General features: G+C 64.8%; 55 protein-coding genes, 1 pseudogene and 1 riboswitch. Of the genes and pseudogenes, 28 read left to right on the plus strand and 28 right to left on the minus strand.

From position 1 onward, the window contains the following. A partial coding sequence (locus tag CK222_RS27990; protein WP_280951798.1) for a TCP-1/cpn60 chaperonin family protein occupies window positions 1-651 on the plus strand: 651 nt, incomplete at its 5' end. Window positions 652-1,119: 468 nt separating this feature from the next. On the opposite strand, the gene CK222_RS27995 is transcribed toward CK222_RS27990, so the two are convergent. From CK222_RS27995 to CK222_RS28010, 4 genes are all read right to left on the minus strand, one after another. Continuing rightward, window positions 1,120-1,731, minus strand: a complete 612-nt coding sequence (locus CK222_RS27995) for a LysE family translocator (protein WP_095802554.1) — start codon at window positions 1,729-1,731, stop codon at window positions 1,120-1,122. A gap of 165 nt (window positions 1,732-1,896) precedes the next feature. After that, window positions 1,897-2,316, minus strand: a complete 420-nt coding sequence (locus CK222_RS28000) for a YkgJ family cysteine cluster protein (RefSeq protein ID WP_095802555.1) — start codon at window positions 2,314-2,316, stop codon at window positions 1,897-1,899. 197 nt (window positions 2,317-2,513) lie between these two features. Beyond that, window positions 2,514-3,296: an SRPBCC domain-containing protein gene (locus tag CK222_RS28005; protein WP_245433321.1), complete on the minus strand. Its 783-nt coding sequence runs from the start codon at window positions 3,294-3,296 to the stop codon at window positions 2,514-2,516. Then, window positions 3,293-3,613, minus strand: a complete 321-nt coding sequence (locus CK222_RS28010; RefSeq protein WP_067001113.1) for a metalloregulator ArsR/SmtB family transcription factor — start codon at window positions 3,611-3,613, stop codon at window positions 3,293-3,295. Before CK222_RS28010 ends, CK222_RS28005 begins: the two co-directional genes overlap by 4 nt. A 141-nt stretch (window positions 3,614-3,754) precedes the next feature. Here CK222_RS28010 and CK222_RS28015 point away from each other — a divergent pair, with 141 nt between their 5' ends. Both CK222_RS28015 and CK222_RS28020 read left to right on the plus strand, forming a co-directional pair. After that, window positions 3,755-3,934, plus strand: coding sequence for a CsbD family protein (locus tag CK222_RS28015; protein WP_095802556.1), 180 nt, complete (start codon window positions 3,755-3,757; stop codon window positions 3,932-3,934). Window positions 3,935-4,100: 166 nt separating this feature from the next. Continuing rightward, the gene (locus tag CK222_RS28020) at window positions 4,101-4,280 is read left to right on the plus strand and encodes a CsbD family protein (protein ID WP_095784086.1); all 180 of its coding nucleotides are present in this window, start codon (window positions 4,101-4,103) and stop codon (window positions 4,278-4,280) included. A 129-nt stretch (window positions 4,281-4,409) separates the two neighbouring features. Here CK222_RS28020 and CK222_RS28025 read toward each other — a convergent pair whose 3' ends face one another. Beyond that, window positions 4,410-5,543 (minus strand): metallophosphoesterase, encoded by a 1,134-nt coding sequence (locus CK222_RS28025; RefSeq protein ID WP_095802557.1) that lies wholly within the window; start codon window positions 5,541-5,543, stop codon window positions 4,410-4,412. A 145-nt stretch (window positions 5,544-5,688) separates the two neighbouring features. On the opposite strand from CK222_RS28025, the gene CK222_RS28030 reads away from it, so the two are divergent. After that, a complete protein-coding gene (locus CK222_RS28030; RefSeq protein WP_067324830.1) occupies window positions 5,689-6,282 on the plus strand; it encodes a hypothetical protein in 594 nt (197 codons plus the stop codon). A 44-nt stretch (window positions 6,283-6,326) separates the two neighbouring features. On the opposite strand, the gene CK222_RS28035 is transcribed toward CK222_RS28030, so the two are convergent. After that, window positions 6,327-6,986, minus strand: coding sequence for a TetR/AcrR family transcriptional regulator (locus tag CK222_RS28035; RefSeq protein WP_082953879.1), 660 nt, complete (start codon window positions 6,984-6,986; stop codon window positions 6,327-6,329). A 115-nt stretch (window positions 6,987-7,101) separates the two neighbouring features. Here CK222_RS28035 and CK222_RS28040 point away from each other — a divergent pair, with 115 nt between their 5' ends. Continuing rightward, window positions 7,102-7,854, plus strand: coding sequence for an NIPSNAP family protein (locus CK222_RS28040; RefSeq protein WP_095802558.1), 753 nt, complete (start codon window positions 7,102-7,104; stop codon window positions 7,852-7,854). On the opposite strand, the gene CK222_RS28045 is transcribed toward CK222_RS28040, so the two are convergent. Together CK222_RS28045 and choX are read right to left on the minus strand one after the other, a co-directional pair. Beyond that, complete coding sequence (locus CK222_RS28045; RefSeq protein WP_067324826.1) at window positions 7,855-8,691, minus strand: alpha/beta hydrolase; 837 nt, start codon at window positions 8,689-8,691, stop codon at window positions 7,855-7,857. Continuing rightward, window positions 8,688-9,626 (minus strand): choline ABC transporter substrate-binding protein, encoded by a 939-nt coding sequence (gene choX, locus CK222_RS28050; RefSeq protein WP_095802559.1) that lies wholly within the window; start codon window positions 9,624-9,626, stop codon window positions 8,688-8,690. Before choX ends, CK222_RS28045 begins: the two co-directional genes overlap by 4 nt. A 108-nt stretch (window positions 9,627-9,734) precedes the next feature. Here choX and betI point away from each other — a divergent pair, with 108 nt between their 5' ends. Continuing rightward, the gene (betI, locus tag CK222_RS28055) at window positions 9,735-10,346 is read left to right on the plus strand and encodes a transcriptional regulator BetI (RefSeq protein ID WP_095778401.1); all 612 of its coding nucleotides are present in this window, start codon (window positions 9,735-9,737) and stop codon (window positions 10,344-10,346) included. A gap of 6 nt (window positions 10,347-10,352) precedes the next feature. Here the strand turns inward: betI and CK222_RS28060 are convergent, their stop codons facing one another. Continuing rightward, window positions 10,353-11,312, minus strand: coding sequence for a LysR family transcriptional regulator (locus CK222_RS28060; RefSeq protein ID WP_095802560.1), 960 nt, complete (start codon window positions 11,310-11,312; stop codon window positions 10,353-10,355). Between the two features lie 105 nt (window positions 11,313-11,417). On the opposite strand from CK222_RS28060, the gene CK222_RS28065 reads away from it, so the two are divergent. The 4 genes from CK222_RS28065 to CK222_RS28080 all read left to right on the plus strand — a co-directional run bounded on the left by CK222_RS28065 (window position 11,418) and on the right by CK222_RS28080 (window position 14,694). After that, the gene (locus tag CK222_RS28065; RefSeq protein WP_095802561.1) at window positions 11,418-11,900 is read left to right on the plus strand and encodes a cupin domain-containing protein; all 483 of its coding nucleotides are present in this window, start codon (window positions 11,418-11,420) and stop codon (window positions 11,898-11,900) included. A gap of 130 nt (window positions 11,901-12,030) precedes the next feature. Further along, a complete protein-coding gene (gene fumC / locus CK222_RS28070) occupies window positions 12,031-13,428 on the plus strand; it encodes a class II fumarate hydratase (protein ID WP_095802562.1) in 1,398 nt (465 codons plus the stop codon). Window positions 13,429-13,720: 292 nt separating this feature from the next. Beyond that, a complete protein-coding gene (locus tag CK222_RS28075) occupies window positions 13,721-14,143 on the plus strand; it encodes a DoxX family protein (protein ID WP_067001137.1) in 423 nt (140 codons plus the stop codon). A 128-nt stretch (window positions 14,144-14,271) separates the two neighbouring features. Then, the gene (locus tag CK222_RS28080; protein WP_095802563.1) at window positions 14,272-14,694 is read left to right on the plus strand and encodes a DoxX family protein; all 423 of its coding nucleotides are present in this window, start codon (window positions 14,272-14,274) and stop codon (window positions 14,692-14,694) included. A 4-nt stretch (window positions 14,695-14,698) separates the two neighbouring features. Here the strand turns inward: CK222_RS28080 and ppx are convergent, their stop codons facing one another. Then, window positions 14,699-16,234, minus strand: coding sequence for an exopolyphosphatase (ppx, locus tag CK222_RS28085; RefSeq protein ID WP_095802564.1), 1,536 nt, complete (start codon window positions 16,232-16,234; stop codon window positions 14,699-14,701). Further along, window positions 16,231-18,426 carry an RNA degradosome polyphosphate kinase gene (locus CK222_RS28090; protein ID WP_095802565.1) on the minus strand — a complete coding sequence of 732 codons (2,196 nt, stop codon included), beginning with the start codon at window positions 18,424-18,426 and terminating at the stop codon, window positions 16,231-16,233. The genes ppx and CK222_RS28090 overlap by 4 nt, the downstream gene beginning before the upstream one ends. Window positions 18,427-18,666: 240 nt before the next feature. Here CK222_RS28090 and CK222_RS28095 point away from each other — a divergent pair, with 240 nt between their 5' ends. Both CK222_RS28095 and CK222_RS28100 read left to right on the plus strand, forming a co-directional pair. After that, window positions 18,667-18,912, plus strand: a complete 246-nt coding sequence (locus CK222_RS28095) for a zinc-finger domain-containing protein (protein WP_066997164.1) — start codon at window positions 18,667-18,669, stop codon at window positions 18,910-18,912. Window positions 18,913-18,938: 26 nt separating this feature from the next. After that, a complete protein-coding gene (locus CK222_RS28100) occupies window positions 18,939-20,165 on the plus strand; it encodes an FAD-dependent monooxygenase (RefSeq protein ID WP_095802566.1) in 1,227 nt (408 codons plus the stop codon). Between the two features lie 149 nt (window positions 20,166-20,314). On the opposite strand, the gene CK222_RS28105 is transcribed toward CK222_RS28100, so the two are convergent. The 5 genes from CK222_RS28105 to CK222_RS32560 form a co-directional block, all read right to left on the minus strand. Further along, entirely contained in the window at window positions 20,315-21,118 is an 804-nt protein-coding gene (locus tag CK222_RS28105) for an amino acid ABC transporter ATP-binding protein (RefSeq protein WP_066997155.1), read from the minus strand. Between the two features lie 15 nt (window positions 21,119-21,133). Continuing rightward, window positions 21,134-22,291, minus strand: coding sequence for an amino acid ABC transporter permease (locus tag CK222_RS28110; protein WP_066997152.1), 1,158 nt, complete (start codon window positions 22,289-22,291; stop codon window positions 21,134-21,136). 4 nt (window positions 22,292-22,295) lie between these two features. Then, the gene (locus CK222_RS28115) at window positions 22,296-23,483 is read right to left on the minus strand and encodes an amino acid ABC transporter permease (protein ID WP_095802567.1); all 1,188 of its coding nucleotides are present in this window, start codon (window positions 23,481-23,483) and stop codon (window positions 22,296-22,298) included. A gap of 62 nt (window positions 23,484-23,545) precedes the next feature. After that, on the minus strand, window positions 23,546-24,574 hold the full coding sequence (locus CK222_RS28120) for an amino acid ABC transporter substrate-binding protein (RefSeq protein WP_066997146.1): 1,029 nt from the start codon (window positions 24,572-24,574) through the stop codon (window positions 23,546-23,548). Between the two features lie 169 nt (window positions 24,575-24,743). Further along, window positions 24,744-24,881: a hypothetical protein gene (locus tag CK222_RS32560; RefSeq protein ID WP_164757251.1), complete on the minus strand. Its 138-nt coding sequence runs from the start codon at window positions 24,879-24,881 to the stop codon at window positions 24,744-24,746. A 272-nt stretch (window positions 24,882-25,153) separates the two neighbouring features. Here CK222_RS32560 and CK222_RS28125 point away from each other — a divergent pair, with 272 nt between their 5' ends. The 5 genes from CK222_RS28125 to CK222_RS28145 all read left to right on the plus strand — a co-directional run bounded on the left by CK222_RS28125 (window position 25,154) and on the right by CK222_RS28145 (window position 29,495). Then, window positions 25,154-26,323, plus strand: a complete 1,170-nt coding sequence (locus CK222_RS28125; RefSeq protein WP_095802568.1) for a cystathionine beta-lyase — start codon at window positions 25,154-25,156, stop codon at window positions 26,321-26,323. A gap of 234 nt (window positions 26,324-26,557) precedes the next feature. Continuing rightward, a complete protein-coding gene (locus CK222_RS28130; RefSeq protein ID WP_095802569.1) occupies window positions 26,558-27,643 on the plus strand; it encodes an HPP family protein in 1,086 nt (361 codons plus the stop codon). 94 nt (window positions 27,644-27,737) lie between these two features. After that, complete coding sequence (locus tag CK222_RS28135) at window positions 27,738-28,433, plus strand: RNA polymerase sigma factor (protein ID WP_095802607.1); 696 nt, start codon at window positions 27,738-27,740, stop codon at window positions 28,431-28,433. A gap of 226 nt (window positions 28,434-28,659) precedes the next feature. Beyond that, a complete protein-coding gene (locus CK222_RS28140; protein WP_066997196.1) occupies window positions 28,660-29,184 on the plus strand; it encodes a DUF4142 domain-containing protein in 525 nt (174 codons plus the stop codon). Continuing rightward, window positions 29,181-29,495 (plus strand): cupredoxin family copper-binding protein, encoded by a 315-nt coding sequence (locus tag CK222_RS28145; protein ID WP_095802570.1) that lies wholly within the window; start codon window positions 29,181-29,183, stop codon window positions 29,493-29,495. The genes CK222_RS28140 and CK222_RS28145 overlap by 4 nt, the downstream gene beginning before the upstream one ends. Here the strand turns inward: CK222_RS28145 and CK222_RS28150 are convergent. After that, window positions 29,492-30,347: pseudogene (locus CK222_RS28150) on the minus strand (crotonase/enoyl-CoA hydratase family protein). The gene CK222_RS28145 and the pseudogene CK222_RS28150 overlap by 4 nt on opposite strands. 141 nt (window positions 30,348-30,488) lie before the next feature. Between CK222_RS28150 and CK222_RS28155 the strand changes: the two are divergent. After that, window positions 30,489-31,070 (plus strand): TetR/AcrR family transcriptional regulator, encoded by a 582-nt coding sequence (locus CK222_RS28155; RefSeq protein WP_095802571.1) that lies wholly within the window; start codon window positions 30,489-30,491, stop codon window positions 31,068-31,070. A gap of 52 nt (window positions 31,071-31,122) precedes the next feature. Here the strand turns inward: CK222_RS28155 and CK222_RS28160 are convergent, their stop codons facing one another. The 3 genes from CK222_RS28160 to CK222_RS28170 all read right to left on the minus strand — a co-directional run bounded on the left by CK222_RS28160 (window position 31,123) and on the right by CK222_RS28170 (window position 34,640). Next, window positions 31,123-32,016 carry a LysR family transcriptional regulator gene (locus tag CK222_RS28160; RefSeq protein ID WP_245426294.1) on the minus strand — a complete coding sequence of 298 codons (894 nt, stop codon included), beginning with the start codon at window positions 32,014-32,016 and terminating at the stop codon, window positions 31,123-31,125. A gap of 99 nt (window positions 32,017-32,115) precedes the next feature. Beyond that, on the minus strand, window positions 32,116-33,234 hold the full coding sequence (locus CK222_RS28165) for a branched-chain amino acid ABC transporter substrate-binding protein (protein ID WP_095802572.1): 1,119 nt from the start codon (window positions 33,232-33,234) through the stop codon (window positions 32,116-32,118). Between the two features lie 83 nt (window positions 33,235-33,317). After that, window positions 33,318-34,640, minus strand: coding sequence for an aminotransferase class I/II-fold pyridoxal phosphate-dependent enzyme (locus CK222_RS28170; protein WP_095802573.1), 1,323 nt, complete (start codon window positions 34,638-34,640; stop codon window positions 33,318-33,320). 224 nt (window positions 34,641-34,864) lie between these two features. Here CK222_RS28170 and CK222_RS28175 point away from each other — a divergent pair, with 224 nt between their 5' ends. From CK222_RS28175 to CK222_RS28190, 4 genes are all read left to right on the plus strand, one after another. Beyond that, complete coding sequence (locus CK222_RS28175) at window positions 34,865-35,725, plus strand: xanthine dehydrogenase family protein subunit M (RefSeq protein WP_067324793.1); 861 nt, start codon at window positions 34,865-34,867, stop codon at window positions 35,723-35,725. Beyond that, entirely contained in the window at window positions 35,725-36,201 is a 477-nt protein-coding gene (locus CK222_RS28180; RefSeq protein ID WP_066997187.1) for a (2Fe-2S)-binding protein, read from the plus strand. Before CK222_RS28175 ends, CK222_RS28180 begins: the two co-directional genes overlap by 1 nt. A gap of 1 nt (window position 36,202) precedes the next feature. Then, complete coding sequence (locus CK222_RS28185; RefSeq protein ID WP_095802574.1) at window positions 36,203-38,467, plus strand: xanthine dehydrogenase family protein molybdopterin-binding subunit; 2,265 nt, start codon at window positions 36,203-36,205, stop codon at window positions 38,465-38,467. Between the two features lie 62 nt (window positions 38,468-38,529). Next, the gene (locus CK222_RS28190; protein WP_066997117.1) at window positions 38,530-38,775 is read left to right on the plus strand and encodes a MoaD/ThiS family protein; all 246 of its coding nucleotides are present in this window, start codon (window positions 38,530-38,532) and stop codon (window positions 38,773-38,775) included. A 40-nt stretch (window positions 38,776-38,815) separates the two neighbouring features. Here the strand turns inward: CK222_RS28190 and CK222_RS28195 are convergent, their stop codons facing one another. Continuing rightward, on the minus strand, window positions 38,816-39,319 hold the full coding sequence (locus CK222_RS28195; protein WP_245433324.1) for a group 1 truncated hemoglobin: 504 nt from the start codon (window positions 39,317-39,319) through the stop codon (window positions 38,816-38,818). A gap of 316 nt (window positions 39,320-39,635) precedes the next feature. Between CK222_RS28195 and CK222_RS28200 the strand changes: the two genes are divergently transcribed. Continuing rightward, the gene (locus CK222_RS28200) at window positions 39,636-41,105 is read left to right on the plus strand and encodes an HWE histidine kinase domain-containing protein (protein WP_210201950.1); all 1,470 of its coding nucleotides are present in this window, start codon (window positions 39,636-39,638) and stop codon (window positions 41,103-41,105) included. A 534-nt stretch (window positions 41,106-41,639) separates the two neighbouring features. On the opposite strand, the gene CK222_RS28205 is transcribed toward CK222_RS28200, so the two are convergent. The 3 genes from CK222_RS28205 to CK222_RS28215 form a co-directional block, all read right to left on the minus strand. After that, on the minus strand, window positions 41,640-42,707 hold the full coding sequence (locus tag CK222_RS28205; protein WP_095802608.1) for a HoxN/HupN/NixA family nickel/cobalt transporter: 1,068 nt from the start codon (window positions 42,705-42,707) through the stop codon (window positions 41,640-41,642). An 89-nt stretch (window positions 42,708-42,796) separates the two neighbouring features. Then, window positions 42,797-42,988, minus strand: a riboswitch (cobalamin riboswitch). 80 nt (window positions 42,989-43,068) lie between these two features. Continuing rightward, complete coding sequence (locus CK222_RS28210) at window positions 43,069-43,476, minus strand: DOPA 4,5-dioxygenase family protein (protein ID WP_095802577.1); 408 nt, start codon at window positions 43,474-43,476, stop codon at window positions 43,069-43,071. 241 nt (window positions 43,477-43,717) lie between these two features. Continuing rightward, window positions 43,718-44,443, minus strand: coding sequence for a hypothetical protein (locus CK222_RS28215; RefSeq protein ID WP_095802578.1), 726 nt, complete (start codon window positions 44,441-44,443; stop codon window positions 43,718-43,720). Between the two features lie 531 nt (window positions 44,444-44,974). On the opposite strand from CK222_RS28215, the gene CK222_RS32565 reads away from it, so the two are divergent. Continuing rightward, the gene (locus tag CK222_RS32565; protein ID WP_156752689.1) at window positions 44,975-45,118 is read left to right on the plus strand and encodes a hypothetical protein; all 144 of its coding nucleotides are present in this window, start codon (window positions 44,975-44,977) and stop codon (window positions 45,116-45,118) included. A gap of 30 nt (window positions 45,119-45,148) precedes the next feature. Here the strand turns inward: CK222_RS32565 and CK222_RS28220 are convergent, their stop codons facing one another. The 3 genes from CK222_RS28220 to CK222_RS28230 form a co-directional block, all read right to left on the minus strand. Then, window positions 45,149-46,123, minus strand: coding sequence for a nucleoside hydrolase (locus tag CK222_RS28220; protein WP_095802579.1), 975 nt, complete (start codon window positions 46,121-46,123; stop codon window positions 45,149-45,151). Between the two features lie 139 nt (window positions 46,124-46,262). Continuing rightward, the gene (locus CK222_RS28225; protein WP_095802580.1) at window positions 46,263-48,377 is read right to left on the minus strand and encodes an ABC transporter ATP-binding protein/permease; all 2,115 of its coding nucleotides are present in this window, start codon (window positions 48,375-48,377) and stop codon (window positions 46,263-46,265) included. Window positions 48,378-48,459: 82 nt separating this feature from the next. Next, the gene (locus CK222_RS28230) at window positions 48,460-49,059 is read right to left on the minus strand and encodes a LysE family transporter (RefSeq protein WP_164763758.1); all 600 of its coding nucleotides are present in this window, start codon (window positions 49,057-49,059) and stop codon (window positions 48,460-48,462) included. Window positions 49,060-49,562: 503 nt separating this feature from the next. On the opposite strand from CK222_RS28230, the gene cyoA reads away from it, so the two are divergent. The 4 genes from cyoA to cyoD are packed head-to-tail and all read left to right on the plus strand — an operon-like array spanning window position 49,563 to window position 53,621. Next, entirely contained in the window at window positions 49,563-50,522 is a 960-nt protein-coding gene (cyoA, locus tag CK222_RS28235; protein ID WP_095802582.1) for a ubiquinol oxidase subunit II, read from the plus strand. 2 nt (window positions 50,523-50,524) lie between these two features. After that, window positions 50,525-52,528, plus strand: a complete 2,004-nt coding sequence (cyoB, locus tag CK222_RS28240; protein WP_176477762.1) for a cytochrome o ubiquinol oxidase subunit I — start codon at window positions 50,525-50,527, stop codon at window positions 52,526-52,528. Continuing rightward, entirely contained in the window at window positions 52,525-53,214 is a 690-nt protein-coding gene (locus CK222_RS28245) for a cytochrome (ubi)quinol oxidase subunit III (RefSeq protein ID WP_095802584.1), read from the plus strand. The genes cyoB and CK222_RS28245 overlap by 4 nt, the downstream gene beginning before the upstream one ends. Beyond that, window positions 53,211-53,621: a cytochrome o ubiquinol oxidase subunit IV gene (gene cyoD, locus CK222_RS28250; RefSeq protein WP_066997081.1), complete on the plus strand. Its 411-nt coding sequence runs from the start codon at window positions 53,211-53,213 to the stop codon at window positions 53,619-53,621. Before CK222_RS28245 ends, cyoD begins: the two co-directional genes overlap by 4 nt. 136 nt (window positions 53,622-53,757) lie before the next feature. On the opposite strand, the gene CK222_RS28255 is transcribed toward cyoD, so the two are convergent. Beyond that, window positions 53,758-54,915 (minus strand): sulfite oxidase, encoded by a 1,158-nt coding sequence (locus CK222_RS28255; RefSeq protein ID WP_095802585.1) that lies wholly within the window; start codon window positions 54,913-54,915, stop codon window positions 53,758-53,760. Window positions 54,916-55,297 lie beyond the last annotated feature (382 nt).

Here is a 55,297-nt window from a genome sequence, read left to right on the forward strand (position 1 = left end):
GGCGCCGGCAAGAAGGCCGAGATCCAGGGCCGCGTTGCCCAGATCAAGCAGCAGATCGAGGAGACCACCTCGGACTACGACAAGGAGAAGCTGCAGGAGCGTCTGGCCAAGCTCGCGGGCGGCGTCGCGGTGATCCGCGTCGGCGGCGCGACCGAGGTCGAGGTCAAGGAAAAGAAGGACCGCGTTGACGACGCTCTGAACGCGACCCGCGCGGCCGTTGAAGAAGGCATCGTCCCCGGCGGCGGCGTCGCGCTGCTGCGCGCTTCGCACGCCGTCAAGGCGACCGGCGTCAACGCTGACCAGGCCGCGGGCATCGCCATCGTTCGTCGCGCGCTGCAGGCTCCGGCCCGCCAGATCGCGGCCAACGCCGGTGCCGAGGCTTCGATCGTTGCCGGCAAGATCCTCGAGAACAAGGCTGCGACCTACGGCTTCAACGCCCAGACCGGCGAGTATGGCGACATGATTGGCATGGGCATCGTCGACCCGGTCAAGGTCGTTCGCACCGCTCTCCAGGACGCGGCCTCGGTCGCCGGCCTGCTGGTCACCACCGAAGCCATGATCGCCGAGGCTCCGAAGAAGGAAGCCGCCGGCGGTATGCCGGGCGGCATGCCTGGCGGCGGCATGGGCGGCATGGGCGGCATGGATTTCTAAGAAGTCCATAAAGCACGCCCATCATTTAACATTGCTCAAGCCCGCAAGCGGGCTTGAGTGGCGGCATGGATTTCTAAGAAGTCCGGTCCCACAGCGAATATGGAAAGGGCGGCAGACATGTCGCCCTTTTTGTTTGGCATGCGGGCAGCCGGTCCAAAGGCGGGCTTCTATACTGTTGCGAAGTGTTGCGATTGGCGAAGGCCCGCGCAACAGCCGATCTCCCCTCTTGAGGGGGAGATGCCCGGCAGGGCAAAGGGGGTCCCGCGCATAAGGCTCCGGCGACGACTCCCTTGCAACGAAGGCGCTGGCGCTCCAACGCGCGGCGACCCCCTCTGTCGCCTTCGGCGACATCTCCCCTCAAGGAGGGAGATCAGCAGCGCCAGCGCCAGCGCTCGGCCATCCCTGCGTCAACCTGATCCGCGTCGCGGACGGGCGATAGTCGAGGCGATGGGCTATATCACGGTTCGCTTACCGATCCGCCAGCGCCAGCTTGGCCCCCAGCATGACGAAGGCGCCGGCGAAGGTGCGGCGCATCCAGGTCAGCACCATCGGCCGCGACACGACATGGCTGCGCACCGAAGCCGCGAACACGCCGTAGACGACGAAGACAAGGAAGGTCATCAGCATGAACACGCCGGACAGCTCCAGCATCCTGGCGAAAGCGTGCGGCTCGGTGGTGCTGACGAATTGCGGCAGGAAGGCGAAGAAGAAGATCGACAGTTTTGGGTTCAAGATGTTGACCAGGATGCCGGAGGTGATCACCTTGCGGGCAGAGCGCGGCGCGACGTTCTGATCGAGAGCAATACTGCCTTTCTCCTTCAGCGTGATCCAGGCCATGTAGAGCAGATAGGCGACGCCGAGATATTTCAGCGTCTCGAAGGCGACTGCGCTTGTGTGCAGCACTGCCGCAAGGCCGGTGATGGCCGCCGCCATGTGCGGGATGATGCCCAGCGTGCAGCCGAAAGCGGCGATGATCGCGGCGCGAGCGCCGCGCGAGAGGCCGGCGCTCAGCGTGTAGAGAACGCCGGTGCCGGGCGAAGCGACGATAATCAGCGACGTCAACAGGAATTCGATGCTCACAGTTTCCTCCACGGCCCTGCCCGGCGCGGAAGGTATCGGGAGGTCCGAGCGTGGGCAAGCGGGGAGAGAGTAATCTCCCACTTGTGGTCCCCTCGCGAGGAGATGTCGCCGAAGGCGACAGAGGGGGCTCGCCTCGTGTAGAGCGCGGCCTTTTCCGCGACGCGATCACGTTGGCGATTTATGTGAGACGACCCCCTCTGACCGCTTCGCGGCCATCTCCCCCTCGAGGGGGGAGATCACGCTCTCCGCCGCCAGCCCATGGGCGGCCCTTGCCATCAGGCAGTCGTCGCCGCCGGGCATGCAGGCGCGGCAGACATGCGGGCGGGCTTCGTAAATCGCGCAGGCCGTCTGCTTGCCCACCTCGCCGCGAAGCGCGGCGCAGCGGCCGTCCTCGCAGCGCATGCCTGACAGGTCGGTCGCGACCAGCTCATCGGGGATGCGGTCGAGCTCGGCATCCTCTTCGGTCGAAAAGCGCGGCCAGTCCGCCGAATAGGCGCAGCAGGCGCCGCAGCTCTGGCAGTCGAAGGCGGCTGATGCGTCAAGCAGGGTCAGGAAGGGTCGGTCGTGCGGCAAGGCTATCCTCATGCTGCCAGTGCCCTTAGCACGGAGCCGGGAGATGCGCCGCATCCGGCCGAGCAAAAAATTTTTGTTTTGCCAGGAACCTTTTTCCTGCCTGGCAGTTTTGGGCCTGTCGTCAGCAATTCATGAGCAATCGAGAAAAACTGACGACAAAAGACGCCTCCCGCGCCCTGAAAAAGCGCGAGAGGCGTTTTCTATTGGCCTTACATGATTGTGCCCATCATCGGCAGGATTTCATAGCGGAAGCCGCGGCCGGAACGCGCCACAGGGTCGCCCTCGGTCACGGCCCTGGCCTCGGCTTCGGTGCCGACCTGCAGGATCAGAAGCCCCCACGGTCCGGCTGGATCGGCGACTGGGCCCGCAATCATCATTCTGCCTTCACGAAGCAGGCCGCGCAGATAGTCGGCATGCGCATTCATCAGCGCCCTCTCCTCCTCCGTCAGGGTCAAGGCGAAATCCGGACGCGGCGGAATCAGCCGGCAATGGAAGACCGAAGGCGACCTGGCAGCCGTCTCCTTGGCAAGGAATTCGTCCAACCAGCCCAGCACGCGCTCCCAACCGGAACCGTGATCGCGGCAGGAGTCCCGTCGCGACCCGAAGCCGTCATGGCGCAGCGTCAGCCGGGTGCCGTTCTCGACGGCTTCGAGCGTATAGGTGACGGTGGTGAGGTTATCGCCGTCCCAGGGCGCCTTCCAGGTCATCACCAGACGATGCGGCGGCTCGACCTCGAGATACTCGCCGGCGACATGGAAGTCCTGCCCGTCCGCGCCCTTGCCTTCCGAGCGCCAGGCGCCGCCCGGCCGGACATCGGCCGTGTGCTTCGTCGTCCGGTACATGTTGTCGGCGCCCCACCAGAGCGGGATCTGGTCCTCAGCGGTAATGGCGCGGAAGACGCGCTCCGGCGGCACGGCGATCGTCACCGTGGCAAGGATGGTACCGGCGGAAATGTCGGCGATCGCGCGCGGCTTGTCTTGGATGGCCATCATTCATTCTCCAGGTAGGATTTGAGATTGCCGAGGCTGTGCTGCCAGAAGTCTCGGTAAGGCAGGATCCAGTCGGCGACATCCTTCAATTCCGCCGGCTCCAGCCGGTAGACTCGCTCGCGGCCCTGCCGCTGCTCGGAAACGACGTTGAGCTCGCGCAGTATCCTCAGATGCTTGGAAATGGCCGGCCGACTCTGCGAGAAGGCGGACGCCAGTTCGTTGACCGGCGCGGGGCCCTGCCGCAGCCGGTCGAGGATGGCGCGCCGCGTCGGATCGGCGATGGCGCGGAAGACGGAACGGTCGTGCTCAGCCTGCGGCATAATGCGTATCCATTTGGTTACATATTATGCCGAATTCGGTCGCCGGTCAATTATCCTCGACCGGTGTGCTTTGGCGCAACGGAACCGCGAAGCACTCCGGCCCGTTTCTCCTCGCGAATTGGATCTCCGGGAGATGCGGAGATGGTGAACATGGACCAAATAGTGGGCTTGGCGAAGCAGATCAAAGGTTCGATCCGGCAAGCCATAGGCAAGGCCGCCGGCAACCGGCCGATGGAAATCAGGGGCATGGCGGACAAGTCGGCAGGCCAGGTGCAGAAGGCCTGTGGCGACATGAAAGCCATGCTCAAAAAAGCGATGTGACCAGCAGGCCCCGCGGTCAGATCTCGAACGCCCGGCACGGGCTGTCCGTCATGCCGACAGCGGCGTGATGCGGCAGGCCGCACGGAACTCAAACATTGCCCGTTCGTTGTCGTGGCGGATGCGGTTGGCGCATCCCGCTCCTATTCCAGGCCCAGGAGATGCGGATATGGTGAACAGGCATCAAGTTGCCGGCATCGCCAAGCAGGTAAAAGGCAGGCTGAAGCAGGCGGCCGGCAAGGCCACCGGCAGCCGGCGCTTGCAGGTGGAAGGCATGTCCGAAAGAATCGCCGGCAGGGTGCGCAAGGCCTATGGCGACGTGAAGGACAAGGCTCGCAAGGCGCTCTGACTCCATACGCCGCGAGGCAATGGCCGACCCGCGCGCCGGCCTGTTCGTCTTTGAGCGCCGACGGCGTCAACACCGCAGAACAGCTCGAACAACAGGCCTGGACAACTCTACCCGGCGTGCTTTCTCCCTTCAGGTGGCCCAGCTTTTGGTGAAGGCGTTGGTGAAAACGACCTCGCCATGGTCGCCGGCCGCCTCAGCCAGGACGACGTCCATGTGGTCATCGGTCACCCGCGCCAGCGCAAAGCCGCCCATGAAGGCCGCCTTCGGCTTGACGAGGTCGAGCCCGTCGCGCCGGTAGATCATCGGCACTGCGTGCTGATGGCCGTGAAAAATGGCGATCACATTATAACCCTTCAGCGTGGCGAGAAGCGCCTGGCGGTCGGCGTCGCCCCACCAGTGCGGGCGGCCGGCGCCGCCTTCGCCATAGGTGCGCTTCACTGGATCCCAGCGCTCGACCGAGAAGGTGTCCCAACCATAGTGCTGGAAGAGAATCACCGGACGGCCGTCGCCGGCATAGGTCGCCAGATCCTGCTTCAGCCATGGCAGGCTGCCTATCGCGTCATGGCCGGTGTCGCCGGCGAAGCGATGCGTCTGGACGAGGTGCAGGCCGCCCCAATCCCAGGAATAGCAATCGGTGTCGACATCGTAATTGGTCGCCGGCACCGGCGGCTTGAAGAAAACGCCGGGGCGATGATTGACTTCGACATAGTCGCGCATCTCGCGACGGTACCAGTCGACATGGCGCGTCGGCCCATTCTGGTCGAGATCGTGATTGCCGAGCCCGACATAGACCGGGACATGCACGCGATCAGGGCCGATGCCTTGCTGGTAGCGCTGGCTGAACTGCAGAAGCTGCGTGCCTTCGCTCGGCTCAGTGATCTGGCCGCCGCCATCGTCGGTGATGTCGCCCCCGGTGACGACCCCGAGCGGCGTGCCGATGCGTGTGCCGGCCGAGCGCAGGCCGGTGGCAGCGCCGTTGATCTCGGCCGGCCACTCTTTGTCGTCGATTGCGTTGAGCGCGGCCACATTGCGCAGCAATGCCGCATCGGTCTTGCCTTCCTGCTCGCAATGCGGGCTGAGCCCGGTCGCCATGCGGCAGGCATGGATATCGGCGATGAACAAAAAGGTGGCGTCAATCGGCTGGATAGGCTGGCCAGTCTGGGCGAAAGTGGTGTCCGGCAGGGCGCAGGTCGCGGCAAGGCCGGCCACCCGGGCCAGGAAATCGCGCCGGGACAAGAATGCTGAGGATAAGCGATTCATCATCGCGCCATTGGAACATTTTCAGCGCCGGATCGTCCAGATTGGCGGCTCTTTTCAAGCATTGGTTGAATTCGTGAAGGGCTCTTTGGGTCGACAGCGCAGAGAGGGTCTGTCATTCCTTCCAGAACACATTTCCAGGGGAGAAGGCATGAAACCCGTGACGACCTGTGTGGCCCTCTCCATGCTTGCCCTCACCGGCACCGCCGAGGCGGCCGACTGCGTGGACGCCAAATCCGCCAAGGCCGGCTTCGTGCTGGAGAAGCCCGGCATCCGCAGCGAGTTCCGGCCGGCGCCGGGCGGCATGGTCGCGGTCGCCAACAACTACCAGTCGCAATCGCCGCAGACGCAATATCTTTACGCCGGGCTGATCGAGATTTTCCGCGATAGCGACACGGGCCGGCTGTCAATGATCCCGCTCGGCGACCTCAAAAAGCTCTTCCCGCTGAAGGCCGGTGCCAAGAGCAAGACCGAGTTCGTGCGGCTTTCGGCGAAGAAGGCGCCGAAGGGCACCGAAACACTGGCTTTAAGCGTCAAGGGCAAGGACACCTACAAGCTGGGCGACTGCAAATACACGGTGCTGACGGTGAAAGAGACGCTGACCGGCGATTCCGGCACGGTGATCGACAGCTTCACCGCGCTCTATTCGCCCGACCTGCAAGCGGTGCTGGCGCGGCGCTACGACGAGGGGACGAGCGCGCAGAGCGAAGTGGGGTTCGAGACGATCAAGCCGCTGAGGGAGTGAAGGCTGCCTTTAGTCAGGGACTTACGATGATCCTCATACCGGCATCAGCGGATTGCCTGCTGCCGCACCACCCTGCGGCGTCGTCTGGCGGGCGAACCGTTCTGTGATGGCGGGGGCTCGACCCGCTCCAAACCCTCCAGGCACTGCCGCAACACACCGGCATCCTGCTCGGCCTTGGCCATCGACATGGCGCCGGAGTAAGCCGCCACCGTCAGCGCGGCAAAGCGGTCGGGATCGGTCCCACCTTCCCGGCCGGCCTCCTGATCGGCGCGCACCTTGTCGGAGATCGCCCGCCGCCAGCCGGCGAAGATATCGGCCAACGCAATACGGAAATCGGGATCGGCGAGCGACAGCTCATGCGCCAGATTGTTGAGCGGGCAGCCGCGCACATAGCCCTGCTGCTCGAGCGCGGCCGCTACCGCCTCAAACACGGCGCGCACGCCCTTGCGCGCCGAAGGCGCCGCCCGCACCGGCTCGATCCAGGTCTCCTCAACCGCGGCCGCCACCCGCTCCTCGATCACCGCCAGCGCCAGCGCCTTCTTTGTCGGGAAATGATGGTGCAGCGCGCCGCCGGTGACGCCGGCCGCCGCCATCAGGTCGCCGAGGCTCGAGGCGTGGTAGCCGCGCGCCTGGAAGCAATCTTCCGCCACGTCGAGCACGCGCCGCCGCATGCCCTGCGGATCGTTGGTGCGCTTCTTGCGCATCGCCACCTCCACCTTTCCCCGTCGGAGAGAAGGGGAAGAACGTAGCATATTGACAAAATAGGACAACCGGTCTGTTTATAAACAGGATGAACACCCTGTTTTCGAGAGTCTAGCCATGAACAGACCTTCCCGCCTTGCGTCGCCGATCGTGGAGCTCAGGCAATACACATTGAAACCCGGCGATCGCGAAACGCTTATCGCGCTGTTCGACCGGGAGTTCATCGAGAGCCAGGAAGCCGTGGGCATGACCGTTATCGGCCAGTTCCGCGACCTCGATCGTCCCGACATGTTCGTCTGGCTGCGCGGCTTCGCCGACATGGAGGCCAGGAGGAAAGCGCTCACCGCTTTCTATGACGGCCCGGTGTGGGCCGAGCATCGCAACGCCGCCAATGCGACGATGATCGATTCCGACGACGTGCTGTTGCTGAAGCCCGCGTGGCCGGACGCCGGCTTCGACCTGTCGAGGCGGGAGCGGTCGACCGTGAGCGAAGGCGAAAGCAAAAGTGCGCAGCCTCACTTAGACGGCATTGTTGAGATTTCGATTCATCATTTGCGCCACGGCATGGAAACCGGATTCGCCGAGCGTTTCCGGGCGAAAATGGTTCCGCAACTGACGGCGAACGGTGCCCGGCTGCTCGGCGCCTTTGTCAGCGAGCATGCCGAAAACACTTTTTCGCGGCTGCCGGTGCGAGCCGGCGAAAATGTCTTCATCGTCGTCGTTGGTTTCGGCGACGCCCATGCGAACTATCGAAACGACCTTGGCGCTTCCCCGGCATGGCAGGCGGTTCGCCAAATCATGCAGGCTGCTTCGACGAAGCCGGCAGAGATGTTGCGCCTCACGCCTACGGCCCGATCGCTGTTGCGGTAGTCACTCGGCTGGCAGCACGTCGGCTATTGCCTTGGCGACGAAGGCCGGGTCTTCCCAATGCGGGTTGTGGCCGCAGTCCTGCGCCCAGACGAGACGCGATCCGGCAAGCGCCTCGGCCAAAGCCTCCTGGTGCGCTTGGCCGAAGAGCGGATCGCAGGCGCCGGCAATGATCAACGTCCGGACCCGCACGGCCCGCGCCGCCGCGGTCAGATCCGTCCGGCGGATTTCTTCGAGAATGGCGCGCCAGCGCGCCGCCGGCATCGCCGAAGCGTCCGCCGCCAGGCCGGCAAGAAGGGCCCGCGGCACGCCGGACCCGCAGGCGTGCCACCAGTCGTAGAACGGATCAGTCGGCGAGATCGGGTCGCGCAGTTCCGCCACGCCGTCAACCAACGGATGGTCCGGCGCGAAATCTGCCTTCAGCGCCCCGGCCAGGATGACCAGCCCGCCGACCAGTTCCGGATGCCGCGCGGCCACCTGCATGGCGACCATGCCACCCAGCGAATGGCCGAGAACGACCGGCCGGGCGAGCCGCAGGTTGCGGATCAGCCCGGCGACATCGTCGGCGAAATCGGCGATGCCAAAGCCCCTGCCCGCCTGCGAGGCGCCATGGCCGCGCAGGTCCGGCATGACCAGCCGCCGCGCGGAAAGATGCGGCGCCAGCAACGAGAAACTGCGGCTGGTGTCGGTGAAGCCGTGCACCAGGACGAGCGGCGGTTCCGAGCCGGCGACCTCGACATAGGCGAGGTCGAGGCCACCGACATCGACGAATCGCTTGCGGCCGGCCCAGGCGTCCTGCTCGCCCCCCTGTCCCGACAGATCCAATGCCGCGGGCCTCACAGTCCAAGCTTTTCCTTGACCGCGGCGAGGCCGGGCTTGCCGTCGAAGGTGGTGACGCCGGCAAGCCAGGCGTCGACACGATCCTTGTTGAGCGTGATCGACTTAAGCGCCGCTTCCTCCGGCTTCATGCCGTCATTGATGAGGTAGCCCATGCCGACATTTTCCAGATCGATGTCGAAGGCAAGGTTCTTCAGGAACTGCGCCACGTTCGGGCACTCCTGCAGGAATCCCTTGCGCACCTGGGTCGTCACCGTCGCGGCGCCGAAATTCGGGCCGAAGAACTTGTCGCCGCCGGTCAGATACTTGAAGTCGTACATCGTGTTCATCGGATGGGGCGCCCAGCCCTGGAAGACGATGAACTGCTTCTCCTTGATCTCGTAGCCGACCTCCGAGAGCATGCCGGCTTCGCTCGATTCGACCACCTGCCAGCCGTCGAGCTGGAACTGAGGATCGGCGATAGCATCCATCATCAGCTGGTTCGAGCCGGGCTCGATGCCGTACATCTTCTTCCCGAACTTGTCGGCGAATTTGTGCAGGTCGGAGAGATCCTTGACGCCGGCTTCCCAGACATAGGTCGGCACGGCGAAGGTGTATTTGGCGCCGACCAGATTGACCCGCACATTCTCGATCGAGCCGTCCTTCCTGTAAGGCTCGTAATAAGTGACCATCGCCGGATCCCAGTAGCCGAGGAACAGGTCGAGGTCTTTGTTCTTCATGCCTTCGTAGATGACGTTGATGCCAAGCACGTCGCTCTGCGGCTCATAGCCGAGCACCTGGAGCAGGACCTTGGCCACGCCCGTCGTGAAGGCGAGATCGTTCCAGCCGGGCTCGGCCATTCGCACCACCTTACATTCCTCCGCCTCGGCCGCCTGAACGGTTTGAGCGGCCACCATCAAGGCAGCGAGACAGACGCCATTCGCAAGCAAGCGCACCATTCCGGTTCTCCTCTGTTGACCATTTGGTCATGTTATTGTCCCAGCGGTCAATGATTGATCTGAGCGGGCGAAAATGTCAACATGGATTCGCAAACATGGATCGATCCGGTGAAGCTCACACGTCTCAGCGACATACGCCGCAAGGAGTTGCGGCAAGCGGCCTTTGCGGTGCTCGAGCGCGAGGGCATTGCCGGCGCCACCTTGGAAAAGGTCGCGGCCCAGGCCGGCGCCTCGAAGGGCATCGTGCTGCACTATTTCCGCAACAAGCAGGAACTGTTCGAGCACGCGATGCGCGAAGCCAATGCCGTGCTGTGCAACGCGGTGGTGGCGCGCCTCAAGCGGGCACGGACGCCGATGGAGCGGCTGGACGCGGTGATCGAGGGCAATTTCGAGGAGCACTTGTTCCTGCCGCCGCTCTGTCACGCCTGGCTGTCGCTGTGCGCCGAGGTGCCGCGCGACGAGAAGCTGGCGCGCATCCAGCGAGTGATCCACGCGCGCATGCGCTCGAACCTGTTGTCCGGCCTGCGCGGCCTCGCATCGCCGGAGTTGGCCGCGGAGATCGTACTCGGCGTCACCGCTCTGATCGACGGGCTGTGGCTCAGGCTTGGCCTGCAGCCGGGCAGCGTGTCGCGCGCGCAGGCGGTCCGCCAGGTCAAGGACTATGTCGCGGGGCGGCTCGCGCTGCGCCAGCCCGCGGCCATCGGCCTGGCGGCCGGATAACAGAGTCTACTCTCCGACCTCATCCTCCAGGTTGCGGAAGCCGAGCGCCTCGACTTCCACCAGGATCTGCTCGCGGATCCAGCGATGCGGCGCCTCGTCGTCATGGCGGGCGTGCCAGTACATCCTGACCGCCGGCGAGGGAATCGAGATTGGCGCCCCGTAGATGCCGAGCGGCAAGGATTTCGCCGCCACCGCCGCGAACTGCATTGGAACGGCCGCCAGATAGGGTCCGCTCGCCACGGCCAGCGCGACCGCCTGGAAATGCGGCAAGGCAAGCGTGACCCGGCGCGTCCGGCCCATCTTCCCCAGCGCGTCATCGGTGAAGCCCGACATCGAGCCGTCGATGGAGCGCAGCGCGTGCGGCAGCTCGCAGAAGAGATCGAGCGGCACCTGCTCGCCTTCGGCGATGCCGGCCCGATTGAGCGCTGCATTGCCCTTCGCTGCGATGACGGCGAAGGGCGAGCCGAACAGCGGTACGCTGGAAACCCATTCGGCGACTTCCAGGGGACGCTCCAGCGCCACGTCGATTTGGTCCTCCTGCAACAGTTTCGAGACGTCGCCGATGGCGCTGTCGAGGAAGCGGAACGACACTGATGGCGCCACCGCCGCGATGCGCGCGGCAAAGGGCGGCATCAGGAGCATGGAAAAGAAATCCGCGCCCATGAAGGTGAAGGTCCGCTCCAGCCTGGCCGGATCGAAGTCCTTCGCCGGCTGGAAAGCACGCTCGATCTCGCGCAGCGCGGCACGCACAGGCCCGGCCAGGCTTTCGGCGCGTGGCGTCGGCACCATGTCGTTGCCGCGCCGCACGAAGAGCTGGTCGTTGAGCGTATGCCGCAGGCGGTTGAGCGCGGCACTCACCGCAGGCTGGCTGAGGCCGATCTGCTCGCCGGCGCGCGTCACGCTTTTCTCGCGCAAAAGCGCGTCGAGCACCCTCACAAGGTTGAGATCGAGCGCGTTCAAATTCATCGCATCAATTCAGTCCATATGATCATTCGATTTCCATCTCCCACGCGTCGCTGGTTAGTTCGCCGTCGACGCCGCTTCGCCGGCCCAACACAAAGCAGAGACACCATGACAATGATCAACCGGACCATCGCAGGCAAGGAACTCCTTTGGTTCAACAACACGCTCGTCGCCATCCAGGTCTCTTCGGCCGACGGAGAGGACGGCATCTGCGTCATCGAGCATCGCCTGCCCTATGGCGATTCCCCGCCGCTGCATATGCACCGCAACGAAGACGAGGTATTTCACATCCTCGAAGGACAAATGCGTTTCCAGATCAACGGCCATGAGCGGGTCGTGGGCGCGGGCGAAACCGTCATCGCGCCGAAGGGCCTGCCGCATACATACAGGGTCGAATCTCCGCAAGGCGCGCATACGCTCACCGTCACGCGCGGCTCGGATTTCGAGACGATGGTGCGCCTGGCGAGCCGCCCCGCCGAACGGCCGGACCTGCCGCAGCCGGGGGCGCCGACGCCCGAGATGATGGCGACGCTGATGAGACTCTGCGCCGAGAACGGCATCGACATCGTTGGACCGCCGATGGAGGGCTGATCTGGCCCACAAGGGGGAGATCGGCAGCCCCCTTCAACCGATTTGCATCTTCCTCGCCCGCAATCTCCGCTTGAAGGGTTTTGTGCAACGCGATACGCCCTTGCGCAAATCGACAGACCGGAGATTTCCCGTGAGCGCTGAGAAGACCAGAACCGAAACCGATACATTCGGTCCCATCGAGGTCGCGGCCGACCGCTACTGGGGCGCGCAGGCGCAGCGTTCGCTCGGCAATTTCAAGATCGGTTGGGAAAAGCAGCCGGCCTCGATCGTGCGCGCACTGGGCATCGTCAAGCGCGCCGCGGCCGAAGTGAACATGGAGATGAAACGGCTGGATCCAGCCATCGGCAAGGCAATCGTGGACGCCGCGCAGGAAGTGATCGACGGCAGGCTCAACGACCATTTCCCGCTCGTGGTCTGGCAGACCGGTTCGGGCACGCAGTCCAACATGAATGCCAATGAAGTGATCTCCAACCGGGCCATCGAGATGCTCGGCGGCGTGATGGGCTCCAAGAAGCCCGTGCACCCGAATGACCACGTCAATATGAGCCAGTCGTCAAACGACACCTATCCGACGGCCATGCATGTCGCCTGCGCCGAGCGGGTCGCGCATCACCTGATCCCAGCGCTCCACCATCTGCACAAAGCGCTCGACGCCAAGGCCCGCGCCTTCAACCACATCATCAAGATCGGCCGCACCCACACGCAGGACGCCACACCCCTTACGCTCGGCCAGGAATTCTCCGGCTACGCCGCGCAGGTCGCGTCGTCGATCAAGCGCATCGAGCAGACGCTGCCCGGCCTGCAGGAACTGGCGCAGGGCGGCACCGCGGTCGGCACCGGGCTCAACGCGCCGGTTGGCTTTGCGGAAAAGGTGGCGGACCGGATCGCCGCCATCACCGGCATCGCCTTCGTCACGGCGCCGAACAAGTTCGAGGCGCTCGCAGCACACGATTCCATGGTGTTCTCGCATGGCGCGATCAGCGCGGCGGCCGCCGCGCTCTTCAAGATCGCCAACGACATCCGCCTGCTCGGTTCAGGCCCGCGCTCGGGCCTCGGCGAGCTGTCGCTGCCGGAGAACGAGCCGGGCTCGTCGATCATGCCGGGCAAGGTCAACCCGACGCAGTGCGAGGCGCTGACGCAGGTCTGCGTGCAGGTGTTCGGCAACAATGCCGCGCTAACCTTCGCCGGCAGCCAGGGCCATTTCGAGCTCAACGTCTACAACCCGCTGATGGCCTATAATTTCCTGCAGTCGGTGCAGCTGCTTGCCGACGCTTCCGTATCCTTCACCGACAATTGCGTCGTCGGCATCGAGGCGCGGGAAGACAACATCAAGGCGGCGCTGGAGCGCTCGCTGATGCTGGTGACGGCGCTCGCCCCCACCATCGGCTACGACAACGCCGCCAAGATTGCCAAGACCGCGCACAAGAACGGCACCACGCTGCGCGAGGAAGCTCTCGCCACCGGGCTGGTCAGCGAGGCCGACTACGACCGGCTGGTGCGGCCCGAGGACATGACGCATCCGGGGTAGTTCTCGCGGCGCGGACAGGCCAAAGGGGTCGTCGTACCAGGGCGAAGACGACCCGATCGGGCGTTTCGGCTAGTCCCCGAGGTCTGCGACTGCAACCCCAACCGATAGTTTGGCTATTTTGCGGGGGCACAATTTACTCGTTAATCCCAATCCGCCGACACGATTTTCGCGCGCGTCCGACGGTCACCGAAACATACTGCCTGTGAACAATGTGTCGCCGCATCGGCGGCTTTGGTGAACAGTCTTCGTCGTCTATCTGACTGGGCATTCAACACGATTCGGAGACTCGCCAATGTCCATCAACACTTCCGCCGCCGGTACCAGCATCGCGTCCAACAGCGCCACCACCATCCTGCTCGGCCGTATCCTGCTCGCCGTCATCTTCCTGCTTTCCGGCTTCGGCAAGCTTACCGCCATTTCCGGCACCGCCGGCTATTTCGGCGCCCTCGGCCTGCCGCTTCCGACCGTGACGGCCGTCGTGGTCGGCCTCATCGAGCTGCTCGGCGGCCTTGCCATTCTTGTCGGGTTCCAGACGCGGATCGCCGCCTGGTTGCTCGCCATCTTCACGATCGCTACCGGCCTGGTTGCTCACACCGGCTGGGCCGACCAGATGCAGATGATCCAGTTTCTAAAGAACCTCGCCATCACCGGCGGCTTCATCCTGCTCGCCTCCTCCGGCGCCGGCGCCTATTCGATCGACGCCAAGCGCGGCTGATCTCCTTCCCCTCCCAAGCTGAAATTGGCGGCGCGGAATTTTTCGCGCCGCTTTTTCGTTTTTCGATTGCAGGCGTACACTGCACCGAGAGCCGGTGCATTCCCGGATACCGGCAAGGGAGGTGGGCCATGAACCGCAACGCGTTGCTTCTCGCCTCGCGGCTCCTGCTTGCCGCGCTGTTCGTGCCCTCGGGCTTCCAGGTGCTGACCAACATATCCGGCACGATCGATTACTTCACCGGCCTCGGCCTGCCGCTACCGACCCTGGCGGCCTGGGGCACCGGCCTGTTCGAGCTGATCGCCGGACTTTTGATCCTTGTCGGTTTTCAGACGCGGATCGCGGCGCTGCTGCTTGCCGCCTTCACTATCGTCGCCGGCTTCATCGGCCATTTCGGCCAGGGCGGCGAGGATGCGACCTTAGCCTTCATGCACCGGCAGATGCTGATGAAGGACATTGCCATTGCCGGGGGCTTCCTGGCGCTCGCCATGGCCGGGGCCGGCGCATGGTCGGCCGACGGCCGCCCCTTCGGCGTCGGTGCCGAGATCACCTGAGCCGTCACTTGACGGAAATGCTTGGCCCGCCCTCGACCGCCAGCACCAGCCGGCGGTTGGTGATGCGCGCCAGCTGCGCCAGACGCCCGGCGGGTCGTTCGCCATAGAGGTCGGCAAGCGACGCCGGCAGCACCAGCGCAAGCGCACCGTTGCCGCGGCTTTCCCATTTCAGCCGCGGCATGACCCCGGGCATCGCCGCCGTCAGCAGGTAGACCACACGCATCATTGCCGCCAGCGCACGGGCGCGCTCGAGCATGCGCGGCGGCGCCAGGGTCTTGATCTCGGGCGCGATCGCATCGTTGAAGATGCCGTCATGGCGATAGGCGTTGGTCAGGGCCAGATAGGCGCGGCCAGGATGGTCGACGCCGATAAAGGACGCATGCGCGATGATGTTGAGCGACTGCTGGCCGCGATATTCGGGATGCGCCCGCCAGCCGATATCGGCAAGCAGGCAGGCGGCGTGGCGGTAGCGCGCCTCATCCACCGTCTCGTCGATGCCGAAGGCCTTGAAAGCCTTGTCCGTCCAGTCGACGAGGTCATGCGCGTGATGGACCGAGCGCGAGCGCAGCAGCGCCAGTTCCTCCGCCGCGGAGATCAGCGGATCCGCCTTCTGCTCGGCGGCGTCGAGCAGCGAATAGAGGAAGCCTTCGCGCACGCCCTGCGCCGAGACGACGATCTTCGAGGGCTGCATTGCCGCCATGATTTCCTGCAGCACGACCGCACCGTAAGGCAGCAGCGAGCGGCGGTTCTTGGAGACGCCTTCGATGCCCTTGACCTTTTCGACCTCGCCCTTGGCCACCTGCCTGAGGAAGTTCAGGGCGCTGTCGGCGGCGATCTCGTAATGATGCATGACGCCGAGCGGGTAGTTGGTCATTTCCATATGGAGCCGGGCGAGGTTTCGCCAGGTTCCGCCGACGGCGTAGAACACCCTGCCCTGCCCGCCCTTCAAAAGCTTCGCCCGCGCCAGTTCCTGGCGCGCGATCTTCTGCGCCTGGACGAGAGAGTTCTTCGCCATGTCCTGCAGGCGCAGGCCGCCGAGCGGCAGCGTGATACCGTCGCCGATCGCCTCGCCATTGATGTCGACGAGCTCCAGGCTGCCGCCGCCAAGGTCGCCGGCGATGCCGTTGGCCGGATAGAAGCCGGAAATGATGCCAAGCGCCGAATAATGCGCTTCCTGGCGGCCGGAAAGCACGCGGATCTCGGTCTTCAGCACATCCTCGGCGCGGTGGATGAAGTCCGGGCCGTTGACCGCCTCGCGCGCGGCCGCGGTCGCCAGCACATAGATGTGCTCGGCGCCGGCTTGATCGGAAAGCGCGCGAAAACGGCGGAACTCCTCCATCGAGCGCGTCACCGCCTCGGGATCGAGCTTGCCCGTCGAAACGATGCCGCGGCCGAGGCCGGCCAGCATCTTTTCGTTGAACAGCATCGTCGGCGAGCGCGCCAGCCCTTCATAGACGACGAGGCGGATCGAGTTCGATCCGATGTCGATGATCGACAGCGGCCGCCGGTCCTGGAGCCGGCCCTGCGAGACTGAAATCACGCGGCGGCGTTCTTCTTGCGGCGCTTGAACTGTGCAATGCGCCTGGGCGCATGCGATTTCAGCGCGTCACCCCGTCCGGAAAGGCTCGGATTGGTCATGAAATATTCCTGCGCGTTGAACGGTTCCTCGCCCTCCTCGAGCGCAGCGCGCCGGGAGGTGCCATCAGCCAATACGTCGAAACTTTGCTGATTGTCCATGATGTTGCCGAGCATGATCTGGCCAAGCACCTGTTCATGCACAGTCGGATTGGTGATCGGCACCAGGGTCTCGACGCGGCGGTCGAGATTGCGCGGCATGATATCGGCCGAGGAGATGTAGACGATCGCTTCGTCGGACGGCAGACCGTGGCCGTTGCCGAAGCAGTAGATGCGGCTGTGCTCTAGGAAGCGGCCGACAATCGACTTCACCCTGATGTTCTCGGAAAGACCCGGCACCTGCGGCCTCAGGCAGCAGATGCCGCGCACGACGAGATCGATCTCGACGCCGGCGCGGCTGGCGTCATAGAGAGCGTCGATGACGGTCGGATCGACGAGCGCGTTCATCTTCATCCAGATACGGGCCGGCCTGCCCTCGAGCGCATGGGCGATCTCCTCGGCGATGTGCCTCAGGATGCGGTCGCGCAGCGTGAACGGCGACACCGCAAGACGCATCTCCTCGGCAGGCTCGGCGTAGCCGGTGATGAAGTTGAAGATCTGCGCGACATCGCGCGCGATCGTCGGGTCGGTGGTGAAGAAGGACAGGTCGGTGTAGATGCGGGCGGTGACCGGATGGTAGTTGCCGGTGCCGAGATGCACGTAATTGCGCAGCCGGCCGTCCTCGCGGCGGACCACCAGCGACATCTTGGCGTGGGTCTTCAACTCCAGGAAGCCGAACACGACCTGGACGCCGGCGCGCTCGAGGTCGCGCGCCCAGCGGATATTGGCCTCTTCATCGAAGCGCGCCTTGAGCTCGACGAGCGCCGTCACCGACTTGCCGGCCTCCGCCGCGTCGATCAACGCCCGCACGATCGGGCTGTCGTTCGAGGTGCGGTAGAGCGTCTGCTTGATGGCGACGACTTCCGGATCGGCCGCCGCCTGGCGCAGGAACTGCACCACGACGTCGAAGGATTCGTAGGGGTGGTGGACGATGATATCCTTCTCGCGGATGGCGGCCAGGCAGTCGCCGCCATGCTCGCGGATGCGCTCGGGAAAGCGTGGGTTATAGGGCGTGAATTTGAGGTCGTCGCGCGGGATGGCGACGATCTCGGAGATCTGGTTGAGCGCCAGCGGCCCGGTGAGCACGCTGATGCGGCTCGACGACACTCCGAGCTCGCCGGCGACGAAGTCGCGCAACTCGGCCGGCATCAGCGTGTCGAATTCGATGCGGATGACGGAGCCGCGGCGGCGGCGCTTCAGCGCCGTCTCGAACAGGCGAACGAGGTCTTCCGATTCCTCCTCCACCTCGATATCGCTGTCGCGGATGATGCGGAACGTGCCCGAGCCCTTGACCTCATATCCAGGGAAGAGCTTGCCGATATACAGGCCGACCGCTTCTTCCAGCGGGATGAAGCGGACATGATGCTTGCGGTCGGGCAGACGGATGAACCGCCGCAGCGCCACCGGCAAGCGCAAGAGCGCGCTCATCTCCTCGCCGTTCTTGCGGTGGCGCAGCTGCAGCGCCATTGAGAAACCGAGATTGGGGATGAACGGAAACGGGTGCGCCGGGTCGATCGACAGCGGCGTCAGCACCGGGAAAACCTGACCCTGGAAATGCTCCTCCAGCCAGGCCTTCTCGTCCTTGGTCAGGCCGTCGCGGGGGATGCTTTCGATGCCTTCCTTGTTGAGCAGCTCCATCAAGACCGACAGGCTCTTCTGCTGGTCTTCCTGCAGGCGCTCGACCTCGCGCAGCAATTGCTCCAACTGCTGCTCAGGCGTGCGGCCGTCCGGGCTCTTCAACGCGATGCCCTCGCGCACCTGACCGGCGAGGCCGGCGACGCGCACCATGAAGAACTCGTCGAGATTTGCGGCCGAGATCGACAGGAAGCGGACGCGCTCGAGCAGCGGGTGATGCTCGTTCAGCGATTCCTCGAGCACCCGGCGGTTGAACTGCAGCCAGGAAAACTCGCGGTTGACGAAACGGTCTGGATTGCCGCCGTCCGGGCTCGCCGCCTCGACGGTGATGAACTCGCTCTGCACCGGCTTCAGTTCGTTCATGGTTCCTGCTCTTGGCCACAACGTCGTTCTTTGAGCGCCATACGCCGCCGGACGCGCTATGCACGCTCTAACACGCTCTTATGACGCATGATGTCACGGAATCGCTTCGTTTCCGGTCTCATGCGCTTAACCGGCTCAACTTATCCTCTGCCAGGCTTTTGCGACAGTTTCATTTCATCGATCTTGCAAACCGGCCGGTTATGATCCAGATGCAAACGGGCCGAACTGAAGGAGACGACGATGGCAGGCGGTACCATTCCCCATTTCCAGAACGACGCGGGCCATCCGGCGATCGATATCGGCGTCAAGGAATTCATGTGCACCGGCGCCAATCCGCCTTTCGACCATCCGCATGTATTCCTCGACATGGGCGACGACAATGAAAAGGTCTGCCCTTACTGCTCGACGCTCTACCGCTATTCGCCGAAGCTGAAGGCGACGGAAACCGAGCCTGCCGGCTGCCTCTATATCGACCAGGCCGCCTGATCGCGGATCTGGGTGACCGCTAGACCATGGAGGAGGCGCGGTCCCGGCAGGTCGTCATCGCCGGGGCCGGTATCGCCGGACTGACGGCAGCTCTTGCCTTTGCCGAACACGGCCATGCCGTCACGGTGCTGGAACAGGCCAGCCAGCTCGAAGCGGTGGGCGCGGGCATCCAGCTTTCCCCCAACGCCACCCGTATGCTCAGTCGGCTCGGCGCGCTCGACCGGTTGCGGCTGAGCGCGATCCGCCCGGAAGCGGTGGTGCTGAAGGGCGCTGCCACCTTGCGCGAACTGGCGCGCGTGCCGCTCGGCCAGGCCGGCGAAGAGCGTTGGGGCGCGCCCTATCTGGTGGCGCACCGCGCCGACCTGCAGGCGGCGCTGACGGCGCGGATGGCGGAGCATCCTGAAATCCAACTCGTCACCGGCGCGCGGGTAACGGACGTCGCTGTTCACCCGCAAGACATCGCCGTCGCCGCCGAAACGGATGGCGGCAGCATCGAGGCCGCCGGCGGCCTGCTGATCGGCGCGGACGGCGTCTGGTCGTCGGTTCGCAGGCTGCTTGCGGGTCGAGAGCCGGCCTTCGGGAAGAACCGCTTCTCGGGCGAGCTGGCCTGGCGCGCAACGGTTGCAGCGACAAGCGCCGCCGGCCAGGCTTTTGCAGCAATCGCCGCCGGCGACTGCATCACCGCCTTCCTGCATCCCGGCTTCCATATGGTCGCCTATCCGGTGAGCAAAGGCAGCGCCTTCAATCTGGCCGCCTTCACCAAGGGCGAGCGCATCGCCGAAGGCTGGTCCGGCCATGCCGATCCCGCCATTCTCGCCAGCGCTATGCGCGGCACGTCGCCCGCGCTGGCGAGACTCGCCGCGCTCGCCGGGCCTTGGACGGCGTTTCCGATCCACACCGTCGAGCAGGCTCGCTGGACGATGCCGCAGGTAGCCCTGATCGGAGACGCGGCGCACGCCATGACCCCGTTCGCGGCGCAGGGCGCGGCGATGGCGATCGAGGATGCCGCGACGCTCGCCGATCTGGTCGCCGACTTCCCCGGCGATCGGCGGCAGAACCTCTCCACATGGGAAAATCGCAGGCGCCCGCGCATCGAGAAGGTGATCAGACGCGGCGCGCTCAACCGCCTGGCCTGGCACGCATGGGGCCCGGTTGCGATCGCGCGCAACCTGGTGTTGGCGACGCGGCCGGCGGAGAAACTCGCGGGAGATTTGGACTGGCTCTATGGCTGGGAGGAGCGGAACAGGCGGTGAGGCGTTCGCTGCAGCGGTGTCCTGCACGACCGCCAATGCTACCGCGCCTCGACAACTATGGAAGGCGAGACCGGCAGCGCGCTTCACCAACCGGTCGCTCAAAAGCCCCGGCCGTTGGCGGCCGGGCTTCTCGAATTGGCGTCAGAAGCTCAGTGCAGGATCTGCGACAGGAACAGTTTCGTGCGCTCATGGCGCGGATTATCGAAGAACTCGGCCGGCGTGTTCTGCTCGACGATCTGGCCCTGATCCATGAAGATCACCCGGTTGGCGACCTTGCGGGCAAAGCCCATCTCGTGGGTGACGCAAAGCATCGTCATGCCTTCTTCGGCAAGGCCAACCATCGTCTCCAGCACTTCCTTGATCATTTCCGGGTCGAGCGCCGAGGTCGGCTCGTCGAACAGCATGATGCGCGGGTTCATGCAGAGCGAGCGGGCGATCGCCACGCGCTGCTGCTGGCCGCCGGAGAGCTGTCCAGGATATTTGTTGGCCTGCTCCGGGATCTTGACGCGCTTCAGGAAATGCATGGCGATTTCCTCGGCCTGCTTCTTTGGCGTCTTGCGCACCCAGATTGGCGCCAGCGTGCAGTTCTCCAGGATTGTCAGATGCGGGAACAGGTTGAAGTGCTGGAACACCATGCCGACCTCGCGGCGCACCTCGTCGATCTTCTTCAGATCGTTGGTGAGTTCCTTGCCGTCGACGATGATCTTGCCCTTCTGGTGCTCTTCCAAGCGGTTGATGCAGCGGATCATGGTCGACTTGCCGGAGCCGGACGGACCGCAGATGACGATGCGCTCGCCGCGCATCACCTTGAGGTTGATGTCCTTCAGCACATGGAACTCGCCATACCATTTGTGCATGCCGACGATGTCGATGGCGACATCTGTCGTCGAGATGTGCATCTTCTTGGCATCGACCTTGAGGTCTTCCGCGCTGACGGCGTTTTCGGTGGCCATGGCCAATTCCCCTTTTTATCGTTTGTAGCCGGTGTCCAGCCGGCGCTCGGTGTACATTGAATAGCGCGACATGCCGAAGCAGAACAGCCAGAACACGAAGGCGGCGAAGATCAGGCCGGACTTCGGGGTCTGCGGCGTCGCCCAGTTGGGATCGGAGAAATTCTGCTTGACCACGCCGAGCAGGTCGAACATCGAGATGATGAGCACCAGGCTGGTATCCTTGAACATGCCGATGAAGGTGTTGACGATGCCGGGAATGACCAGCTTCAAGGCCTGCGGCAGCACGATCAGGCCCATCTTCTGCCAATAGCCGAGGCCGAGCGAATCGGCGCCCTCATACTGGCCCTTCGGGATCGCCTGCAGGCCGCCGCGCACCACTTCCGCCATATAGGCGGCGGCAAACAGCGACACGCCGATCAGCGCCCTGAGGTACTTGTCGAAGGTGACGCCCTCGGGAAGGAAAAGCGGCAGCATGACGCTGGCGAAGAACAGCACGGTGATCAGCGGAATGCCGCGCACCGTCTCGATGAAGACGACGCACAGCCATTTGACGATCGGCATCTGGGAGCGACGGCCGAGCGCCAGAGCGATGCCCAGGGGCAGCGACACGGCCATACCAACGAAGGAGAGACTGAGCGTCACCAGCAGCCCACCCCAGCGCGAGGTCTCGACATGCGGCAGGCCGAACACGCCGCCGACCAAAAGGAAGTGGGCGACGACCGGCAGCACGAGGAAGAGCAGGATGGCGTTCAGCCCCTTGCGCGGCACGCGCGGGATCAGCATAGGCACCAGCAACACCACGAACAGGATGGCGACCAGGATAGGCCGCCAGCGTTCCTCGATGTGATAGGTGCCGAACATGAACTGGCCGAACTTGGCGTTGACGAAAGCCCAGCAGGCGCCGGTCCAGCCGTCGGGCTGGATGCCGCCTTGCGAGACGGTGGCGCAGACCGTGCGGTCCGGCCCGGTCCACACTGCGTTTATGAAGGCCCAGTTGATGACCTGCGGCAGGATCCAGGCGACTATGGCGATGCCGAGGATGGTCAGGATAGTGTCGCCAACCGAGGCGGTCAGGTTCTTGCGCACCCAGGCATAGGCGCCGCGCTCGCCAGGAGGCGCCGGCTGCGCCAGCGTCATCTCGGTGCGCACCCAGGACATGTCGTGTTCCTGCATGGCTCTACCTCTCCACCAGCGCCATTCTGGCGTTCACCACGTTCATCACCGCAGAGGTGACGAGGCTCAGCACCAGATAGGCGATCATCATGAGGAACACGCCCTCGACCGCTTGGCCGGTCTGGTTGAGCACCGTGCCGGCGGTGGCGGTGAGATCGGGGTAGCCGATGGCGATCGCCAGCGAAGAGTTCTTGGTGAGGTTCAGATACTGGCTGGTAAGCGGCGGGATGACGATGCGCATCGCCTGCGGGATCACCACCAGGCGCAGGATCGGCCCGGAGCGTAGGCCGAGTGCAGCCGCCGCTTCGCTCTGGCCTTTGCTGACGCCCTTGATGCCGGCGCGCACGATCTCGGCGATGAAGGCGGCCGTGTAGAAGGAAAGCGCCAGCAGGAGCGACAGGAACTCAGGCTTGATCTGAAATCCGCCTGTCAAATTGAAGGTCGACTGCTTCGGGAAGTCGAAGGTAAGCGGCATGCCGGCGAGCAGGAAAGCGAGCACGGGTAGTCCGACGATCAGGGCGACCGAGGTCCAGAACACCGGGAATTGCTGGCCGGTGGCCATCTGCCTTTGGCGGGCCCGATATGCGACAAACCACGCCATGGCCAGCGCTACGACAAATGCAACCAGGATCAGCCAGGAACCTTCGCTCCAGATGCCGCGCGGAAAATAGAAGCCGCGCTGGTTGAGGAAGGAGCCGAACGGCAGGTGATAGCTCTCGCGCGGCGGCGGCAGCACCGCGAGCACGCCCGAATACCAGAAGAAGATGACCAGCAGCGGCGGAATATTGCGGAAGATCTCGACATAGACCGTGCAGATCTTACGGATCAGCCAATTTTGCGATAGCCGGCCGATGCCAATGATGAAGCCGACTATGGTGGCGAGGACAATGCCGGCGGCGGCAACGATGATTGTGTTGAGCAGGCCGACGATAAGCGCACGGCCATAGGTTGCGTCCGACGTGTAGGCAATCGGCGTGTCGGAGATATCGAAACCGGCCCTGTTCCTGAGGAACTGGAAGCCTGACGCGATGTGAAGGCGCTGGAGGTTCTCGATGACGTTGTTGACGATCCACCAGATCGAAACGAACAGAAGAATTACGACCAGCGTCTGAAAGAACAGGGCGCGTATTTTCGGGTCATTGATGAAGGAGCCGCGACCCGGCTCCTGCCGAAGGATTTCCTGCGAAGCCATAGACGATCCCCTGAAAAGAGAAACCGGGAGGCAGACGACCTGCCTCCCGGATCACATTTCAATCAGCGAACCGGCGGACCATATTGCAGGCCGCCCTTCGTCCACAGAGCGTTGATGCCGCGCGCGATCTTGAGCGGGCTGCCCGAGCCGACATTGCGCTCGAACATTTCGCCGTAGTTGCCGACCGCCTTGATGATGTTGACAACCCAGTCGTTGGAGAGGCCGAGATCGGCGCCGTACTTGCCATCGGGCTCAGTGCCAAGGAGGCGCTGGATGTTCGGATCGGTCGACGACTTCATCTCCTCGACATTGGCCTGCGTGATGCCGGCTTCCTCGGCATTGAGCAGCGCAAAATACGTCCACCGCGCGATATGGGCCCATTGATCGTCGCCCTGGCGCACGGCCGGACCGAGCGGTTCCTTGGAGATGATCTCGGGCAGCACGACGTGGTCGGCGGGCGAGGAGAGCGTCAGGCGGATGCCGTAAAGGCCGGACTGGTCGGTGGTGTAGGCGTCGCAGCGGCCGGAATCATAGGCGGCGTTGACCTCTTCCAGCTTCTCGAACACGACGGGGTTGTACTCCATCTTGTTCTTCTTGAAGTAGTCGGCGAGGTTGAGCTCCGTGGTGGTGCCGCTCTGCACGCAGACCGCGGCGCCCGAAAGCTGCAGTGCGGAGTTCACACCCGGCAGCTTCTTGGCGTTGATCATGAAGCCCTGGCCGTCATAATAGGTGACGCCGACAAAATCGAGGCCGAGCGCGCTGTCGCGGTTGCTCGTCCAGGTGGTGTTGCGCGAGAGGATATCGATCTCGCCCGACTGCAGGGCGGTGAAACGCTCCTTGGCGCTGAGCGGCGTGAACTTGACCTTGGAGCCGTCACCGAAGACGGCGGCCGCGACGGCGCGGCAGAAATCCGCATCGATGCCCTTCCAGTCGCCCTTGTCGTCCGGCGCCGAGAAGCCGGCGAGGCCGGTCGAGACGCCGCACTGGATGAAGCCCTTCTGCTTGACGGTGTCGAGCGTGCCGGCCGAAGCGGCGGACGCCATGAGCCCGAGCGCGGCGGCGCCAAGCATGCCCAATGCAATGTGTTTCATGACCCACAGACCCTTTTCTGTTACAGGCGCCCCTAATTGCAGGCGACGCTTGATCTTTTTTCGTTTGTGAATGCAGCTCCCACTTGGGCCCGCTCCCGGACCCGCATCGTTTCGCCGATGCACTGCCTCCCATTCACGAAACGCATCGAAGGCGATTATTCCTGTGAGGTCAAGGGAAATGACCGAATTGCGACACGTTTGAAAACCGATTGCCGCAAATCACCGAATTGCAGCCAAAAGCGCCCGCAAATTGGCCAAGAGCTGCAGCCGGGACCGGCAAGTCCGGCGCCATCGAAATTTTGGCCATTACCTGAACTCCCGCCTCTTACTACTTGTTGGCGGCAATGGAAGGACTGGCGTGATTCGTAGCGAAGAAAGGCGCGCCAGGCTGCCTCCGGCGCATCGTCGCCGGAAGCCTGCAAAGAGCACGAAAGATGAGCCGGCGACCTCTCATTTGGCCCAGCCAAACACCATCGCTTGGCGGGTTCGCAGCGGTTGCGCGACCAGTTCCATGGCTCTATGGCTGAGCCCCTGACACACTGCGACGAGCGACGAACTATGGGCGACGAGCGACGAACTATGGCGACAGACGGCAGCAACATAGGCATCAACACGCGGCTTGCCCATTCCGGCAACAACCCGCGCGACTATTTCGGCTTCGTCAATCCGCCGATCGTGCATGCCTCGACGGTGCTTTACCCCGACGCCGCCTCGATGGCCTCGCGCAGCCAGAAATACACCTACGGGACGCGCGGCACGCCGACGATGGATGCGCTCACGCTCGCCGTCGATGCGCTGGAAGGGTCGGCCGGCACGATCGCCGTGCCGTCGGGACTGGCTGCGGTGACGATTCCCCTGCTCACCTTCGTCTCGGCCGGCGATCATGTTTTGATCGTCGATTCGGTCTATCACCCGACGCGGAATTTCGCCGATACGATGCTGAAGCGGCTCGGCATCGAAGTCGAATATTACGATCCGCGCATCGGCGCCGGAATTGCATCGCTGATCAAGCCCAACACCGAGGTGGTGTTCACCGAGTCGCCGGGATCGAACACCTATGAGGTGCAGGACATTCCGGCGATCGCCAAGGCGGCGCATGCGGCAAACGCGCTCGTCATGATGGACAACACCTGGGCGACGCCGCTCTACTTCAAGCCGCTCGACCACGGCGTCGACATCTCGATCCATGCGGCAACCAAATACCCGGCCGGCCATTCGGACGTCCTGCTCGGCCTGGTCTCGGCCAATGAGGCTTGCTGGAAGCAGCTCTATGAAGGGTTCTGCACGCTGGGCTGCTGTTCGGGCCCGGACGACATCTACCAGACGCTGCGCGGCCTGCGCACCATGGGGGTGAGGCTGGAGCAGCACCAGAAGAGCGCGCTCGAAATCGCGCGCTGGCTGGAGGAGCAGCCGAGCGTGGCGCAGGTGCTGCATCCGGCGCTGCCGAGCCATCCCGACCATGCGCTCTGGAAGCGCGATTTCTGCGGCTCGAGCGGCGTCTTTTCGATCGTTCTGAATGGCGGCGGACAGAAGGCGCAGCACGCCTTCCTCAACGCGCTGACCATCTTCGGCCTCGGCTACTCCTGGGGCGGCTATGAGAGCCTTGCGGTGCCGGTTTTCCTCGGCGACCGCACCATCGCCAAGGGCTCCTATGCCGGGCCGCTGATCCGCCTGCAGATCGGGCTGGAAGACGTCGAGGACCTCAAGGCCGACATCCAGCGCGGCCTCGCCGCCGCGGCCGAGGCCTGAGCGACGGGCTAGAGCCGTTGCCAAACTGAATCCGCGGACGGCCTAAGACCTTGGCGCGATTGAGAAAGCCGAGGCCGCTGGCGGCATCTCGCAGGCGATCCGCGCTGCAATAATATTCTCTCCAGCCGCGAATATACGGATTGGTTTGGCTTCCAAATCCGTGGCTTCGGCGGCATTTCGGGCAGCGCAAATTCCACCATTCGACAGTTCAAGCCATTTCGACCTGGGGCTGCCATGGCGTTCCGCCTCTTCGTTCCGATCCTTGCCGGCGCGACGCTGCGCGAGCGGCTGCTTGCCTGCATCGGCGCGACCATCGGCATCGCGCTGACCGGCGTGATCAGCGGGCTCGCCATGGGCAACGGACCGCATGTGGCGATGCTGGTGGCGCCGATGGGCGCGTCCGCCGTGCTGCTCTTTGCCGTTCCGTCGAGCCCGTTGGCGCAGCCCTGGTCGATCATCGGCGGCAACACGATCTCCGCGCTGGTCGGCGTGACGGTGGCGCATTTCGTGCACAACCCGGTGATCGCCTCCGGGCTGGCGGTGGCGCTGGCGATCGCCGCCATGTCGTTTACGCGCTCACTGCATCCGCCGGGCGGTGCGGCAGCCCTCACCGGCGTGCTTGGCGGGCCGGCCGTGATCAGCGCCGGCTTCCTGTTTCCCTTCGTGCCGGTGGCGCTGAACTCGATCATATTGGTGACGCTCGGTTTCCTGTTCCACAAGCTGTCGCGGCGCAACTATCCGCATGTGCCTCAGCCTGCCGCCAACAGCCACGGCACAGCCGACCGGCCGCCGGCGGAGCGCGTCGGCTTCCGGCCCGAGGATGTCGATGCCGCCCTGGCGGCACTCGACGAGACCTTCGACATCGACCGTGACGACATCGAAAGGCTGCTGCGCCAGGTCGAGCTGCAGGCGATGGTGCGCGCGCATCGGACGCTGCTCTGCCGGGACATCATGTCCCGCGACGTGATCTCGATGTCGGAGAACGCCACCGCCGACGAGGCGCGCAAGCAGCTTCTCGACCACAATATCCGCACCCTGCCGGTGGTCGACGCCGACGCGAGGCTGGTCGGCGCCGTCGGCCTGCGCGAACTGACGCAAGCGACCGACACCGTGAAGGGCGTGATGTCGAAGGCCGGCACGGCCTCGCCCGAGACGCCAGCGATGAGCCTGCTGCCGCTGCTGACCGACGGGCGCAGCCATGCGGTGGTGATCGTCGACGCCGGACGGCATATTCTCGGACTCATCACCCAGACCGATCTGCTTGCTGCCGCCGCCCGCGCGCAGGCTGCAGACAGGCCGCCGCTGAAAGCTGTAGCATAGCGCGCGACTGGATCGGGAAAATCCGGGAACCTTTTGCCGGCAGGCGCGTCCAATTGCCCGGATGCAACGCATGTTGGGAGATCGGGGCGCGATGATGAAGTCAGCAAGTCAGGCCGCCGCGGTTTCGGCGGCGGAGGCCGGCGAGATGGCGTTGGTGCACCGGGCCCTGGCACGGGACCCGGGCGCCTTCCGCTTGATCATCAAGACGCACAACCAGCGGCTCTACCGCATCGCGCGCGGCGTGGTGCGCAACGACGCCGAGGCCGAGGACATCGTGCAGGAAGCCTATATGCGCGCCTTCGCCAGCCTCGACAGCTTCCGCGGCGATGCCTCGCTCTCGACCTGGCTGTCGCGCATCGTCATCAACGAGGCACTCGGCCGGCTGCGCAAGAAAAAGCGCATCGTGGCGATGCCTGAAAACCCTGACGCGCAGATCATCCGGTTTCCGTTGAATTCAAATGACTTGAACCCTGGCGACGATCCGGAGCGGACAATGGCGCAGCGGCAGATCCTCGGGCTTGTCGAGCGGGCGACCGACAGCCTTCCCGATGTCTATCGCACGGTCTTCGTCGCCCGCGTCATCGAGGGATTGAGCATCGAGGAAACCGCCGACCTGCTCGGCATCAGGCCGGAAACGGTGAAGACAAGGCTGCACCGGGCGCGTGCCTTGGTGCGCAAGGCGCTGGACGACGAGATCGGCCCGGTGCTGCTCGACGCTTTTCCTTTCGCCGGCCGGCGCTGCGAACGGCTCACGCAGGCGGTGATGAAGAGGCTGGGGTTCGAGGCCTGAGGCGCGTTCAGATTTTGCGAAGCCCGCGTTGAGGATAGGCATCGCCGCCATCGCCTCGTCATCCTGGGCGTAGCAGGAGCAAAGCGACGCGCGCAGACCCTAAGATGACGAAGTGATGAGTATGTGTCCCGCGACTTTTCCCGGGAACGTTTCGCCCTCTCCCGCATCCAATGGCCGTCAACTGAGAATGAAGCCCGGTGCCAATGTGCCGGGCGAAGGAGATGCCATGTTTATCCGACCGACCGCAGCCCTCGCAGCCTTCCTCCTCGTCAGCGCAGCGCCGCTGGCTGGAGCCGCCGAGAAGCCGACCGACCCGCAGATCGCCCATATCGCCTATACGGCCGGCGTGCTCGACATCGAGGCGGCGAAGCTGGCGATCCAGAAGTCGAAAACCAAGGAGGTCGTCGACTTTGCCAAGGATATGGAGCGCGACCACGAGGCGGTGAACAAGCAGGCTCTCGATCTGGTGAAGAAGCTGAAGGTGAAGCCGGAAGACAACGCCACCAGCCAGGCGCTGACCAAGGCGGCGAAGGAAGAGCGCGCCAAGCTGGCAAAGCTCGAGGGCACTGCCTTCGATAAGGCCTATATCGAGAACGAGGTCGCCTATCACAAGCAGGTCAACGGCGCGCTCGAAACCCTGCTCATTCCTTCGGCCAGCAATGCCGAGTTGAAGAGCCTGCTCGAGACGGGGCTGAAAATCTTCCAGGGACATGAGCAGCATGCCGAGCATGTCGCCGGCACGTTGAAATGAGGGCGGGCGCGTTATCGCTGCTCGGCTCGCTGACGCTGGCGCTTGTCGCGCCGCCGGCGCTCGCCGCCACCATCGAGGTGACCATCGACAGGCTGGTCTACTCGCCGGCGAGCGTCGAGGCCAAGGTCGGCGACACGATCGAGTGGGTGAACAAGGACGTCATCGCCCACACCGCGACAGTGAAGGGCGGCTGGGAGGTGATGATCCCGCCGAAAGCGAAAGGCAGGATCACGCTCAAGCAAGCGGGAGCGGTCGACTATTTCTGCCGCTTCCATCCCAACATGAAGGGGCACCTCAACGTGGCGCCCTAGTCCGCCGCGGGATCGCGCCGAAGCGAGGCGCGCCGTGCCTCGCTGAGCCGGGTGACGTGCGTCCATGAGCCGTCATAGATGGGCTGGCGCCGCTCGATCCAGGCGCTGAGCCCTTCGCCGAGGTCGGCGGTCGGGGCCATGCGGGCGAACTGCTCGGCCTCGACCAGCAGGCCCTCGGCGATGCTAAGGCTGATGCCGCGCGCCACCGCGGTGAGAATGCCAGCCACCGCCGCCTGCGAATGGCGGATGATGCGGTTCGCAAGATCGAGCGCGGCCGGCATCAGCTCCTCATGCGGCACGACTTTGTTGACCAGCCCGAGTTCCAGCGCCCGCGCGGGCGAGAAAGGCTCGCCGGTAAGCAGCAGTTCGAGCGCGCGTTTGCGCCCGGCAAGCCTCGGCAGGCGCTGCGTGCCGCCGAAGGTCGGCGGCATGGCGAGTTTTATTTCCGGCTTGGCGAACAGGGCGCGGTCGCTGGCGACCGCCAGCGGCACCGCCTCGGTGATCTCGCAGCCACCGCCGAAGGCAAGGCCGTTGACGGCGGCGATGACCGGCTTGCGGAACGCTTCCAGCCGCGCCGTCAGCCGCTGGCCGCATGACGAAATCGCGCAGCGCGACATCCGTGCCTTCGGCCACGCTCAACGCGAATTCGTGGATGTCGCCGCCGGCCGAGAAGGCGCGCTCCCCTGCCCCGGTGAGGATCACGGCACGCACGGCATCGTCGGTCTCTATCCTGTCGAGGATCGCCAGCAGGCGGTCGATAAGGCCGTAATTCAGGGCATTGAGCTTTTCGGGGCGGTTGAGCGTCAGCACCGCGACGCGGTCGCGGATTTCGCAAAGCACGGGCTCGGTCATAGTGTTCTCCTTAGCCGTTCGTTTTTCTCCGCAATTCCGGACGGAAGCCGCTGCGCAGTTTCCTGGAATTGCTCTGTGGAACGGCTGCAAGGGATCAGCTTTCGGCTTGTTTGTATATTCACTAGTCGGTATACTTCATGGATGATCGAGAAGCCCAATCCAACCAGGAAACGCCTCGTCGACGCGGCGGCAAAACTCTTCTATGCCGAAGGCATCGGCCGCGTCAGCGTCGATGCCGTGGCGGAAAAGGCGGGGCTGACCAAGCGCACGCTCTACTACCACTTCAAGAGCAAGGACGAGCTGATCACGGCCTATCTCGACAGCCGCGACCAGCCGAACCTCAAGCAGATGGCCGGCTGGTTCGAGGCGGCGCAAGGCGGCGCGGACAAGAAGGTCGCGGCGATCTTCACCCATCTGGCGCGCGTGGCGCGGCACGTCAAATGGAAGGGCTGCGGCTTCCTGCGCACGGCCGCCGAACTCGCCGCGATGCCCGGCCATCCGGCGGTGAAGGCGGGCTCGCGCCATAAGAGCAATTTCGAGAAATGGCTGGCGGGCGAGCTTTCTAGCCATGGCGTGCGCGAGCCGAAGATGCTGGCGCGCGAGATCGTGCTTCTGATGGACGGCGCCTTTTCCAGCATGCTGATCCATCACAATCCCGACTACATCACCGCCGCCGGCCACGCCGCCGCGACGCTGGTGCGGGCGCGGATGGCAGCGGCGTAGACCTCGCCCGGCGTCCTGACCCCGTGGACCGCGACGGGCAATTCCGGCAGCCTCAGCCGCGCGCTGCCCCCTCCTCTGCCAGCAGCCAGTCGATCATGGTGGCGGCGGGCGCGGGCGGACGGTCCGGTGCGAGAATCGAGAGAGCGCGGCCGGTCGGCACGCGCAATTCGGGAAACGGCGCCACCAGCGAGCCGGCGGCGAGAGCGCGCGACACCAGCGCCTCATGCCCCATCAAAACGCCGGCGCCGTCGACGGCGGCCTGCACAGCCATGCTGTAGAGCGAGAATTCGGAACCTGTTTCGATCGACGGGCCTTTCACGCCGGCGACTTCGAACCAAAGGCTCCAATCCTCCGTCCAGGTGGTGTCCCAGAGCAGCAACTGCGAGGAAAGTTCGGCCGGCGTCTTCAATTGTCTGGCCAGCGCCGGCGCGCAGACAGGAAAGATGACATCGTCGCAGAGCTTGAAGGATCGGCCGGCGCCCGACCTGGTGAGGAAAATAGCGAGGTCGAAAGGCTCGCGCCGGAAGTCCGGCGGCTCTTCCAGCGCATGAATGGAGGGGCGCAGCGCCGGATGCGCCGCGCGCAAGGCCGGCAGCCGCGGCGCCAGCCAGAGCTGCGCGATCGAAGGCAATGCCGCGACGCTGACCTGCGGCCGGGGCGCCGAGATACGCAATTCCTGGACGGCGAGCCCCAAGGCGTCGAAGGCGGTGGAAAACGAGGGTAGCGCCGAACGCCCAGCATCGGTGAGGTGCAGGCCTTGCGCGTGACGCACGAAAAGCGGAGAGCCTAGCCAAGCCTCCAGCGCCTTCACCTGATGCGAGACGGCGGCGGGGGTCACGCCGAGTTCGTCCGCCGCCTTGGCGAAGCTTTCATGGCGTGCCGCCGCCTCGAAGGCCCTGAGAGCGTTGAGCGGCGGCATGCGCGGTCGCGGCGGATTGACGGCCATCTGCAGCTTTCCCAGTGCCGCGCCGCCTGCCATGACGGCGCGGCAATGCTTCGAGCGAAAGAACGGCGACCGCCTGCGCTCGCCTCCAGGACCTCAAGTCTATTTGAGGGCCACCGGAACGAGCTTGCCGTCGACCTTCCGCCACTCAAATACGACGAAGCCCGGCTGCTTGATATCCCCTTTGTCGTCATAGGAAATGGTGCCAAGCACGGTCGGGATGGCTGCTCCCGAATGGAGATACTCGGACGCCGCCTTCGGGTCGTCGACCTTTGCCTTGGCGATCGCCTCGGCGAGGATCTGGGTGGCGGCATAGGCGTAGAGCGTGACGGCTTCAGTGGGCACATTCTTCGCCTTCAGGTCGGCGACCGCGTCTTTGGCTTCGGGAAAGCTCGCCGGATCGGGGAAGGACGTCATCAGCGTGCCGGCCGCGCCATCGCCGCCGATGGCGCCGAACTCGCTGTTGGATATGCCGTCGCCGCCCATCAGGACCGTCTTGACGCCCTGGTCGTGCATCTGGCGCACGATGAGGCCGGCCTCTGTGTGCTGGCCGCCATAATAGACAAGGTCGGCGCCCGACTCCTTGATCTTTGCGACAAGCGCGCTGTAGTCCTTCTCGCCCGGGTTGATCTCCTCGCGCAGCACCTCCTTGCCGCCGCCGGAATTGTAGGCCTTGGCCATCTCGTCGGCGAGGCCCTTGCCGGCCGTCGACTTGTCGTCGACGATCGCGACCTTCTTGCCGGCAAAACGCTCGAGCACGAATTTCGCGGCGATGATGCCCTGCTGGTCGTCGCGGCCGCAGGCCCGGAACGCGTCCCATAGGCCTCGCTCAGTCACCATCGGGTTGGTGGCCGTGGGCGTGACGAAGAGCACGCCGTTTTCTGCATAAATCTCCGAGGCCGGAATGGTGACACCGGAATTGTAGTGGCCGACGACATAGTGCACGCCGTCGGCGACGAACTTGTTGGCGACCGACACGCCCTGCTTGGGGTCGGAGACATCGTCGCCGACCGAGACGCTGAGCTTCTGACCGAGCACGCCGCCATTGGCGTTTATGCGCTGGATCGCCGTCTCGACGCCGACGCGGTACTGCTCGCCATAGGCGGCGTTCGGCCCCGACATCGGGCCGGCGACGCCGAGCACGATATCCGCCCTGGCGACGCCGGCGGCGGCGGCCATCAGGGCAGCAGTCATCAATCGCAGAATCATGCGCATGGTCATTCCCCTTTGTTGAAGAAGGCGGGCTTCTCGCCCGCGGCCCTTGCTTTTGACGAAGCGGGCTCCCTGCCCGCGGGTTCAGGCGCTCAGCTGACGAAATGCAGCTTCGTGAACCGGCGCCGGAATGCACTCACATCCGCCGCGACATCCTCCACGGCATCGTTGCCACGCAGTCCCCTGGCGATGAGGGCGGCAAGCTCGGGCATGTCCTTCTCCGTCATGCCCCAGCGCACGATCTCGGGCGTGCCGAAGCGCAGGCCGTTCATGTCGCCATCGACCGCCGTGACCGGCAGGCCGATGCCGCAGGTGAGGATGTTTGCACGCCTCAGCCGCTTCGCCGCCGCCTGGCCGCCGCCGAACTCCGCCGCCTCGATGGCGAACTGGTGCGAGGCGGTGTGCCCCTTGGCGGTCGAGAACACCGGCAGGCCGCGCTCAGCCAGCGCGCTTGCCAGCGCCTTCGCGGTGCCGGCCATGGCGGCGGCATAGGCGCGGCCATGTCCCTTCCAGTCGAGCATGGTGATGGCCAGGGCGGCGGCCTTGGCGGCATCGAAATTGGCGGTCATGCCGGGAAAGGCTATGCGGTCGAGCTTTTCGGCGATCTCGGCGACGTTGGTGACGATCAGCCCGGAGGGCGGCCCGCCGAGGCTCTTATAGGTGCTCATCGTCATCAGATGGGCGCCCTCCTCCAGCGGCTGCTGCCAGGCCTGTCCGGCGATCATGCCGCAGAGATGCGCGGCATCGAACAGCACCAGCGCACCGACCTCGTCGGCGATCGCCCTGATTTCCTGGACGGGATGCGGCAGGAGATTGAGGCTGCTGCCGATGGTGATCATCTTCGGCCTGATCTTAAGGGCAAGCGCGCGGAGCCTCTCGACATCCACCGTGTAGCCGCCGGGATCAACGGGAGCGGCATGGATCTCCAGCCCGTACAGGCCGGCGCAGCCCGCCATATGATGCGTGACATGGCCGCCAATGGCCGGCGGCGGCGCGATGATCGCGTCGCCCGGCCGCGCCGCAACCATGAAAGCGTAGAGGTTGGCGATGGCGCCGGAAGGGACGCGGATCTCGGCGTATTTCGCGCCGAAGACTTGCGCCGCAAGGTCGGCGGCGATGACCTCGATGCGTTCGACGCCCTCCAGTCCCATCTCGTATTTGTCGCCGGGATAGCCGAGCGACGGACGCGAGCCGAGCCCGGCGGCAAGCGCGGCCTCCGCCCTCGGGTTCATGACATTGGTCGCCGGATTGAGATTGATGCAGTCGGCCTCGTGGATTTGCCGGTTGAGCGTGATTGCGCCCTCTATCGCGGCGAGCACGGCGTCGTTCCCCTGCCCGCTTGTGGCCGTCGCCAGCGCCTGGATAAAATCCTCGCAGTGCGTGGGAACCCAGGGCCTGCGGGCAAGAGCGGTCATCGAAGCCTCCCTGTTGCCGGATGCGATGTCCGGCTCGTCAGGGCATGGTGGAGGCTTGGCCGGCCGAGCGCAAACGAGTAGTTCTAGCGGCTAGGCTTAGAAAATTTAGGGGTAGGAATTAGGGCAATGCGCCTGACTTAGGTGGTGCAATGCAGGAAGCGGATGGTCATTATAAGGAGAGTCTTTATAACGGTCGATCTGATCATGACCACCAAGGGGAGACGATGCGCTACATACGTCCGCAATCAATAGAAGAGGCCGCCGGCCTGTTGGCCAGCGCGGCCGGCCCGGCCGCGATCCTTGCCGGAGGCAGCGACCTTCTGGTGAGGATGAAGGGAGGCTTCATCGAGCCCGAGCTGATCGTCGACATCAAGGCGATCGCGGGCCTTAGCGAAATCAAGGAAACGGCAGAAGGCTTCAGCATCGGCGCCGCGGTGCCCTGCGCGGTGCTCGGCGAGAACGCGGCGCTGAAGAAGGCGTGGCCGGGCGTCGTCGAGGCGGCCAAGCTGATCGGCTCGAAGCAGGTGCAGGGACGCTGCACAATCGTCGGCAATCTCTGCAACGCCTCGCCCGCCGCCGACAGCGTGCCGGCGTTGGTGGCTGCCGGCGCCGAGGCCGTGGTTGCCGGGCCGAACGGCAGGCGCACGATCCCCGTGGAAGCCGTGCCGACCGGACCGGGCCGTACCTCGCTGGCCAAGGGCGAGATCATCGAGGCGATCCTGCTCGACAAGCGCGCGCCAAATGCGGGCGACGCCTATCAGCGCTTCATTCCGCGCACCGAGATGGACATCGCCGTGGTCAGCGCCGGCGTGAACCTGACGCTCGGCGAGGCGGGCGCGATCAAGTCGGCCCGCGTGGCGCTGGGCGCCGCGGCGCCCACGGTGCTGCTGGTCGAGGAGGCGGCCGAGGTGCTCGTCGGCTCGAAGCTGGATGAGGCGACGCTGGAGCGGCTCGCCAAGATCTGCGCGGGCGCCTGCCGACCGATCGACGACAAGCGCGGCACCATCGAATTCAGACGGAAAGTTGCGGGTGTGCTGGCGAAGCGTGTCGCCACCACCGCCTATGAGCGTGCAGGAGGCAAATGATGGCCGGTGTAGCGGTTTCAACGACAATCAACGGCGATCACGTCGAATATCTTTGCCAGCCGGACGAGACGCTGCTCGACGTGCTGCGCGACCGGCTGGGACTGACCGGCGCCAAGGAAGGCTGCGGGACCGGCGACTGCGGCGCCTGCAGCGTCATCGTCGACAACCGGCTGGTGTGCTCCTGCCTGGTGCTCGGCGCCGAGGCCGAAGGCCGCCAGATCGAGACCATCGAAGGCATGGCGCATGGCGACCAGCTGCATCCGCTGCAGCAGAAATTCCTCGAGCACGCCGCCTTGCAATGCGGCATCTGCACGCCAGGTTTTTTGATTGCGGCGAAGGATCTGCTCGAGAAGAACCCCTCCCCGACCGAGGAGGAAATCCGCTTCGGGCTCGCCGGCAATCTCTGCCGCTGCACCGGCTATGACAAGATCGTGCGCGCCGTCCAGGACGCGGCAAACGTGATGAAGGGAGCCTGAGATGAATTTCGATCCGCGCTACTCGGGACGCAGCTTCTCATCTGTCGGCACGCGCCCCCTCCGCCCCGACGGCGTCGACAAGGTGACGGGACGCGCCCGCTACGGCGCCGACTTCAACATGGCCGGGCAGCTGGTCGGCCGTGTGCTTCGCAGCCCGCACGCCCACGCGATCATCAAGAAGATCGACACCTCGAAAGCCGAAAAGCTCGCCGGCGTGAAGGCGGTGATCACGGCGAAAGACCTGCCGGACCTGACCGATGGCGATGCCGGCATGTTCGACACCCTCGACAATTGCATGGCGCGCAAGAAGGCGCTCTATGACGGCCATGCCGTGGCCGCGGTGGCGGCGATCGATGCCCGCACCGCCAGGCAGGCGCTGAAGCTGATCGAGGTCGACTATGAGGTGCTGCCGCATGTGGCCGACGTCGACGAGGCGATGCAGCACCACGCCCCGCTCATCAACGATGCCATCTTCACCGAAGGGCTGGAGGAAAAGCCGGTCAAGCCGTCCAACGTCTCCAAGCGCACGCAATACGGCCATGGCGACGTCCACCAGGGTTTTGCCCAGGCCGATTTCGTCGTCGAGCGCTCCTTCAAGACCGAGCAGACGCATCAGGGCTATATCGAGCCGCATGCCTGCGTGGCGAGCGTCAATCCCGACGGCACGGCCGATCTCTGGGTCTGCACGCAAGGCCATTTCGTCTATCGCCAGCATTGCGCCCAGCTGCTCGGCCTCGAAGTCTCGAAGCTGCGCGTCACCTCTTCCGAGATCGGCGGCGGCTTCGGCGGCAAGACCCATGTCTGGGCCGAGCCGGTGGCGCTGGCCCTGTCGCGCAAGGCCGGCCGCCCGGTGAAGCTGGTGATGACCCGCGACGAAGTGTTCCGCGCCTCGGGGCCAACCAGCGCCACCTCGATCGACGTCAAGATCGGCGCGAAGAAGGACGGCACCATCACCGCCGCCGAAGCGACGCTGCGCTACACCTGCGGCCCCTATGCCGGCATGTGGGCGGAGATCGGGGCCATGACGGCATTCGCCTGCTACAAGCTGGAGAACGTCAAGACCGTCGGCTACGAGGTGCTGGTCAACCGGCCCAAGACCGCGGCCTATCGCGCGCCTTCGGCGCCGATGGCGGCGTTCGCGGTGGAAAGCGCTGTCGACGAGCTCGCCAAGAAGATCGGTATCGACCCAGTCGAGTTCCGCATCAAGAATGCGGCGCAGGAAGGCACCCGCGCCTCCTACGGCCCGGTCTACGGCCCGATCGGCATCGGACCGACGCTCGAGGCGGTCAAGGAGCACCCGCATATGCGCGCGCCGCTGGCTCAGAACCAGGGCCGCGGCATGGCCTGCGGCTTCTGGTTCAACTTCGGCGGCCAGACCTGCACCGACTTGAACATCGGCATGGACGGCACGGTGTCGCTCGCCGTCGGCACGGTCGACGTCGGCGGTTCGCGCGCGTCGCTGTCGCTGGTGGCGGCGGAAGAGCTCGGCATCGACTACAGCCAGGTGAAGGCGATCGTCGCCGACACTTCCAGCCTCGGTTACAACGACATGACCGACGGCAGCCGCGGCACCTTCTCCTCCTCGATGGCGACCATCTCGGCCGCCCGCAACGCCATCAAGGTGCTGCGCGAGCGCGCCGCGCAGATGTGGGACATCTCGGTCGACGACGTTGCCTGGGAAAAAGGCCACGCGGTCGCCAAGGGCGAGAAGCACGGCAATCTCGGCAAGCTGTCGGTGAAGGAGATCGCCGCACAGTCCGGCAAGACCGGCGGGCCGATCGCCGGCCATAGCGAGCTCGTCGCCGACGGCGCCGGCGTCTCCTTCGCCACCCATATCTGCGACGTCGAGGTCGATCCCGAGACCGGCTCGACCAGGGTGATCCGCTACACGGTGGTGCAGGATGCCGGCAAGGCCGTGCACCCGACCTATGTCGAGGGCCAGTACCAGGGCGGTGCCGCGCAAGGCATCGGCTGGGCGCTCAACGAGGAGTATATCTACGGCAAGGACGGCCGCCTGCAGAACCCGGGCTTCCTCGACTACCGCATCCCGGTGTGCTCCGACCTGCCGATGATCGACACGCAGATCCTCGAAATCCCCAACCCCAACCACCCCTACGGGGTGCGCGGCGTCGGCGAGACCTCGATCGTGCCGCCGCTGGCGGCGATCGCCAACGCGGTGTCGAACGCGGTGGGCGTGCGCATGAGCCACATCCCGATGTCGCCGCCGCGGATTCTTGCAGCGCTCGAGGCCGAACGGGAAGGCTAGCATGCTGAAAAGCGCGAAGCGGTTTTCAGCTCACGTCACGGTCCAATGAGGATCAGGCGATAATGGTCCAAGTCACGCTCTGGGGCTCGCTCAGCGCCGCCGCCGGAGGCAAGGACAAGCTCGACATCGAGGCCAAGGACATCAGGGAGCTGTTCCGCAAGCTTGCGGAACAGCATCCCGCGTTCGAACCCCTGCTCGATCGCGGCATCGCGGTCGCGATCGACGGGACGATCTATCGCGACACGTGGTCGAAGGAACTGCCGCCGGGGGCGGAGATTTTCCTGCTGCCGCGGCTGGCGGGTGGATAGGCGGAGCGGCGGACCGCCTTCGCCGGATTCGCGCTGAGCCTCACCCCTTTTTGACAGAGCCGGCAGTGACCTCATCCTTCTGCGCGGCAAAGGCTTCCAGGACCTCGGTCTTTTCGGCTTTCGGAACCTTGAAGCGGTCGAGCGTCCGCCCGAGTTCCGCTGCGACCTCGTCGAATTCGGCGGGAGAAATCTTCAGGTCCTTGTGGGCCTCCTCGAGGCCGAGCGGCGTCGCGCCCGGCTTGGTGGCCACGAACTTGAAGGGGCCGCCGGAAACATCGCACACCCACAGCGTACGCATGAACTTGAGGCCCGGCAGCCGTTCGAGGTTCTTGGTGTGCCATTTGCGCAGTTGCGGGTTCTTGGACTTCTTGCCGACGATGGGGTTTTTCACGACGGCGTCGCTGAAGTGATCGACCACGGCTGCGATGGCGAACACGCCTCCCAACCGATCGTATAGACTCTTGTCCGGCGCGGTCTGCTTGGTCTGCGCCAGCGCATCGCCGGCGGGCAATATGGCGGTCGACGCGGCCGCCACCGCCAGCACGGCGACGACGCTTCGTCTCGAAAGAGAGGTCGAAACAGCCGTTTTCATCTCCGGTACCTCCGTTGGGCCAGAGCCGGCCGCTCTGGCGGCTTCAATGCGTGATTGCGGGACATATGCACTTTGCCTCAAACGGCATCGTATGAGGAACTAACGAAACTGCGCCCGAAATATTCCTCCGGCGGACCGGCAGCCTGGGGTCTATTCACGATGGCTAAAATTTTGCGTGACGGAGACGGATACATAAACGGCGTCGCGCGTTAATGCGCCTATGGCTGACGGGCTCTTCCGTGAATCGTGGCCTCGCGGAAACGGCGAGATGGCGCGATTCATTCGCGAATATCCCTGGTCGGAAAGCCCGCTCGGGCCGATCGAGACATGGACGCTCAGCCTGAGGACGACGGTCGACCTGATGCTCGCCGCCGAAGCCCAGATCGTGCTTTTCTGCGGGCCGGAGTTTGTCGCGCTCTACAATGACGCCTACGCGCCGACCATTGGCGACAAGCATCCGCGCGCGCTCGGCCGTCCCGCCGAGGAAAACTGGTCCGAGCTCTGGACCGACCTCGAGCCGCTGCTGCGCGGAGTTCTCGAAACCGGCGAAACCTTCTCGGCCAGGGACCGGCCTTTCTACATCGAACGATCCGGCCTGGTCGGCGAGACGGTCTATTTCGACATCTCCTATTCCGCAGTGCGGGCGCAGGACGGCACGGTCGAAGCCGTGCTCTGCATCGTTTCGGAGACCACGGCCCGGGTGCTGGCGGCAGCAAAGGTGCGCGAAAGCGAGCAGCGGTTTCGCGCGCTGGTCAATGCCAGCTCCGACGTGGTTTACCGGATGAGCCCGGACTGGCAGGAAATGCATGAGCTGGACGGCCGCGGCTTCCTGTCGAGCGCCCAGGGGCCGGCGATCCGCTGGCGCGACGAATACCTGTTCCCGGAAGACCAGGCGAGCATCCAGGCGGCGATCGAGCGCGCCATCATGGAGCGCGGCGTGTTCGAGCTCGAGCACAGGGTGCGGCGCGCCGACGGGTCCGCCGGCTGGACCACCTCACGGGCAATCCCCATCGTCGATGACACCGGCAGCATCCTGGAATGGTTCGGCATGGCGGCCGACATCACCGAAAAACGGGCGAGCGAACAGCAGATCCAGCTTCTGATGCGCGAGGTGAACCACCGCGTCAAAAACCAGTACGCCGTGATCCTTTCGATGATCCGCGAGACGAGCAAGCGCGCGACCGACCCGCGCGCATTCGAACACCAGATCCGCGAACGCATCATGGCGCTGTCGCGCTCGCACGACCTCTTGGTGCTCAACGACTGGCGCGGCGCAGGCATGGCCGACCTTGTGCGCGAACATCTGCGGCCGTTCGCACACGAAGAGCGAATCTCGCCTTGCGGGCCGGACGTGACGTTGCGGCTGAACGCGGTGCAGAACATCGGCATGGCGCTGCATGAGCTGGGCACCAACGCGACGAAATACGGCGCCCTAGCCGGCGACGCCGGAACCGTGCGGATGGACTGGCGGGTAGCACCGGCCCCCGAAGGCAGCGATTTCGAGCTGGTCTGGGAGGAACATTTTTCCGAACCTCCCGCGGCCGCCGATGCCAACCCGCATAAAGGCTTCGGCAGCGTCGTTCTCCAGCGCGTCGTCCCCACCAGCCTCTCCGGCAGCGCCTCCATGGAACGGCTGCCCGGCCTCGTTCGCTGGACGCTCTCGGCGCCGCTCGCCAACGTGGTCGTCGCCGGCGGGGCGGAGCTGGACGGCGATGAGCAGATCGCCGGGCTGACGTGAGGCCGGTTGCATCCTGGGAGACCGAACAGGGCGGCTCGCCGCCACGTCGGAAGCTCGCTGGCGCCGCCGAGCCCTCGCCGTAGCGCCGTACGCCGAATGGCTTGCGCTGCTCCCATTTTTGCTTTCCCCTTCCCCGCTTTTTTAGAACAGAAAAGCGCCAGCTTTTCTGTTCTGGACTCTGGATATTTGGACTCTGGATTCTGGCTTATGGATTATGGGGCTTATCCCAGGCCTTAACCCCTGGCTTATCCAAGCGCAGAATTCCGTCACACTTCCAAAGGCTTGGGCTACGGCTCCTCAGCATGCCTTTGAAGCGCGTGCGCACGGGCCGGCGATCTCCTGTCGCTGTCTGCCAACAGTGAACAAAATGGGAACAAGAATGTCAAGCCGAGCACCGCTGACGGGGCGGCGATCGACCTTTGCCGTCATCGGCTTCCCGATGCCGAGGCATTCAAGGCGGCAGGCTGGCAGCCCGCCGGCGTCTGATGGCAGAGAGATGCGGCTGGCCTGCTGCAGCCAGCCGCCGCCGGCGGCTTATGAATTCTTTGCTGCGGATCCGATCTCCACATCGTCTAGCCCCTTGGCCTTGTAGACGACATAGGAGATCGCCCAGGCGGCGATGAAGATGCCCATAATGGCGAAGCCCAGATTGTTGAAATTGTCGTTGAGCGTGCCGACGCCGTTCCAGAAGCCGCCCGACAGACCGAGCTTGTCACCGATCAGGCCGAGCGCCTCGATGCCGCCGATCAGTACTGCGACAAGGACCGACACCAGGGTGATCGTCATGTTGTAGTACAGTTTGCGGATCGGCTTGACGAAGGCCCACTCATAGGCGCCGAGCATCATCACACCATCGGTCGTGTCGACCAGTGACATACCGGCCGCGAAAAGCACCGGGAAGACCAGAATGGCCTCGAACGGCACGCCCTTGGCCGCTTGTGCCGCGGACACGCCGAACATGGCGACTTCGGTCGCGGTGTCGAAGCCAAGGCCGAAGAGGAAACCAAGTGGGAACATGTGCCAGCTGCGCGACACCAGCCGGAACATCGGGCGGAAGACGCGGGCCAGGAAGCCGCGATTGTTGAGCAGCAGGTCCAGATCCTCCTCGACAAACGCCCCACCGGCCCGCACCCGCCGATAGCTTCTGTAGATCGAGAAGAAGATGACGATGTTCATCGCCGCGATGGCGAGCAGGAAGAGTGCGGAAACGCCGGTACTGATCGTGCCGCCAATCTCCTGAAAGCTCTGGAAGCGGCCGAGCAGGGACGTTGCTGCCGCGATAGCCGCAGCGACGATGACGACGATCGTCGAATGGCCGAGTGCGAAAAAGAAGCCGACGGAGACCGGCCGTTTGCCGTTCTGCATCAGCTTGCGCGTGACGTTGTCGATGGCCGCTATGTGGTCGGCGTCGACGGCGTGGCGCAAGCCCAGGCCATAAATGACGAGAGCGACGCCAAGCAATGTCGGCTTGTCGTGGAAGGCGACGAAAGCCCACAGCCACGCCCCGACGTTGAGAATGGCGAGTGCGCTGTAGATTGTAATCAGCCTGGCCTTCAGGTCCGGCGCGCTTTTGTTCAGCATTTTCGATAGTTGGATCAGCATGGTTCTGCCTTTGACGTTGCCTGTCATCGCAGGGAACTCGCCCCGCCGTCCGGCCAGGCGCGCACACCGGATCACCCCGTCCGATGTTCTGCTTTGACGTCCATGATGGCAGGTCTCCTGGCTCGCGGATTGCCGCCGCTTTCGCCTTCCCGGCCCATGCAGCCAGTGGCATCGTGAAACCGGCATGCCGCTTACAGTTGCGGGGGCAGCCACGGCTTTGGATTTCTCCGCACCGCGTTCCCTTTTGATCCCCGAAGGGAACCATCGGCGCGAATTCGCCACACCGCGGTTGGCCAGTCAATCAACAACTCCGACGGCCAGCCGCCTCTCACGCCATCGTGACGAGATCGCCGCGCCCCCCTCACACCCCCAGCGTCGGCTCGGTATTCACCTCCAGCGCTTCCTCTGCCTCGTCCTCCTCGCCAAGCACGTCGCCCTTCACCGGCAGTGCCCGGCCGATCCAGATCGGGTCGATAAGGTGGTCGCGCTTGGGGTTGGTGGTGTTGGGATGGATGAGGATGCTCAGGCCGCCGTGGTTCAGCATCAGCCAGGGAACCAGCGTGGCAAAGATCTCGGTGGCGAAGGAGACCTGGTACATGGCTTGCTGGTGCGGGCCGACCGGCTCGTCGCGCCAGTTGCCCAGGCGCACGCGGAAGCGCTCTGCGATGCGCTGGCGCAGCCATTCGGCATGCTGCCGCTCGGCCTCCCCGCCGTAGTAGATATGGGCGTGATAGCTGGCGATCTCGGCGATCGGCCTGACTTCGTTCATCGCGATGCTCCCCTTCGACGATTTTTTTGCGCCCGGCGGAACTCTAGCCGAAGCGCGGGCGCCTTGTCTGCAGCCGGCTGAGGTCCGCGCCTGCGGTCGGCAGGGTTATCGGATATGGCGCTCCCCCGCTCCGTCTCGGCTGCGCCGAGCCACCTCTTCCCCACCTTGTGGGGCGGGGAAATGCCAACCGCCGAGGTTGCAACCGGCAGGAAGGATGGCAACGGCCGTTGTGCCTTTGCCTCTAAATCACCGCGGTGACCGCGCCCTTCGCATTTAGGCGACAGCCGACTTTCGCCTGCCTCACTTCGATGCCGCCTCGCCCGTCATAGTCTATGCGCACCTCGATCGGCGCGTTGAGCCCGCTTCGGCGTTGACGCAAGGGGCCGGCGCTGACCGTGTAAACACGCACGGCGCCGAGGGGCTTGGCGGCCGCCGCGATCGCGGCGCGACAGGCGCGCACTACGGCGGCCGGCGTGCCGGGTATCGCCTTCGGAGGTGACAGCGGCGCGATGCGATAGCCTTTGGTGACCCGCCGGAGGTCGCCGCCGGCGGATCTGGAGGGCCTCAGCACTGGAGGCAGCACAATGGTCTGCGTCGCGCTTTTGGCCAAAGCAGGGGCTGTCGGCACCGCGGCCGGGTTCTGCGCAGAGGCAGCCGATCCGCTGACGGCGGAAGGATCGTCGCCCGCGGCGGCGGCGCCCACGCTTGTCGACACGCCTGTGCTGGTGCTGCCCAGATTGCCGCCGGCATTGACGCCGAGCGATCCGCCGCCGGTCGATGCGCCGACGTTTGCGCCGCCGACACCGTCGGCACTGGCGCCCACGCCCGCCGACACGCCTTGCGAACCGGCGCCCAATCCGGCGCCCACGCCGATGCCGCCGACCTTGCCGCCCACGCCGACGTCAAGCGCCGAGGCAGGCCCGATCGGGATGGCGATCGCCAGCGCGGCTGCTAGGTATTTTTTCATGGCCGGACCTTTGTTCCAAGGCCAACCTTGTGTGGCTCCTCATCGAGCGTTCCGCTCGACAGCGGTCTGCGAAGCCTTCGTCGCGCGAACGCGTGCCGAGCGATGGCGACTTCTCGCCTTGCCAGGCATCGGCCTCGGCGGTGACCGGCGCGGCTGGAGGCCGCTCGAAAGACGAATGATAGAAAAGCGGTCTCGGCAACGCCAAGCACTGAAAAAGGCTTAGGACTTCTCCTTTCAACTTAGCTGTCGACAGCAGAGCAAGTTTGAGCTCGCCTACGCGCTGCTAACGGGTAACTTTCAAATTAGTTTCAACTAAAATGCAACAGAACAAGGACACCACCGTGCCAGCGCCGGTTGCTGATGCCGACGCCGGGCTCTCGTCGAAATGGCCGTCTCGCCTTCGCCGGGCCAATTCTCCCCCACTTCCTGGCGTGCGCGGGCCTGGAGGCTTGAGAGTCGCCCAGGGCGGCAAGGCGCCCGCGCTACCGGCTCGAAGCCGCAACGCTCGTCGCGCTGGCCGACAAGGACGCGGTGCTGGTCGGCCAGGCCGACCTGTTGCGATCGATGGTCGAGGGTGCGGCCGGCGATGCGATCCTGGCCAACAAGCGCGAGATCGAGACCGGCATCGCCGCCATCAGCGCCACATTGCGCGACAGGCAATCGTTCCTGCTGTGAGGGCCGGCTAGGCCTTGCCCCTGGAGCGCCTCACGCCTTTTGACTGGTGAGGCGCTCGAGCGCATCGACGATCAGGTCGCAGAATTTCGCATGGTCGAGCTTCATCGCCACGGTATGGCGGAAATCGACCTGCTCGCTCGCCGTGCCGCCGAAATGGCGCATGCCGCCCAGCTTCTCGAAATTGCAGACCGTCATGCCCCTGGTCCACCGTCCGGCAAGCTCGACGCGGATATCGGCCTTCTCGGTGGTGAAGACGCCTGCATCGATCATCGCCGCCACGCAGCAGGCGTCATGGACGGCGGGATGGGCTATCTGCAGCAGGCCGCCATGCGTGGTCGCGATGAACTCCCAGATATCGAGAATGAATTTGGCGATCGGGCCGCCGACAGCGCGCACCCTGTCCTGCAGGTCGGGGGTGGCCAAGGCCTGGTGCGTGAGGTCGAGCCCCACCATGGTGACGTCCCAAGCGGCGCGGAACACCACGTCTGCGGCCTCCGGGTCGGCATAGACGTTGAACTCGGCCGCGGGCGTGATGTTGCCGCGCGTGAAACTTCCGCCCATCGCGACGACCCGCTTCACCCGCTCGACGATGCGCGGCTCCTTGCGCACGGCTAGAGCGATGTTGGTGTAGGGCCCGACCGGCACCAGCGTGACGGTTTTCGGCTCATGCGCCATGACCGTCTCGATGATGAAGTCGACGGCATGGCGCTTGTCGAGCTCGAACGAGGCGGGCGGCAGCTCCGGGCCATCGAGCCCGGTCTCGCCGTGGATCTCGACGGCCAGCACCTGGTCGATGATCAGCGGCCCGGGAGAGCCCTTCGCCACCGGCACCTTTATGCCGTAGGCCGTGCATACGGAGAGCGCGTTGCGCGTGGTGTTCTCGACATTGTGGTTGCCCGAAACCGTGGTGATGCCGAGAAGGTCGATGTTCGGGTTGCCGGCCGCAAGCAGGATGGCGATGGCATCGTCGTGCCCCGGATCGCAGTCGAGGATAATCTTTTCCATGGGGTCGCCTCTCCCTGGCCTGCGGCGATTACAGACCGGGGCCTCTGGTGACGTCAAGGTTGCCGCCTGGCGGAAGTGCGACCCCTGCGGTCCGATCACCATCTCGGGACGCTCTTGCCGCCCTTGCCTTAATGCCGCCTCAGCGGGCCTGGCCTCGTCTCGCCCCGCTCCCCCACAGCGCCCGCGCGAACACGTTGCGCTTGCCCTTGCGCGGCGCCAGCTCCACATCGCTGACCAGTTTCGCGCCGCCCTCGCGGCGCTCCAGCGTGATCTTGCGGCTATGGAAGGCTTCCAGCTCCGCGCGGTGGGCGACGCTGATGACGGTGACCTTCGGCAATGCCTGGATCACCGTCTGCATCATCTTGTCCTGGCTCTTCTCGTCCAGCGCCGAGGTCGCCTCGTCCAGCACGACGATGTCTGGCTCGTGCAGCAGCAGGCGCGCGAAGGCGAGGCGCTGCTTTTCGCCGCCGGAGAGTGTCTGGTCCCACGGCGCCTCTTCCTCGATCCTGTCCCGCAGGTAGCCGAGGCCGACCTTGTCGAGGGCGGCGTCGATCTCGTCCACCGTCCAGTTGTCGGCGGCGGCCGGATAGGCGACCGCGCGCCGCAGCGTGCCGGTCGGGATGTAGGGGCGTTGCGGCAACATGAACAGCCGCTTGCCGGCATGGAAATTGACGCTGCCGCCGCCCCAGGGCCACAGGCCCGCGACGGCCCGCACCAGCGTCGACTTGCCGGTGCCGGATTCGCCGGCGACCAGCACCCGCTCGCCCGGGTTGATCTCGACCTTCGTCTCCTTGACCACGCCGGTGCCGTCGTTGAGGGTGACGGAGAGATCGTCCAGGCTGAGCATGGCGCCGTTTTGCGTCTCGCCGCGCCGGATGCGCCCAAAGGACTCGCTCTCTTCGGCGCGCTCCAGCCCGTCGAGCGACATCATCAGCGAAGCGACGCGGCGCGCCGAGGCGTTCCAATCGGCCAGGCGCGGATAATTGTCGACCAGCCAGCCGAACGCGCCTTGCACGATGGCAAAGGCGGAGGCCGCCTGCATGACCTGGCCGAGCGACATCGAGCCTTCGAGGAATTTCGGCGCGCAGAGCAGCACCGGCACCACCGGCGCGAACAGCATCGACCCTTGCGAGACAATCGCGGTGCGCATGTGCTGTCCGGTCAGCAGCGCCCATTGCCTCAGCACATGGCCGAAATTCCTGTCGATGCCGCTGCGCTCCTCCGCCTCGCCGCCGAGAAGCGCGATGCTCTCGCCGTTCTCGCGCACGCGTGTCAGCGTGTAGCGGAATTCGGCTTCCGCCTGGTTCTTGCGCTCCGAAAGCTGCACGAAATGGCGGCCGATGACCACCATCGAGGTCGAGGTGATGGCGGCATAGATGACCGCGGTGACGACGAGGAAGCCGGGGATGGTGATGCTCTCGCGGCCGAGCGGCAAGGTGAGCGCGCCGCCGATGGTCCACAGCACGACGATGAAGGTCGAGGCCGCCAGGAAGGCGTTGAGAACGCCGGAGATGAAATCGACGGGGGACTCGGTGGCGATGCGCAGATCTTCGGTGAGACGGGCTTCGGGGTTCGAGTGGTCGCCGGCGACGAGGTTGAGCTGATAGTAGCGGCCGCTGGCCAGCCAGCGCGCGATGACAGATGTGGTGAGCCAGGAGCGCCAGCGGCGCTGGATCGTCATACGCAGGTAGACCTGAACGACGACGAGGCTGGCGCTTCCGGCAACCAGCGGCACGAAGACGGCGCTCAGCATATAGACGGTGTGGACATTGCGCTGCTCGATGGCGTCGAAGAAGGCGCGGTTCCAGACATTGATGCCATACTGGAAGCCGACATTGACGCAGATCAGCACCAGCAGCCCAATCGTAAACGGCCATGCGAGCTTGTCGCCATTCCGGCCCCAGTAGCCGCGCCCGCTGATCCAGAACCGCCTAAACAGGTACTTCCTGCGCGCCTGCTCGGCCTCCTCGGGCGTCAGCTTCGGACCGGGCTCGACGGATTCCGGCGGCGGCGGCGCCGGTTCGCCGACGGCCTCCGGCGTGGCTTCCGCCGGCTCCTCGTGCTCGGGCGATTGCTTCGGTTGCGACTTCTCTTCGCGGGGTCTTTCCGGATGCAAGCTTTCCGGCGGCGACTTTTCCGGCCGCGTCTTGCCCGGGGGTGCCTTCGCTGCGCCCGTCTTTGCGGGGCGCGACTTCCCGGCACCGCGCGGCTGGGCGCCGTCGGCCGATCTTGGCTTGAGCTTTGCTTCAGACATCAGCCGACAACGGCTCAAAAATCAGAAGGTTTCACGATCTCGGCGAGAGATGTTGCCTGCCCGCTCGGGCCTCGACCTCACCTCACCCGGCAAAACCCCGCCGCGCGGCGGCCATGCCTTCCCACATCAGCTTGATCCCGAGCGCGCCGACCACGGCGCCGGCGGCGCGGTCGATCCAGTGCTTGGTGCCGAGATAGGCCGCGCGCGGCCGGCTGGAGGAAAAGGCGAAGGCGACGACCGCGTACCAGACGAATTCGTTGAGGAAGAGCAGCGGCGGCAGGACCAAGAGCATCCAGAGCGGCGGCGAGGCCGGCAGCATGGCCGCGAACATCGAGGCGTAGAAGATCGCCGTCTTCGGATTGGCGAGCTGGACCAGAAGCGCGCGCCGCAGCGCCCGCCAGAACGAGCCGGCGCGCGCCGAGGCATCGTTCGCGATCTCGATCGGCTGATTGGCGCCGCGCCAGATCTTTATGCCGATCCACAGCAGATAGGCGCCGCCGGCGACGCGCAGGAAAATGTCCAGCCAGGCGACCTGGACGAGCAGCGCGGTCAGGCCCGCGACCGCGATGATGGCGAAGATGAAGCCGCCGATGCCCATGCCGATCGCCGCCGCTAGGCCGTCACTGCGCTCGCCGGCGACCGCGATACGCGAGACGACGACGAAGCTCGGCCCCGGGCTCATCGCCCCCAGCAGGAAAACGCCAAGGATGGAAAGGATGGTTGCAATCTCGGACAATACTTCCTCCGCAGGTCGGCTGCAATTCCCTGCGCAGTACAATGCACGCGCCGCACGCCTTGTCACCATCCTGGCGGGCGATCGGCGAGCGCGAGCATGCCGAGACGGCGTCTGGTCAGGCAGGAGCCGCGCCCTATGTCTTCCGCGGCCCGTCCAGCCATCGGGCAAAACACCGCCTTTGCGGAACAGGCGGCAACTGCTTGGGTTGGCAGCCGTGTTCAGCAGTCGTACGGTATATGGCGGAAGTGCCTCTGCACACGGGGAGACTTCAGATGAAAGCTGCCGCAGAACGCGACCCTCGCAGGCGCGAGCTTTTGAAGGATCACGGCCCAGCCGGACTGGCCGCGAAGTCTGTTTCCGGCCGTGCCGCGGCCCAGCGGCGCCGACGACGCGCCGCCCACAGTCAAGACGTCCCGCCGATCCGTTCGCGCCAAGCATGATCCGTTCCAGTGCTTTCCTTCCCTAGACCGAGGCGAGGCCGCTCGCCGCTCTGGATAGGCCTGATCGCAACGCTCTCCGGCTGCGCGGGCGGGGTGCTCGACCCGCAGGGCCCGATCGGCGCGGGCAACCGCACGATCCTGCTCAACTCGCTGGCGGTCATGCTGGTCATCGTCATTCCGACGCTGGTGGCGCTGCTTTTGTTTGCCTGGATGTTGCGTGCCTCCAACCGCAACGCGCGCTACGAGCCGGAATTCACCTATTCGGGCCGCATCGAGCTGATCGTCTGGTCGATCCCGACGCTCACCATCCTCTTCCTCGGCGGGCTGATCTATTACGGATCCTACCATCTCGACCCGCGCCGGCCGATCGCCTCCAGCCAGCCGCCGCTCGACATCCAGGTGGTGGCGCTCGACTGGAAATGGCTGTTCCTCTACCCCGACCAGGGCGTCGGAACGGTCAACCAGCTGGTCATCCCGGCCGGCGTTCCCGTTCGTTTCAAGCTGACCTCGGCCAGCGTGATGAACACCTTCTTTGTGCCGCAGCTCGGCAGCATGATCTATGTCATGAACGGCATGCAGACCGAGCTCAACCTGCAGGCCGACCGCGAGGGCGACTATCTCGGCCTGTCGGCGCATTTCAGCGGCGATGGCTTCTCCGACATGAATTTCCGCGTGCGCGCGGTCCCGCCCGACGAGTTTGCGCGCTGGGCCTCTTCGCTGCATGGCGCCGGCGGCGTGCTCAACGCCCGCGCCTATGGCGAGCTTGCCAGGCAGAGCATCAACGTGCCGCCGGCCTCGTTCGGCGTCGTGCAGGACGGCCTGTTCGACGCGATCGTGCGCCAGACGCTGCCGCCCGGTCCGGGTCCCGCCGAAACCGCCGCCGGCGAGCCGCAGGTAAGCCCCAAGGCCCAGCCCAAGGCCGGGACGCCGGCGCCTGCCCAACAGCCGCAGCCGAAAGCGGGAGGATGACGATGCTCGGCAAGCTCGACTGGTCTGCCATTCCCTTCGATCAGCCCATCCCGCTGGGCGCCGCGCTCGTCGTCTTCCTGGCGGCCGCCGCGGTGCTGATCTGGGTCACGGTGAAAGGATACTGGCCCTATCTCTGGGACGAATGGATAACTTCGGTCGACCACAAGCGCATCGGCGTCATGTATATCGTTCTGGCGGCGCTGATGCTGCTGCGCGGCTTCGTCGATGCGGTGATGATGCGCACGCAGCAGGTGCTCGCCATCCACGGGCCAGGCTACCTGCCGCCCGAGCATTACGACCAGGTCTTTTCGGCCCACGGCACGATCATGATCTTCTTCGCCGCGATGCCCTTCGTCATCGGGCTGATGAACTTCGTCGTGCCGCTGCAGCTCGGCATCCGCGACGTCGCCTTTCCGACGCTGAATTCGGTGAGTTTCTGGCTGACGGCGACCGGCGCGCTCCTGGTCAACATCTCGCTCGTCGTCGGCGAGTTCGCCCGCACCGGCTGGCTGCCCTACGCGCCGCTGTCGGAGACGACCTACTCGCCGGGCGTCGGCGTCGACTATTATCTCTGGTCGATCCAGATCTCCGGCGTCGGCACGCTGCTCACCGGCGTCAACCTGGCGACCACCATCCTCAAGATGCGCGCGCCGGGCATGGGCTATCTGCGCATGCCGATGTTCTGCTGGACATCGCTCGCCTCCAACCTGCTGATCGTCGCGGCCTTCCCGATCCTCACCGCCACGCTCGCCATGCTGACGCTCGACCGCTACCTCGGCTTCCATTTCTTCACCAACGAAGCCGGCGGCAACCAGATGATGTTCATGAACCTGATCTGGGCGTGGGGCCATCCGGAGGTCTACATCCTGGTGCTGCCCGCCTTCGGCATCTATTCCGAGATCTTCTCGACCTTCTCATCGAAGCCGCTGTTCGGCTACCGGTCGATGGTCGCGGCGACGCTGTTCATCTGCATCGTCTCCTTCATGGTCTGGCTGCACCACTTCTTCACCATGGGCGCCGGGGCCGACGTCAATGCCGCCTTCGGCATAGCCACCTCGGTCATCGCGGTCGGCACCGGGGTCAAGATCTACAACTGGCTCTTCACCATGTATGGCGGGCGCGTGCGCTTCGACACGCCGATGCTGTGGGCGCTGGGCTTCGTCACCACCTTCATCATCGGCGGCATGACCGGCGTGCTGCTCGCCGTTCCGCCGGCCGACTTCATGCTGCACAATTCGCTCTTCCTGGTGGCGCATTTCCACAATGTGATCATTTCGGGCGTGTTGTTCGCCGCCTTCGCCGGCTTCACCTACTGGTTCCCGAAAGCCTTCGGCTTCCGGCTGCACGAGGGCTGGGGCAAGGCCGCGTTCTGGTTCACCCTTGCCGGCTACGTGCTGGTCTTCGTGCCGCTCTATATCGTCGGCCTGCTCGGCATGACCCGCCGTCTCCAGCATATCGACATCGACCTGTGGACGCCGTGGCTGGTCGTGGCGGCCTTCGGCATTGCGGTGATGATCGTCGGCGCCACCTGCCAGGTCGCGCAGCTCGTCGTCTCGATCAGGCATCGCGACGAATTGCGCGACGAAACGGGCGACCCTTGGGACGGCCGCTCGCTGGAATGGTCGACATCCTCCCCGCCGCCCTTCTTCAACTACGCGCGGCTGCCGCATGTCGAGAACGAGGAACCCTACTGGACCATCAAGCAGCGGGCGATGGAGGAGCAAAGGCCCGGCGAGGACGAAAGCTATGAGCCGATCGAAATGCCGCGCAACAGCCCGACCGGCTTCGTCACCGCCTTCTTCAGCACGCTGATCGGCTTCGCCCTGATCTGGCACATCTGGTGGCTGGCGATCGTAGGCTTCATCGGCGCCTATATCACTTTCGTCGTCTTCGCCTGGCGAGAGCACGGCGACTACGAAGTCTCCGCGGAGGAAGTCGAGCGCATAGACAGCGACGGCAGGGCCGCACAGCTTGCCTGGCTGCGCAGACGGGAGCGCGTGGCATGAGCGACATCACGGCCGGCAGCGCGGCGCGCGATCCCTACCGGGTTGGACGGTCGGGCGGGCATGGCCATGGGGGACACGGTCATGGCCTGCTCTCGGCGACCGGCCACGGCCAGGGCGGCCCGGCCTCGAAGTTCGTCACGGTGGCCTACGGGTTCTGGATCTTCCTCTTGTCCGACATCATCATGTTCTCGGCTTTCTTCGCCGCTTATGCGGTCCTGTCGACGGCGACCGCCGGCGGGCCATCCGGCAAGGAGCTGTTCGAGCTGCCGCGCGTTGCGGCGCAAACGGGGCTTCTGCTCACATCGAGCTTCACCGGGGGGCTGGCGACGCTCGCGACGCAGCGCCGGTCGATGGCCGCCACCCAGTTCTGGCTTCTGGTCACCGGCCTGCTCGGCGCTGCCTTCCTGTTCCTGGAGGTGCAGGAATTCGCGGTGATGGCGAGCGAGCAGGCAGGCCCTTCCCGCAGCGCCTTCCTGTCAGCCTTCTTCGCCCTTGTCGGCTGCCACGGCACCCATGTCGGGCTCGGCCTGCTCTGGCTCGGCACCATGATGGCGCAGCTCTGGGTGAAGGGCTTCCGGCCGGAGATACTGCGCCGGCTCCACTGCTTCGGCCTGTTCTGGCACGCGCTCGACATTATCTGGGTCGCCATCTTCACCCTGGTCTATCTCTTGGGAGCGTCGCCATGAGCGACATCGACAGCCGGACCGACGAGGAACTCGACCGCCGCGATTCGGCGCCGGGCGAGGAGCGCATCACCGAGCACGAACTGGCGGGAGGGCTGTCCGGCTACCTGCTCGGCTTCGGCCTGGCGATCCTGCTGACCATCGCCTCTTTCCTCGCCGCGCAGACCGGCTTGATCTACCAGCCGGCGGTGATCTCGGCCCTGGTGGTGCTGGCGATCGCGCAGATGGGCGTGCATCTGGTCTTCTTCCTGCACCTGACCACCGGGCCCGACAACACCAACAACGTGCTCGCGCTCGCCTTCGGCGTGCTGATCGTCGCGCTGGTCGTGATCGGCTCGGTCTGGATCATGGCCCATCTCAACCTGAACATGCCTCCGATGAGCGCCCATCAGGCCAGGATGATGCCATAAGGCGGCTCAACCCGCCGGCAGAGGCGTTCTCCCGCGTGGGTCGCCACCGTCACAGCCGGCCCGATCGACGTCATGACCCCATGCCAAAAGCATGGGGTCACATCGATGTGAGAGGGTTTTATAGACTTCCCGCTGGTCAGTGAATGCCGATGCGTCGCGTCACCTGACCGTTGCTTTCCCAGTAGGTATGCTTCTTGGCGATGACGGGATCGTCCATTGCCGGTTGGACCTGCCCTCCAGTGCTAACGGCGCGCGAGGTGACTGTGTGCTCCCCGGCGGAGGGCTTGGGCCAGTCGACGGACCATATCTTCCAGGCGAAGTCCGCCTTTTCGGTTTCATCGATGGTCGCCGGCATCCATGGGCCGTCATCGATCTTCACCTCGACCCGCTCGATCGGCGCGCCCCAGGCCGCTCCGACGATCCGGTAATCATTGCCGATATGAGTGACCCGGGCCGGCGCAGACTTCAGACGCGCCCGCCCGACAGAGGTTTCCATCCATACCGTCTCTCCGTTGTGCTCCTCCTCGCGCAGCGTGACATAATCGCGTCCCATGAACTGGTTCACGAAGCGTTGGTCCCTCACTTCGATACGCTTGAGCCATTTCACGTTCGCGATCCCGTACCAGCCCGGCGCAATCAGCCGCAGCGGGAACCCGTTATCGGCAGGCAAGGCAGTGCCGTTCATCTCGTAGCAAAGGATGTTTTTGGGGTCCAAGGCGTCGGCGAGCGACATGCTGCGCGCAAAGTTCTGCGTGAACTTGACGTCGTCGGCTCGCTTGATTTCACCTTTATCGGTGCCCCAGAAGACAACCTCGATACCACTGTCGAGGATCCCGACCTCCATAAGGATCGGGGCGAGCGGCGTGCCCGCCCAGCGAGCATTGCCAATCCCGCCATTGAAGAACGGTAGGCCAGTATTGCCCGAACATTCGACCGTGAACGTGACTTCCTGGCGCGGTCGAGCCTTGATGTCGGCGAGCGTCAGGGCTGTCGGCTTTTTGACGGAGCCGCCAATTTCGAGCTTCCACGTGCTTTCGTCGATGACCGGCCGGTCGAAATGCGCGATTGAGAAGAACTTGTCGTTGGGCGTCACCCAGGAATCGAGATCCTCCCACACCAACTGATTTTTGATGACTTGCGGAACCGGGTTTGGCGGCAGCTGATCGAGCCATTTGATGACTTCCTCGCCGGCCCGGGTTGGAAAAGCATAGGCAATCCGCGATTGAAAGGACGCCAGCGCCACGAGGGTTGCCCCTCCTCGAACCATGAATTCACGTCTGGGAAGGTAATGCATGATCACTTCTCCTCCAGTGAAAAGCTCAGTTCTCCTTTAGTGAGTAAATGCGAATAGCGACCGCGATCGCGCAAAGCAGAAGCCGGACGCGGCGGGCAATGATGAGAGCGCGTGGAACACCCCCCGAGTTGGAAGTGCGCCCTAGTTGAAGCGACGTCTCCCGCTCTCAATGCGCCGGCGTGTCAGGTCCGAGCCGGCGGTCTTCAACTATACGCCCTATCTGTCGTCGTGGCGAGGCCAAGGGCTGGCATCTTCGCATCAGGACTCGATACCTGCATCGTGCTCCAAGCTTGAATGCCGCCGACTGTTGGTGCGTTGCATCTCGTGAGCGGCATGGACCTGGTCAGCACCGATGTCAGCTCTGAGGCGTTGCCGATCCTGC

Origin of the sequence: Mesorhizobium sp. WSM3866, from assembly GCF_002294795.1 — a bacterium.
In the GTDB taxonomy this organism is placed as follows: Bacteria; Pseudomonadota; Alphaproteobacteria; order Rhizobiales; family Rhizobiaceae; genus Mesorhizobium.

Excerpts from the sequence above, each read along its gene's own strand:
- CK222_RS28000 (WP_095802555.1), bottom strand. The coding sequence starts at position 2,316 with ATGAGGATAGCCTTGCCGCACGACCGACCCTTCCTGACCCTGCTTGAC.
- CK222_RS28005 (WP_245433321.1), bottom strand. The coding sequence starts at position 3,296 with ATGATGGCCATCCAAGACAAGCCGCGCGCGATCGCCGACATTTCCGCC.
- CK222_RS28010 (WP_067001113.1), bottom strand. The coding sequence starts at position 3,613 with ATGCCGCAGGCTGAGCACGACCGTTCCGTCTTCCGCGCCATCGCCGAT.
- CK222_RS28015 (WP_095802556.1), top strand. The coding sequence starts at position 3,755 with ATGGTGAACATGGACCAAATAGTGGGCTTGGCGAAGCAGATCAAAGGT.
- CK222_RS28020 (WP_095784086.1), top strand. The coding sequence starts at position 4,101 with ATGGTGAACAGGCATCAAGTTGCCGGCATCGCCAAGCAGGTAAAAGGC.
- CK222_RS28025 (WP_095802557.1), bottom strand. The coding sequence starts at position 5,543 with ATGATGAATCGCTTATCCTCAGCATTCTTGTCCCGGCGCGATTTCCTG.
- CK222_RS28030 (WP_067324830.1), top strand. The coding sequence starts at position 5,689 with ATGAAACCCGTGACGACCTGTGTGGCCCTCTCCATGCTTGCCCTCACC.
- CK222_RS28035 (WP_082953879.1), bottom strand. The coding sequence starts at position 6,986 with ATGCGCAAGAAGCGCACCAACGATCCGCAGGGCATGCGGCGGCGCGTG.
- CK222_RS28040 (WP_095802558.1), top strand. The coding sequence starts at position 7,102 with ATGAACAGACCTTCCCGCCTTGCGTCGCCGATCGTGGAGCTCAGGCAA.
- choX (WP_095802559.1), bottom strand. The coding sequence starts at position 9,626 with ATGGTGCGCTTGCTTGCGAATGGCGTCTGTCTCGCTGCCTTGATGGTG.
- CK222_RS28060 (WP_095802560.1), bottom strand. The coding sequence starts at position 11,312 with ATGAATTTGAACGCGCTCGATCTCAACCTTGTGAGGGTGCTCGACGCG.
- CK222_RS28065 (WP_095802561.1), top strand. The coding sequence starts at position 11,418 with ATGACAATGATCAACCGGACCATCGCAGGCAAGGAACTCCTTTGGTTC.
- CK222_RS28075 (WP_067001137.1), top strand. The coding sequence starts at position 13,721 with ATGTCCATCAACACTTCCGCCGCCGGTACCAGCATCGCGTCCAACAGC.
- CK222_RS28080 (WP_095802563.1), top strand. The coding sequence starts at position 14,272 with ATGAACCGCAACGCGTTGCTTCTCGCCTCGCGGCTCCTGCTTGCCGCG.
- CK222_RS28090 (WP_095802565.1), bottom strand. The coding sequence starts at position 18,426 with ATGAACGAACTGAAGCCGGTGCAGAGCGAGTTCATCACCGTCGAGGCG.
- CK222_RS28095 (WP_066997164.1), top strand. The coding sequence starts at position 18,667 with ATGGCAGGCGGTACCATTCCCCATTTCCAGAACGACGCGGGCCATCCG.
- CK222_RS28100 (WP_095802566.1), top strand. The coding sequence starts at position 18,939 with ATGGAGGAGGCGCGGTCCCGGCAGGTCGTCATCGCCGGGGCCGGTATC.
- CK222_RS28105 (WP_066997155.1), bottom strand. The coding sequence starts at position 21,118 with ATGGCCACCGAAAACGCCGTCAGCGCGGAAGACCTCAAGGTCGATGCC.
- CK222_RS28110 (WP_066997152.1), bottom strand. The coding sequence starts at position 22,291 with ATGCAGGAACACGACATGTCCTGGGTGCGCACCGAGATGACGCTGGCG.
- CK222_RS28115 (WP_095802567.1), bottom strand. The coding sequence starts at position 23,483 with ATGGCTTCGCAGGAAATCCTTCGGCAGGAGCCGGGTCGCGGCTCCTTC.
- CK222_RS28120 (WP_066997146.1), bottom strand. The coding sequence starts at position 24,574 with ATGAAACACATTGCATTGGGCATGCTTGGCGCCGCCGCGCTCGGGCTC.
- CK222_RS32560 (WP_164757251.1), bottom strand. The coding sequence starts at position 24,881 with ATGGCCAAAATTTCGATGGCGCCGGACTTGCCGGTCCCGGCTGCAGCT.
- CK222_RS28125 (WP_095802568.1), top strand. The coding sequence starts at position 25,154 with ATGGCGACAGACGGCAGCAACATAGGCATCAACACGCGGCTTGCCCAT.
- CK222_RS28130 (WP_095802569.1), top strand. The coding sequence starts at position 26,558 with ATGGCGTTCCGCCTCTTCGTTCCGATCCTTGCCGGCGCGACGCTGCGC.
- CK222_RS28135 (WP_095802607.1), top strand. The coding sequence starts at position 27,738 with ATGAAGTCAGCAAGTCAGGCCGCCGCGGTTTCGGCGGCGGAGGCCGGC.
- CK222_RS28140 (WP_066997196.1), top strand. The coding sequence starts at position 28,660 with ATGTTTATCCGACCGACCGCAGCCCTCGCAGCCTTCCTCCTCGTCAGC.
- CK222_RS28145 (WP_095802570.1), top strand. The coding sequence starts at position 29,181 with ATGAGGGCGGGCGCGTTATCGCTGCTCGGCTCGCTGACGCTGGCGCTT.
- CK222_RS28155 (WP_095802571.1), top strand. The coding sequence starts at position 30,489 with ATGATCGAGAAGCCCAATCCAACCAGGAAACGCCTCGTCGACGCGGCG.
- CK222_RS28160 (WP_245426294.1), bottom strand. The coding sequence starts at position 32,016 with ATGGCCGTCAATCCGCCGCGACCGCGCATGCCGCCGCTCAACGCTCTC.
- CK222_RS28165 (WP_095802572.1), bottom strand. The coding sequence starts at position 33,234 with ATGACCATGCGCATGATTCTGCGATTGATGACTGCTGCCCTGATGGCC.
- CK222_RS28170 (WP_095802573.1), bottom strand. The coding sequence starts at position 34,640 with ATGACCGCTCTTGCCCGCAGGCCCTGGGTTCCCACGCACTGCGAGGAT.
- CK222_RS28175 (WP_067324793.1), top strand. The coding sequence starts at position 34,865 with ATGCGCTACATACGTCCGCAATCAATAGAAGAGGCCGCCGGCCTGTTG.
- CK222_RS28180 (WP_066997187.1), top strand. The coding sequence starts at position 35,725 with ATGGCCGGTGTAGCGGTTTCAACGACAATCAACGGCGATCACGTCGAA.
- CK222_RS28185 (WP_095802574.1), top strand. The coding sequence starts at position 36,203 with ATGAATTTCGATCCGCGCTACTCGGGACGCAGCTTCTCATCTGTCGGC.
- CK222_RS28190 (WP_066997117.1), top strand. The coding sequence starts at position 38,530 with ATGGTCCAAGTCACGCTCTGGGGCTCGCTCAGCGCCGCCGCCGGAGGC.
- CK222_RS28200 (WP_210201950.1), top strand. The coding sequence starts at position 39,636 with ATGGCGCGATTCATTCGCGAATATCCCTGGTCGGAAAGCCCGCTCGGG.
- CK222_RS28205 (WP_095802608.1), bottom strand. The coding sequence starts at position 42,707 with ATGCTGATCCAACTATCGAAAATGCTGAACAAAAGCGCGCCGGACCTG.
- CK222_RS28210 (WP_095802577.1), bottom strand. The coding sequence starts at position 43,476 with ATGAACGAAGTCAGGCCGATCGCCGAGATCGCCAGCTATCACGCCCAT.
- CK222_RS28215 (WP_095802578.1), bottom strand. The coding sequence starts at position 44,443 with ATGAAAAAATACCTAGCAGCCGCGCTGGCGATCGCCATCCCGATCGGG.
- CK222_RS28220 (WP_095802579.1), bottom strand. The coding sequence starts at position 46,123 with ATGGAAAAGATTATCCTCGACTGCGATCCGGGGCACGACGATGCCATC.
- CK222_RS28225 (WP_095802580.1), bottom strand. The coding sequence starts at position 48,377 with ATGTCTGAAGCAAAGCTCAAGCCAAGATCGGCCGACGGCGCCCAGCCG.
- CK222_RS28230 (WP_164763758.1), bottom strand. The coding sequence starts at position 49,059 with ATGAGCCCGGGGCCGAGCTTCGTCGTCGTCTCGCGTATCGCGGTCGCC.
- cyoB (WP_176477762.1), top strand. The coding sequence starts at position 50,525 with ATGCTCGGCAAGCTCGACTGGTCTGCCATTCCCTTCGATCAGCCCATC.
- CK222_RS28245 (WP_095802584.1), top strand. The coding sequence starts at position 52,525 with ATGAGCGACATCACGGCCGGCAGCGCGGCGCGCGATCCCTACCGGGTT.
- cyoD (WP_066997081.1), top strand. The coding sequence starts at position 53,211 with ATGAGCGACATCGACAGCCGGACCGACGAGGAACTCGACCGCCGCGAT.
- CK222_RS28255 (WP_095802585.1), bottom strand. The coding sequence starts at position 54,915 with ATGCATTACCTTCCCAGACGTGAATTCATGGTTCGAGGAGGGGCAACC.